The following is a 40,734-nucleotide window of genomic DNA, read 5'->3' as shown; positions in this document are numbered from 1 at the left end:
CCGACCGTGGTGGCGCGGCTGACCGAGCTTGGCCGCAATCGTTATGGCGCGGCCTTTCGCAGCCATAGTGGACGTTGGGAACCTCTGCCAGGCGCCGGGTCGCTCGACGAGATGGCACAACTGGTCGTCACGCTCCTGGAGCCGTATTTGCAACCCGATAATTAACGAGGCTAATTATTAAAGCTATTTAGGGGATGTTGTACTAGTACCACGGGGACGAGCGGCGGGCAGCCACACCGCCGTCTTAGTTGGGAGCGACCACGACCGCGTCCTTGCCAGCAGCGTCATACTCGGTTCCGACCTTAAATTTCCCGATGATTTCCGCTATTCAGGATAAAACTCTTGCGACAGGACATCGTCGACGGACCACGGTAACGCCTCCGGAAAAACGTCGAGGTCGAGCCCGGTTTCGTTGCTTGCGACGCTGCGTGCCTTCGACCAAACGATATCGAGCCACGGCGAATCGCTGAACTTGCCGCGAAGGCTCGGGGCTTCGTCCAGAACATAGGCAACTTCCTTGCGCTGCGTTCGGATTGTGAACTGCCAGCTCTTGCTGCGACGTGACGGCTGAAATTTCCACTTCAGCAAATGAGCCAACAGGACCGACATGCGGCTTGCCAATTCACGCTGTTCGCTCTTGCCCACGTCTTCGATCTCCTCTGCGATGTGCTGAACGTCGATGGCGGTCAGCTTGCCCGCGCGCAGAAGTGCCGCTTGCTCGTTGGCCCACGCAACTACATCCTGTTCGTATCTCGTTCCCATGACCGTTCCATATCGAGACAATGATTGGACTATAGGTGCACAAGTGCACCACGTCAACGTCCTTTTGAAGCCTTCCCAATGGTCTTTCTGGCGTGCGCCAGAACGTTATCCGGGCATGCTCGACGTCTTGCGCTATCAGGCGCAGCGAGGTATGCCTTCCAGGTGGATAACGCAATTGGGAATGCCTGGCCCTTGTTCAAGGCTGCAAGTGCATCGGCCTGCGTGAGCCCGGCTTGTTCAATGAGGGCACGCAGCACAACGCCGTTGTCAGAAACCTCGTTCATGGCCCTTAAACAAAGGTGTACAAGTGCACCGAGAATAGCATGGGAAACTGAGGTTATTGCGACATTGACCGCCACGCCGCGTCAGCCCGGCCGCACCCGCTTCCCCGCAGGCGACACAACGGAGCTGCGCGCAAGACCGTTCACCGGGACGGCCGCGCCGCTCACCACATCGATTTCAAACGTCGCCGCGCCGAAGTTCGGCGTGCAGCCGGCGGTGCCCGCCTTGCAGCGCGGCTCGCCCGCGAATGGCGAATAGGTCGCGGTGCGGCGCACGGCGCCGTCGTGCTGCGCATTGGCCGAGAAGCCGGCGAACACGTCGCTCTGTTGCAGGCCGCCCGCGGTGAAGTCGCGCCGCGCCGGCGACACGAGCGCAAGAAAGCGATTGGCGCCGAGCGGCCTGGCCGCCATCATCGGCCAATTCGAACGCGGGAGCGCCAGCGTCTGTCCGGCCCGGATCGCGTTGTTGCTGTCGAGCTTGTTGGGAAAGATCATCAGATACTGCCCGTCGGGATCGACATTGAAGACGTACAGGTAGCCCGCCCGATTGCTCGTGATCCTGAATTGCAACTGATCCTTGTCGACCCGCGCCGTGTCCGCGCGCAGCGTCACGGCAACGTGTATCGACGGGTCGGAAAGCGCGACGATGCGTTCCAGTTCCAGCGCCGGCGTGAACGCGGGAAGCACGTCGGCGGGGGGCGGGGCTGGCGCCAGCGCAGCGCTCTGCGTGACGGCGCTCGGCGGAATCGCGGCGGACGGCGCTTCGGACGCGGACTGCGCGAGCGCCGTGCTTGCGGCGGTGTCCGGTTGAGGCAGGACTGCGGGCGACGGCCTGGTGGCACTGACGGCCGGAGCGCCCGAGTGCATCGCGCGCCATCCGAACGTGCCGGCCAGCGCGGCGACGACCACGGCGCCCACTGCGAACATCGCCGCCCGCGGGACGCGAGCGGCGGGCGGCGCGGCGGCGGCTGGCGACGCCTTCGGCTCCGAAACCGGAGGCACCGGCAATGGCGGCATTGCGGCCGTGCGCGTGCGGGCCTCGGTCGCGGGTGCGGGTGCGGGTGCGGCCGTGGTCGCAGCGATGGTGACGCCTGCCGCTCCAGTATTTTCCGGGCTGGCAGGCGACCCGCGCGACGGATGCTCGGCGATATCGAGCCCCAGCTCATTCGCGAAAGCCTCGACGCTTTGCGGCCGGTCCGTCGGCCGCACGGCGAGGCCGTGGTCGATCGCGCGCAGGAACGCATCGGAATACCGGCCCGCCGCCGCTTCGGCGAGCGGAACATAACTGTCGCTCATCAGCCGGCCGACCGAAGCAGGCGGCGTCGTGCCCTGAATCGCGCAATAGACGACGGCCGCAAGCGCGTAGATGTCCGTCCACGGACCCTGCTTCATCGATGCGACCGCCGCGTATTGCTCGACCGGCGCGAAGCCCGGCTTGAGGATGACGGTGAGCGCCTGGCTCATGTCGCTGATGACGCGCCGCGCCGCGCCGAAGTCGAGCAGCACCGGACGGCCGCTGCCCTTGAGCAGCATGATGTTGTCGGGCGCGATGTCGCGGTGATAGCACTGCACGCCGTGCAGCACGCCCAGCGCCTCGATCACCGGCGCGAGCAGTCCGCGCAGCCACGCCTCCGAAGGCGGTGCACCCATCTGGCGCAAGGTGTCCTTCAGGGTTACGCCGTCGTAATAAGGCATCACCATGTAGGCCGTGCCGTTCGCCTCCCAGAAGCGATACACGTTCACGAGCGAATGATGGTCGAACTGCGCGAGCAGCCGCGCCTCGTTCACGAAGCTCCTCAGCCCGGCCGCGAGCGTTTCCTCGTGCCGCGTCGACTTGACCGTGACCTGCGTTTCGCGCACGCGCGTCGCGAGCGACCCCGGAAAGTATTCCTTGAGCGCGACGTTGCGCCCGAGCTGGGTGTCGTAGGCGAGATAGACGATGCCGAACCCGCCTTCGCCGATCAGCCCGACGATCTGGAACTCGGCGAGCTGCGTACCGGGCGGCAAGGCGTTGTCGCTCGCGACCGCGTCCGCGGCGGCAGCCGCCGCCTGCGTCCGGCTGACGAGCACCGTCTTGTCGTCATCCGCGCCGGACATGGGCCATGACTCCATCGGGGAATGACAGCGTGGGCAGCGCGGCGTCGCGTGCGAATCTCATCACAGCCCTCCAACCCAGATCGCGAGCGCGGTGAAGTTGTCGTTGCCGGGGGGCGCGGTGTCGCGCACCTGGGTGGCCATCCGGTTCAGCCAGTCGGCGGACGACGTCGCGTGCGCGAGCGAATCGATCATCGACGCATCGTCGACATAACCCCACAGGCCGTCGGTGCAGAGAAGCAGCACGTCGTGCGCGAGCACTTCGCGCGTGCCGCCGGTGCTGGCGATCTCGGCGCCCTCGCGCGTGCCGAGCGCCGACAGCAGAATGTTCCGGCGCGGATGATGGCGCGCATCCTCCGCGCTGACGAGGTGCGCGTCCATCATTTCCTGCACGACGCTGTGGTCTTTCGTGCGCGCATCGAGAACGCCGCCACGGAAGTAATAGAGCCGCGTGTCGCCGCAATGCGCCCACGCCGCCGTGCGGCGGTCGCGGTCGATGGCGAACAGGAGGCCCGTCGAGCGCATGTCGGCGACCTCGCCGCCGCGCCCTTGCTCCTCCATGATGTTTTCGTGCGCGTGAAGCAGCGCGCGCTTGAGCCGCTCGCCGTCGGGCGGCAACTCGTCGACCGTCAGGAAGCGCAGATCGGCAAGCGACGTATCGACGACGATGCGCGCCGCGACGTCGCCGCCGCCGTGGCCGCCCGCGCCATCGGCGATCGCGCAATAGTAGAGGCGCTCGCTCGCCCATTCGCCGAACGCGTCTTCGTTGCGCGGGCGTCCGCCGTTATCGGTCAGGCTGGCACTTTCGAGTTGCAAGGCTTGCTCCTTCTCGCCGGCCTTACGCGTTCGGGATCGATGCGCGTTTCTTCAAGCATACGTCGCCGCGCGCCGCCCGGCTCGCGATTCAGCTTGGGGGCGGTGCATGCACGGTTTCACGCCAACTCCGCCGACTGCGCCGCGAGCAGCCCCAGAACCATCAGGATTGCCACGCGATTCTCCACCTCGATCGCGATGCCGAGCGTGCGCTCGATCCACCGCCCTAGTGTGGTGCGCGCGAAATCGGCGGGTGTCGCGCCGCGCTTGAGCGTAAGGCCGAGCTTGCTCGCGCGATGATGATACGACGCGATGCAGTAATGCGACGCCACCTGCGACAGCCCGCCCTTGTCGTGCGAAAGCCAGCCGAGACTGCCGCCGAGCACGAGCCGGTCGGGCTCGCTCAGGTTCGCGATGAACTCGTCCGCCGCGCGGCGCACTGAGCTTTCATTCAGGCCGTGTTGCATCAGCACCGCTGCGATCGGATCGTCGGCCGAGGCGGCATGGAAGTCAAGTTCGCTGGCCACCCCGGCGCTGTCGAGCGGCACGTTGCGCTGATGGCTCGCGCTGCGCAGGCAGTCGATCAGATAGCGGCGGAAGTAGGCGCAGATCGCGTGATGGTTCGACGGCGCGCTGTGCGCGTGGCTGCTCGCGGCCTCGGCGTGCAGCGTTTCGAAGCGGAACACCTTGAAATAGATGAACTGCGAGATCAGTTCCTCGCGGTCTTCGCCAAGCGCGCGCAACTCGGTCGGGTGATAGCCCGTGAGCGCGCGTTGCACGATCCGGTACATCGACGCCATCTCGTCACGCGAGAGCCGCGCGCGCCGCACCCACAGATCGGGAAGGATCTGTTCCGCGCCGAATTGCATTTCGCATTCGCCTTTCATGGGCGCCACCTTTTGGCCGCATCCGGCCGGACGGTCGTCTTGTTGAAGATGCTTCGTGCCGGCGCAACGGCTGGCGCGTCGTCATGCGAATCGCAACAATCCATGCGTTGATTGCGCTATTGGTGGTGCATGCAGTGCCGTTTCACGATGCGTTCACGAAGGCATGGCCTTGCCCGCGCGTCGCAGGAGGCGGCAGTCATTCGTTAAGCAGTGTCTTCAAGTCCGATCACGTTTGCAATTTTATGGGCCGCACTGCTGTCCGACAATACAAATATAGAGTTTGCATCGGCCATTCGCGAGCGACGGCAACCTCGCTCACCGGGACAACTTTCAACGCGCGCCGCCTTGCGTTACGCTTCGCCCGGGCGAAGCGTAACGGCAGTATTTTCCGAGGCGCGGGCGAGTCCTCGCGGTCGCTGGAATTCACCAAACATGCCCGCGCGACGCGTTGGACATTGCCGGAACTGGTAGTAACCCGAAGCGTCATTCTTTATCAATCGACGCCCGTTTCTTTTATGGGATTGCGTGCTATTCTGGTTTTCACGCATTCAAACTACGGGGTCTTCGTTTAGCGCCGGATGTAGGCGCACATCTGAATAGCGACCACGCATCGGGGGACCTTCGCCGGCAGTCATCGTTTTGCGTCTCCGTGAGCACGGAGCGCTTGACCATTCCAAGACAAGCTCACGCCAGTCATAAGATGACCCAACTTGACGTTGCCGCGCTGGTCACCGAGATCACATCCGAAAGCCCATGCGGCGAGGATGTCGAATACGATCGCGAGTTTCAGGAACTCGAGCAGGCGGTAAACGGCAAGCCGGAAGTGCAATATGGCGCGACGGTCGTCCCGCCCACGCCGCCCGACTGGAAAGTCGCGGGAAAGCTCGCGCTCGGCTTGTTGTCGAGAAGCCGCGACCTGCGCGTCGCGGTCTACCTGGCGCGCGCGCTTCTGATACGCGAGCGGATCGAAGGCATGGCCGACGGGCTGGCCCTGATCGAGGGATTGATCGCCGAGCGCTGGGCGTGCCTCTATCCGCGACTCGATCCCGACGATGACAACGACCCGACCGAACGCGTGAGCGCGCTTGCCGCGCTCGCTTCGTCCGACGGCATGCTGATCGCGTTGCGTGACACGCCGCTCGTCGATTCGCGCACGCATGGCGCGTTCAGCCTGCGCGACATGCAATATGCAACCGGCGCGGCGACGCTGCCCGACGGCGTGACGGCACCGTCGCTCGCTTCCATCCAGGCGGCGATCGCGGAGACGCCCGGCGAAACCAGCGCGACGCTCGCTGCGCTCGCCGCGGCGCGGCGCAGTGCCGCCGGTATCGAGACGATCCTCACGGGGCACGTCGGCGTTGCGAATGCGATCGACTTGTCGAAGTTGAGCGCACTCATCGACGAAGCCGCCGCGACGCTGCGCGAGCTTCAGCCCGCCGGCGCGGGCGAGCCGCCCGCGGCCGCGGACTCGGGCAATCCGGACGCCGCCGCCGGCACGCCAGGCGCGCCCGGCGCGCCGGCGGCTGCGCCCGCCGCGCTGCAAGGCGAGGTGTCGAGCCGCGCGGATGTCATCAAAGTCATCGACAAGGTGTGCGCATACTACGAGCGGCACGAACCGTCGAGCCCGGTGCCGATGCTGCTCAATCGCGCGCGGCGCCTGGTCGACAAGAGCTTCATGGAAATTTTGCAGGACCTCGCACCGGAAGGTCTGGGCCAGGCCCGGCAGATCGGTGGTGAAACGGACGAGTAGCGGGTCCGCTCGCGCGTCTGTTTCATCGCGTTCTCGCGCAGTGTTATGAGGGGAATCGTCGTGGCCAAGGAAAGCAGCCAGAAGTTCATCGCGCGCAATCGAGCGCCGCGTGTGCAGATCGAATATGACGTCGAAGTCTATGGTTCAGAGAAGAAGGTCAACCTGCCGTTCGTGATGGGCGTGCTGGCCGATCTGTCGGGCCAGCCGGCCGACCCGCTCGCGCCCGTCGCCGACCGCAAGTTCCTGGAAATCGATGTCGACAACTTCGACGAACGTCTCAAGTCGATGAAGCCGCGTGCCGCCGTGCAGGTGCCCAACACGCTGACGGGCGAAGGCAATCTCGCGGTGGACATCACGTTCGAGAGCATGGACGATTTCTCGCCCGCCGCCGTGGCGCGCAAGGTCGGCGCGCTCGCGAAGCTGCTGGAGGCGCGCGGACAACTGCAGAACCTCCTCACTTACATGGACGGCAAGTCCGGCGCCGAGGAACTGATCGCGAAGCTGCTGAACGATCCGGCGATGTTGCAGTCGCTGGCATCGGCACCGAAGCCGCAGGAATGAGCGCCCGCTAACTGGAGAGACTGACATGGCAGAACCCACCCCCCAAGAGCAGGCGCAGGCCGGCGCGGCCGCGCTGGAAACGAGTGATTTTGCGAACCTGCTGCAAAAGGAATTCAAGCCGAAGACCGAGAAGGCCAAGGAAGCGGTCGAAACAGCCGTGCGCACGCTAGCCGAACAGGCGCTGCGTGACAGTAATGTAATCTCGGGCGACGTGCTCGCGACCATCGAGGCGCTCATCGCGCAGATCGACCACAAGCTGACGGAGCAGATCAACCTGATCATCCACTCCGAGGAGTTCCAGAAGGTCGAGAGCGCGTGGCGCGGCCTGCACCATCTGGTGAACAACACGGAGACGGACGAGACGCTGAAGATCCGCGTCATGAACATTTCGAAAAACGAGCTGCACAAGTCGCTGAAGAAATACAAGGGCACGGCCTGGGACCAGAGCCCGCTCTTCAAGAAGCTTTACGAGGAAGAGTACGGCCAGTTCGGCGGCGAGCCGTATGGCGCACTGGTCGCGGACTATTACTTCGACAACAGCGGCCCGGACGTCGACCTGCTCACGCAAATGAGCAAGATCGCGGCGGCCGCGCACGCGCCGTTCATCGCCGCCGCCGATCCGTCGGTGATGCTGATGGAGTCGTGGCAGGAACTGGCGAATCCGCGCGATCTCACGAAAATCTTCCAGACGCCGGAACATGCCGCGTGGCGCTCGCTGCGGGAATCCGAGGATTCGCGTTATATCGGCCTTGCGATGCCGCGCTTTCTCGCGCGCGCGCCTTATGGCGCCAAGACGAATCCGGTCGAGGAATTCGACTTCGAGGAAGACACCGCCGGCGCCGACAGCAGCAAGTACACGTGGGCCAACGCCGCCTACGCGATGGCGACCAACATCAACCGCTCGTTCAAGTCCTACGGCTGGTGCTCGCGGATTCGCGGCATCGAGTCGGGCGGCGCGGTGCCGGACCTGCCGGTCCACGCATTCCCGACCGACGACGGCGGCGTCGACATGAAATGCCCGACCGAGATCGCGATCAGCGACCGGCGCGAAGCCGAACTCGCGAAGAACGGCTTCATGCCGCTCGTGCACAAGAAGAACTCCGACTTCGCCGCGTTCATCGGCGCGCAATCGTTGCACAAGCCGGCCGAGTACGAAGACCCGGACGCCACCGCCAACGCCAACCTTGCGGCGCGCCTGCCGTACCTGTTCGCGTGCAGCCGCTTTGCGCACTACCTGAAGTGCATCGTGCGCGACAAGCTCGGCAGTTTCAAGGAGAAGGACGACATGCAGCGCTGGCTGCAGAACTGGATCCTGCAATACGTCGACGGCGATCCGGCGCACTCGTCGGAGGAGTCGAAGGCCAGGCGGCCGCTTGCCGCCGCCGAAGTGGTGGTGGAGGAAGTCGAGGGCAATCCCGGTTACTACACCTCGAAATTTTTCCTGCGTCCGCATTACCAGCTTGAGGGCCTCACCGTGTCGTTGCGGCTCGTGTCGAAGCTTCCGTCCGCCAAGGCGGCATGACGGATTTTCTGTCGGTTAATTCGCGGTATTTCATCGAGTGGAGAAGAACATGGCCATTGATATGTTCATGAAGCTGGGCGACATCAAGGGAGAGTCGCAGGACAAGGCCCACAAGGAAGAGATCGAAGTGCTCGCCTGGAGTTGGGGCATGTCCCAGTCGGGCACGATGCACATGGGCACGGGCGGCGGCGCGGGCAAGGTATCGGTGCAGGACATGTCGTTCACGAAATACAGCGACAAGGCGAGTCCACCGATCATGGCGGCCTGCACGAAGGGCAGCCACATCGACAAGGCCGTGCTCACGGTACGCAAGGCCGGCGGCGACACGCCGCTCGAATACTACAAGATCACGCTCGAAGGCCTGCTCGTCAGTTCGTATTCGACGGGCGGCTCGGGAGGCGAGGAGCGTTTCACCGAAAACGTCACGCTGAACTTCGAGAAGTTCCATGTCGAGTACCAGCCGCAGAACGCGAAGGGTGCGAAGGAGGGCGGCGTGGTCGAAGTGAAGTGGAACATTCCGGCCAACGCGGAAACCTGATCCGGCTTGTCCGCACGGTCCGCACTGCCGCTGCCGTCGGGCGGCGGCAGTGCGGCGGTGTGGTCGGGCAGGCTGACTGGCGAAGCCGGGATGGTGCCGGGAGTGCATGGGGCGGAGGCATCGGCGATGACCGCAGAACAGAGTGTGCGCGAAGGCAATCTCGACGAAGGCCTGCGCCAATTGCAGAGCCAGGTTCGCAGCGACCCGTCGAAGGCCGCGCATCGGGTGTTTCTTTTTCAGTTGCTCGCGGTGCTCGGTCAATGGGACCGGGCGCTGACGCAACTCAATGTCGTGGGCGATCTCGACGCGGCCTCGCTGCCGATGGTCCAGGCCTATCGCGACGCCTTGCAATGCGAGGTCTTTCGCAACGACGTTTTCACGGGCAAGCGCGCGCCGGTCGTGTTCGGCGAACCGGCGCCGTGGCTTGGGCTCTTGATCGAAGCGCTGCGGCTCGACGCCGAAGCGAATTTCGCGGCGGCGGCCGCCTCTCGCGAAGCGGCGTTCGACGCGGCGCCCGCCACGCGCGGCACCATCGACGGCACGCCGTTCGAGTGGATCGCCGATGCCGATTCGCGTCTCGGCCCGACGCTCGAAGCGGTCGTCAATGGCCGCTATTACTGGATTCCGTTCGCGCGCATCGCGAAGATCGCGATCGAGGCGCCGGTCGACCTGCGCGATCGCGTGTGGACGCCGGCCACGTTCACCTGGGCCAACGAAGGCCAGGCCGCCGGGTTCATCCCGTCGCGCTATGCCGGCACGGCGCCCTCGACCGACAGCGCCTTGCTGCTCGCGCGCCGCACCGAGTGGATCGAATATGGTGCCGGCGGCGAGCAGGCATCGGCGCGCGCCATCGGCCAGCGGATGTTCGCCACCGACGCGAACGAATACGCGTTGCTCGACGTGCGCAGCATCGAGCTGGAAGTCGCGGCCGATCATGGTTGACCTCACCAGCAAGGACAGGCTGCAGCCGTCGCTGCTGGACCGGCTGACCGATCTCGAACCGGACGTGAAGACGGAGCCGCGCGAGCGGCGCGTGCTTTCGATGCGCGCGCTGCGCCAGAGCGTCGAGCGCGACCTTGCGTGGCTCTTCAACGCGAACGGCCTGGCCTCGGCGCAGGACCTGAGCGGCTATCCGTACGTCGCGACTTCGGTGCTGAACTACGGCTTTCCGGACATCGCGGGCAAGACCGCGTCGAGTCTCGACGCCGCCCAGATCGAGCGCGCGATGGCCGAGGTGATCCGCGCCTTCGAGCCGCGCATCATCGGCGAGACGGTGCGGGTGAGCGCCGTCACGTCCGGCGAGACCACCGCGCGCCACAACACGGTGTCGTTCACCATCGAAGGCGATTTGTGGGCGCAGCCGTATCCCGAGCGCCTCTTCTTTCGCACCGATCTCGACCTCGAGGCAGGCGAGGTGCGGGTGGTCGACGAGGGCGCGCGGCGCTGAACGATGAACCCGGAACTTCTCAAATACTACAGCCAGGAACTTCAGCATCTGCGCGAGGTGGGCGGCGAGTTCGCGCAGGAGTTTCCGAAGATCGCCGCGCGCCTCGGGCTGGAAGGCTTCGAATGCGCGGACCCGTATGTCGAGCGGCTGCTCGAAGGCTTCAGCTTTCTCGCCGCGCGCGTGCAGGTCCGGCTCGACGCCGAATTCCCGCGCTTCACGCAGCATCTCGCCGAACTCGTCTATCCGCACTATCTCGCGCCGACGCCGTCGATGGCGGTCGTCCAGATCCAGCCCGACCTGAGCAATCCGAACCTCGCCGCGGACGTGCGCGTGCCGCGCGGCAGTGCGCTGCGCAGCGCGCTCGACAAGGCCGGCACGACGCGCTGCGAGTACCGCACCGCGCATGAGCTCAAGCTGTCGCCGCTGGAAATCGTCGAGGCGCGCATGTTCACGCACGGCGGCGCGCTCGCCGGCGCCGACATCGCGCTGCCCGCGGGCGTGAAGGCGGGCCTGCGCCTGCGGCTGCGCGCCACGGGCGGTCTCAGGATGGACCAGATCGACCTCGACCGGCTGGTGCTGTATCTGCGCGGCACCGACGCGATGCCCACGCGGCTCTACGAGCGCCTGCTCGGGTCGGTCGCGGGCATCTCCGTGCTGCCGGCCGCGCGTCCGGCCACATGGCACGTCCCGCTGCCCGCCACCGCGCTCCAGCCGGTGGGTTTCAGCGAGGACGAAGCGCTGCTGCCGATCAGCAAGCAGTCGTTTTCGGGCTACCGGTTGTTGCAGGAATATTTCGCGTTTCCGCAGCGCTTCCTGTTCATCGGGATCGACGGATTGCAGCGCGGCTTCAAGCGCTGCGCCGCGACCGAAATCGAGATCATCGTGTGGCTCAAGCGGGTCGACACGGTGCTGGAACAGACCGTCGATGCGTCCAACTTCGCGCTCCACTGCACGCCCGCGATCAACCTGTTCGCGCGCCGCACCGACCGCATTCCGCTGTCGGACGAGCAGTTCGAATATCACGTGATCGCCGACCGCACCCGGCCGATGGACTTCGAGATCTACGGGATCGAAGAAGTGACGGGCTACCGCGCGGGCGCCGCCGGCGAGCAGCGTTTCGAGCCGTTCTACCGGGCGCGCGATCTTGGCACGACGTATCAGGCGGGTGCGTACTTCCAGATCCGCCGCGAAAAGCGCCTGCGCTCGGCGCGCCAGCGCGAGCATGGGCCGCGCACCGGCTACCTCGGCAGCGAGACGTTCATCGCGCTCGTCGATACGGCGAACGCGCCCTATCACGGCGACTTGCGGCAACTGGGCCTGAGCGTCCTGTGCACCAACCGCGACCTGCCGCTGATGATGCCGGTCGGCGCCGGTCCCGCCGATTTCACGCTCGACGTCGAGGCGCCGGTGGAAACCGTGCGCTGCGTGGCCGGTCCGACGCGGCCGCTGCCTTCGTTCGCCGAAGGCGCGGTCTCGTGGCGGTTGCTGAGCCACCTGTCGCTGAACTACACGTCGCTGCTCGATAGCAATCCGCAAGAGGGCGCGCGGGCGCTGCGCGAACTGCTCGGCCTGTATTGCCCGGCCGACGACGCCGCCGCGCAGCGGCAGATCGAAGGATTGCGCTCGGTCGATTCGCGCTCCGTCACGCGGCGGATTCCGGCGAGCGGGCCGATCGTGTTCGGGCGTGGCATCGAAGTGACGCTCACGCTCGACGACGCCGCGTTCGAAGGCGCCGGCGCCTTCGTGCTGGGCGCGGTGCTCGCGCAGTTCTTCAGCCAGTATGTATCGATCAACTCGTTCACCGAGACCGTCGTGAAGACGCTTGCACGCGGCGAACTGGTGCGCTGGCCCGCGAGGACAGGACGATGCCGGACGCTCTGAGCACCTTGCGGCAACTCGAGGAAGCCGCGCGCCGCTTCGACTTCTTCCAGGCGGTGCGCCTGCTCGAATGCGCGTATCCGGAGCGCCCGCGGGTGGGCGAGTCGCTGCGCGCGCGCGACGATTTCGTGCGCTTCGTGCAGGAGCCGGAACTGATCTTTTATCCGACCACGCTCGGCGGGTTCGAGCTGGGCAAGAACGGCAAGCCGCCGCGCCTTACGGTGAATTTCATCGGTCTGCTTGGGCCGAACGGGCCGCTGCCGACGCATCTGACCGAATACGTGCGCGACCGCGCGCGCAACGCGGGCGACCCGACCTTCGCGCGCTTTCTCGACGTGTTCCATCACCGGATGGTGGCGCTCTTCTATCGCGCGTGGGCGCAGGCGCAGCCGGCCGTGAGTCTCGACCGCCCCGGGCGCGACCGCTTTTCCGCGTATGTCGGAAGCGTGTTCGGACTCGGCGAGCCGTCGCTGCGGGAACGCGACGCCGTGCCGGATTTCGCGAAGCTGCATTTTGCGGGGCTGCTGGGCGGCCCGACCCGGCCCGCCGCGGGCCTGAGGCTCGTGCTGTCGCGCTTCTTCGGTCTGCCGGTCGAGATCGAGGAATGCGTCGGACACTGGATCGCGCTGCCGGCCAACTCGGTGTCGCGGCTCGGCGCGCCCGACGGCTCGTGCGTGCTCGGCATGACGACCCTGGTGGGCGCGCGCGTGTGGGACTGCCAGCACAAGTTCCGCATCGTGATCGGCCCGCTTTCGATGGCCGACTACGAACGCTTCCTGCCGGGCGGCGCGAGCCTCGTCCGGCTCGTCGACTGGGTTCGCAACTACGTGCGCGACGGCCTCGACTGGGACGTCAACCTGTGTCTGAAGCAAAAGGAAGTGCCGCGACTGCGGCTCGGGCGCCACGCGCGCCTCGGCCTCACGAGCTGGCTCTACAGCGGTCAGGCGGCGCAGGATGCGCGCGACCTGTTGCTCGTCCCCGCCGACCCGTCGGGTCGCGCGCGGACCTAACCAGGAGGTACGAGGACATGGCCGAGATCAGCCGGGTAGCATTGTTCGGCAAACTCAACGCGTTGGGTTATCGCGCGATAGAAAGTGCGTCCGTGTTCTGCAAGCTGCGCGGCAACCCTTACATCGAACTGACGCACTGGTTCCACCAGATCCTGCAGCTTCAGGATTCCGACCTGCACCGGATCATCAAGCACTTCGGCATCGATCCGGCGAGTCTCGCGCGCGATCTCACGGAGGCGCTCGACGCGCTGCCGCGCGGCTCGACCTCGGTCACGGATATTTCCTCGCAGGTCGAGGAGACCGTCGAGCGCGGCTGGGTCTACGGGTCGCTGCTGTTCAACGAATCGCAGGTGCGCACCGGGCATCTGATCGTCGGGATGCTGAAGACGCCGTCGCTGCGCAACGGCTTGCGCGGCATCTCGCGGCAGTTCGACCGCGTCAAGCTCGACGATCTCGTCGATGGCTTCGCCAGCCTGCTCGGCGCGTCGCCGGAAGCGAGCATGACCGCGCGCGACGGCTTTCGCGCTGGCGCCGCATCCGGCGACGACGCGGGCGGCGCCGGCGGCGCGCTCGCGCCCGCCGCGATGGGCCGCAGCGAAGCACTCAAGCGCTACACGGTCGATCTCACGGAGCAGGCGAAGAACGGCAAGCTCGATCCGATCGTCGGCCGCGACGAGGAGATTCGGCAGGTGGTCGATATCCTGATGCGGCGCCGCCAGAACAATCCGCTGCTGACGGGCGAGGCGGGCGTCGGCAAGACGGCGGTCGTGGAAGGGCTTGCGCAGCGGATCGTCGCGGGCGACGTGCCGCCGTCGCTGCGCGGCGTGTCGCTGCGCACGCTCGATGTCGGCTTATTGCAAGCCGGCGCCAGCATGAAGGGCGAGTTCGAGAACCGGCTGCGTCAGGTGATCGAGGAAGTGCAGGGCTCCGAGAAGCCGGTGATCCTCTTCATCGACGAGGCGCATACGCTGGTCGGCGCGGGCGGCGCGGCGGGCACGGGCGACGCCGCGAACCTGCTCAAGCCGGCGCTCGCGCGCGGCACGCTGCGCACGGTCGGCGCGACGACCTGGGCCGAGTACAAGAAGCACATCGAGAAGGACCCGGCGCTTACGCGGCGCTTTCAGGTCGTGCAGGTCGCCGAGCCGGACGAGGAGAAGGCGATCCTGATGATGCGCGGCATCACGTCCACGCTGGAGCAGCATCATCGCGTGCAGGTGCTCGACGAGGCGCTGGAGGCCGCGGTGCGGCTGTCGCATCGCTATATTCCGGCGCGCCAGTTGCCGGACAAGTCGGTGAGCCTGCTCGACACCGCGTGCGCGCGCGTCGCGGTCAGCCAGCACGCGACGCCCGCCACCGTCGATGATGCGAGAAAGCGCATCGCGGGCCTCGAAACGGAACTGGAGATCATTGGGCGCGAGACGGCGGTCGGCATCGATACGGCCGAGCGCGAGGCGCTGGCGTCGTCGAAGCTTGCGAGCGAACGCGACCGGCTCGCGGTGCTCGATAGCCGCTGGCAGGCGGAGAAGGCGCTGGTCGAGCGCATCCTGGAACTGCGCGCGCAATTGCGCAGCGCGACGGGCAAGGTCGAAGGCGCGGCAGCGTCAGCGCCCGAACCGGGCGCGGAACCACGGGCCGCCGAACCCGACGATCCCGCCTTGCGCGCCGAACGTCTCGCCGAACTGCGCAAGCTTCAGGCGCAACTGGCCGAGCACCAGGGCGAGGACCCGCTGATCCTGCCGAGCGTCGACCGGCAGGCGGTGGCGTCGGTGGTGCAGGACTGGACGGGCATCCCCGTCGGACGGATGGTGAAGAACGAGATCGAAAGCGTGCTGCAACTCGCCGCGACGCTCAACAAGCGGATCATCGGCCAGGACCACGCGATGGAGATGATCGCGCGGCGCATCCAGACCTCGCGCGCCGGGCTCGACAATCCGAGCAAGCCGATCGGCGTGTTCATGCTCGCGGGCACCTCGGGCGTCGGCAAGACGGAGACCGCGCTCGCGCTCGCCGAGGCGCTCTATGGCGGCGAGCAGAACGTCATCACCATCAACATGAGCGAGTACCAGGAGGCGCATACGGTGTCGTCGCTCAAGGGCGCGCCGCCGGGATATGTCGGCTACGGCGAGGGCGGCGTGCTGACCGAGGCCGTGCGCCGGCGCCCGTACAGCGTCGTGCTGCTCGACGAAGTGGAGAAGGCGCACCCCGATGTCCACGAAATCTTCTTCCAGGTCTTCGACAAGGGCTGGATGGAAGACGGCGAAGGCCGCGTGATCGACTTCCGCAATACGCTGATCCTGCTCACGACCAATGCCGGCAGCGATCTCATCATGAACCTCTGTAAAGACCCGGAACTGATGCCGGAGCCGGAGGGCATCGCCCGCGCGCTGCGCGAGCCGCTCTTGAAGGTGTTTCCGCCGGCGCTGCTCGGCCGCGTCGTGGTGATTCCGTATTACCCGTTGAGCGACGCGATGCTCGGCGCGATCATTCGTCTGCAGCTTGGCCGGATCGAACGACGCGTGCGCGCGCAGCACAAGATTCCCTTTACCTACGACGACGATGTCGTCAAGCTGATCGCAAGCCGTTGTACCGAGCTGGAAAGCGGTGGCCGGATGATCGACGCCATCCTGACCAATACGCTCCTGCCACGCATCAGCGCGGAGTTCCTCGGGCGCATGGTGGAAGGGCGCACGGTCGCGAAGGTCGGCATCGGCGCGCAGGAAGGCGAGTTCACGTACGCATTCGATTGAGCCACGCTCCCCGGAGATATCGTCATGCCGCAACAGGTCACGATGGGCGCGATGCTGCAATGCTCGTTCGGGCTCGCGCCGTCGAGTCTCGTCGTGCTGCCGGTCAATCGCGTGATGGCCGAAGGGCCGCCCGCCGCGAACATCATGGATCACCAGCCGATGGTGAACATCATGCCGTTCGGCATGTGCTCGTCGCCGGCCAATCCGACGGTTGCCGCCGCCACCGCCGCCGCGCTCGGCGTGCTCACGCCGATGCCGTGCATTCCCGCCACCCTCACGCCGTGGGTGACCGGCGCGCCGACCGTGCTGCTCGCGAACATGCCGTCGCTCGACAATGTGTCGAAGTGCATGTGCAACTGGGGCGGCGTGGTGACGATCGTCAACCCGGCGACCGTCAAGACCATGATCCCGTGAGCGCGCCATGACGACCCTCGACGCCAAGCGCCACGCCGCCGTCAGTTGCCCGCCCGCGGGCACCGACCTGCTGTTCCTGCGCCTGACCGGCAGCGACGAACTCGGCCGTCTGAGCGAGTACCGGGTCGACCTGCTCAGCAAGAGCAACGACATCCAGGCGGGCGACGTGCTCGGGCACGACATGTCGGTCGCGATCGACCTGCCGGCCGGTGGCGAACGGCAGATGAACGGCATCGTCACGGCGTTCAGGATCGTCGCGCCCGGCGACCGCACGCGCAACCGCATGGCCCGCTACGAGGCGGTAATGCGCCCGCGCCTGTGGATGCTCACGCGCGCGTCGCACGACCGCTTCTTCTATCAGCAGACGGTGCCGCAGATCATCGCCAAGGTGCTGCAGGACTATCAGGTCGATTTCAGCAACAAGTGCTCGGCGACCTATCCGTCGCTGGAGCACTGCGCGCAGTATCGCGAGACGGATTTCGCGTTCGTGAGCCGGCTGATGGAACGCGAGGGCATCTACTACTACTTCGAGCACGCGGGCGGCAAGCACACGCTCGTGCTGACGGATTCCTCCGACGTGCATGTCGCGATCAGCGGTTACGCCACGATTCCGTACGACGCATGGTACGAGTCGGGCGCCGAGAAGGAATGCGTGTACAACTGGTCCTGCGGCGGCGAATTGCAGACGGGCAACTACGAGGTCAACGACTACGACTTCGAGAAGCCGTCGTCGAGCAACCAGCAGGGGCTGGTCTCGCGGGCGACGCGCCCGACCGTCTACGATGCGCCCGTCTTCACGATGCAGGAGCACCTGAGCGGCCACATCCAGGCATCCGACGGCGACCGTTACGCCAAGGTCGGCGTCGAGATCCGCCAGGCGCGCAACGACAGCATCGACGGCCGCGCCAGCGCGCGCGGCATCTGGCCGGGCGGTCTCTTCAAGCTGAAGGGCCACGCGCGCGACGCGCTCAACCGCGATTACCTGGTGGTCGCCGCGAGCTATGAAGTGAACTCCGACGCGTACATGTCCACCTACGGCGACAAGAAGGACCTGCCGTTCTTCGATTGCGCGTTCACGGCGCTGCGCAAGGAAAACCGCTTCCGTTCGGAACGCACGACGCCGCGCGCGTTGGCGGCCGGTCCGCAGACGGCGGTGGTGGTCGGCCCGGACGGCCAGGAAATCTTCACCGACAAATACGGGCGCATCATGGTGCAGTTCCACTGGGAACAGTTCGATCCGCCCGCCGACGCCGGCACGCGCGTGAAGCGCTGCTGGGTGCGCGTCTCGCAAGGCTGGGCCGGCAAGCGCTGGGGCGCGTTCTTGCTGCCGCGCATCGGGCAGGAGGTGCTGGTCGAGTTCATCGAAGGCGACCCGGACCGGCCGCTCGTGACGGGCAGCGTCTACAACGCGAACACGATGCCGCCTTACGAACTGCCGGCGAATTCCGCGCTTTCGACGCTCAAGAGCAATTCGACCCAGGGCGGCGGCGGTTACAACGAAGTGCGCTTCGACGACACCAAGGGCTCCGAGCAGTGGTTCCAGCACGCCGAGAAGGACCACGAGTCGTGGATCAAGAATGACGCGTTGACGAACATCGGCAATGATCGCCACCTGAAGGTGACGGGCAACGAGTTCATCGCGGTGACGGGGGCGCGGCACGACGCGGTGACCGGCGACCAGAACGCGCAGGTGGATGGCAATGCGTCGCTGAAGGTGGGGCAGAAGTTGCAGGAGAAGGTCGGCATGAACTATGCGCTCGATGCGGGCATGAACGTGCACATCAAGGCGGGGATGAATGTCGTGATCGAGGCGGGGATGAGTATTACGCTCAAGGCTGGGGGCGCGTTTCTGGTGGTCGGGCCGGCGAGTGTCGCCGTGTCGGGGACGCCGATCTTGCTGAATTCCGGCGGATCCGCCGGATCGGGGGATGGGTCTTCGCCGACTGCGCCGACTGCGCCGAAGGATGCTGATGATGGGACTAAGAAGTTGAAATCGTAGGGGGAGGGTGCTGGCGCTTGGGATGGGTTTGGGTTTACGCCGTTTGATGTTTTTGCGCTTCTGTGGAACTTGTATTCTTTGGGGTTTATTTGCTCTGCCCCTGTCCGGGGCGGGACTCACTTTCTTTGCTGCTGCAAAGAAAGTAAGCAAAGAAAGCAGCTTTCAACCGTCAATCCTTGCCATGCGTCGCTAGTCCGTTCTATCAGAGTGGTCCAACCGGGGGAGTGTCGTTAGCGGGGTTTTTGCGTTGTTGGCATGTAGAAGAGGCGCGCGCGTCGCACCGCTATACGAAGTGGATCAGCAGTCATACATCCGTCCTGGCACTTCGTGCCCGACGTCAGGTCTGCCAGCGGTGGTGAATTGAAGCATGCGGCAAGAAGAACGTAGGATGATGATGTCGCAATGGGGTTTCGGTTTTGCCTGACGGGTGAGCGCGGCGCGAGGCCGAATAGAGGTACGGGCGTCATACCCATACAGGGAGTGGACCAGCAGTCATTCATCCGTCCTGGCACTTCGTGCCCGACGACGGGGTGCAAGTGGCGGTGAATTGAAGCATGCGGCAAGCAACAACGTAGGATGGTGATGTCGCAATGGGGTTTCGGTTTTGCTTGACGGGTGAGCGCGTAGCGCGAGGCCGGATGTATGACTGCTGGTCCACTCCGTATAGCGGTGCGATGCCCGTGCCTGGTCTAGGTGCCAACAACGCTAAAACCCCGCTGACGACACTCCCCCGGTTGGACCACTCCGAGGGAGCGGTCTGGCGGCACATGGCAAGGATTGGCGTTGGGAAGCTGCTTTCTTTGCTTACTTTCTTTGCAGCAGCAAAGAAAGTGAGTCCCGCCCCGGACAGGGGCAGAGCAAATAAACCGCAAAGAAAACAAGTTCCATGGAAGCGCAACAAAATCAAACGGTGTAAACATCACGACAAACCCCGCCATGAGCCAGCCGATGACCAATCCGATCCTGTCGCTGTGCGTCGTCACGTTCAACGACCAGCCGGTCGCGGAACCGATCAGCATCGCGTTCGGCCCGGCGGGCGGCACGATCGGCCGCGCGACCGATTGCACGCTCATGCTGCCCGATCCGCAGCGGGCCATCTCGCGCGTGCAGGCGCGCATCGAGTATCGCGGCGGCGAGTACTTCTTCTGCGATGTCGGCAGCAACGCGAGCGTGCTGAACCAGCGCGCGCTCGGCGGTACCCGCGAGGCGCGCCTCACGCACGGCGACCGGCTGTCCATCGGGGCATATCTGCTGGAAGTGCGCTTCGACGAAAGCGACGCCGCGCGGGAGCGGATGCCAGGCGTGTTCGATACGCTCGCGTCGGCGAAGGTCCTGCATTCGCCGGCAGCCGGCGAGAAGCCCAACGATCCGTTCGCGCTGGCGCCCCTCGATCCGCTCGGCCAGCCTGGGTTTGGCGCTCAGGAGCGGCTCGGGGCGCGGCCGGGTTATATCGGCTCGGAGAGCGATCACGCGCCGCCAGAGCAACACGCGTTCTCGATGCCCGGGCAAGGGGCGTTCAGGCAGGAGGCGGGTGGTGCGCCCGGTGTGGCTGGAGCGCCCGGTGCATCCGGTGCGCCGCGCGCGGCGCAACACGTGATCCCGCACGACTTCGATCCGTTCAGCGATCTGCCATCCAACGCACGCGAAGGCGTGCTTCCACCGCTCGACGCGTTCGATCCGCTTGGTCCGCTCGATTCGCTCGGCCACGGACATGCGCCCGGCGCGGCTGCGCCCGCGCTTGCGCCGGGCGGCCCAAGCGGCCTGCCCGCGAGCCTGAGCGAGCCGCTCTCGCCGGGCGGCTCGCCGACGCCGTTCGACGACCTGCTGTCCCCGCCGACACCCGCGCCTGCGACTGCGCCTGGACGGCCACAGTCGCAGCCACAGCCGCAGTCGCAGCAATCGCAATCGCAGTCACGCGTGCCGACGCCGTTCGACGACCTGATGCCCCCGCCGACGCCCGCGCCTGCGCCGGCGACATCGCAGGCGCGGCCGCAGCCGCAATCGCAATCCCAGGCGCAACCGCAACCGCAATCGCAACCGAATCCAGCGCGAGCATACGACCCCGACGTGCCCACCGAGCGCCATCCATTTCTGCCGGAAATGACCCTCATGCCGCGCGCACGTTCAGCGTCCGGGACGGGCGCGTCGGTGCCACAGGGAAAAGCGCCGTCGGCGCAAGTGCCGCCGCTTTCGGAACGGCTGACGGAGGCGCCACCCGCGCCGCACCCATCGCCGTCGAAGCAGCCCGCCGCCGCGCAACCGGCTCCGGCTCGCGAATCGCCGGCCGCCGCTTCGCCCGCGCCATCGCCGCAGATGCGAACGCAGATGCAAGCGCCGACGCCAACGCAAACGCACACGCGCGCGGCCGCCGCCGCACCTCCGCCGTCGCAAGCGCCCACGGGCACAGCCGCGGCCACGCACTCACAAGCCGACCCGACCCTCGCCGCCCTGCTCGAAGGTCTCGGCATCGACCCGCGCCACGCGCCGACCATGCCCGCGCCCGACTTCGCGCGACTCGTCGGCTTCATGCTGCGCGAGTCGCTGCAGGGCACGATGTCGGTGCTGCGCTCGCGCACGATGACCAAGCGCGAGGCGCGGCTCGACGCCACGCTGATCGCCGCCCGCGACAACAATCCGCTGAAGTTCTTTCCCGACGTCGACAGCGCGCTCCTCCAGATGTTCTCGGGCAGGGGCAATGGCTACCTGCCGCCCGGCGTCGCGGTGCAGCGCGCGTTCGGCGACCTCGCGATGCACGAACTCGCAGTCATGGCCGGCATGCGCGCCGCGCTCACGCACGTGCTGAAGATCTTCGATCCGCACGCGATCGAAGCGCAACTCGACGAGCAGGGCATGCTCAAGATGCTGTCGAACCGCAAGGCGAAGCTGTGGGAGCGCTTCGTCGAATTGCAGGCGAAACTCGAAGGCGCGGCGGCCGACGACTTCCAGAAGCTGTTCGGTGACGCCTTCAACGAAGCCTACGAACGGCAGATCGAAGCGCTGCGCCAGAACCTGCACGATGGCCCGCGCGATGGCGACCGCGCCCGGAACTCTCAACGATAAGATAAAACATGTCCAGGAACAGCAAGGTGGTCTGGTCGGAGGGGATGTTTCTGCAGCCGCAGCATCTGCAGCAGCACGACCGCTATTTGCAGACGCAGCTCGAACTGCGCGCGGCAGGCCTCAGGCCGTACGCGTGGGGTTTCACGTCGCTCGAAATCGATCCGCAACTGTTGCAACTGGGCAAGGTCGCGCTGCTTTCGGCGTCCGGCGTGCTGCCCGACGGCACGCCGTTCGACATGCCCGCCGACGACAATCTCCCCGAGCCGCTCGATATCCCCGAAGGCACGCGCAACGTGCTGGTCGCGCTGGCGTTGCCGCTGCGGCGCCCGGACGTCGCGGAAACCGGCAACGAGGAGACGAACGAAAATCTCGCGCGCCATCGCACCGCCGACCTCGACGTGCGCGACAGCAACGATCCCGACGCGGGAAGCGCGGTGATGCACGTCGGCAAGCTGCGCGTGCGGCTCGCGCTGGAGCCGGACGTGGCGAACGCGTACACGACGCTCGGCGTGGCGCGCGTGGCCGAGCGCCTGCCGGACAACCGCATCGTGCTGGAGAACGAATACAGCCCGCCGTGTCTCGACTACCGGGTCGCGCGCCGGCTCGCCGCCTTCGCCGACGATCTCGTCGGCCTGCTGCATCAACGCGCCGAGGCGCTCGCCGCCCGGCTGTCGCAACCGGGCACGACGGGCGCCGCCGAAATCGCCGACCTGCTGCTCCTGCAACTCGTCAATCGCGCCGAGCCGCTCGCCGCGCACATGGCGGCGATCACCGGCCAGCACCCCGAGGTGCTGTACCGCTTCATCGTGCAACTCGCGGGCGAACTCGCCACCTTCACGAAGTCGGCGAAACGGCCGCCGCCGTATCCGGTGTATCGCCACGACCGCCTGCGGGAAACCTTCGCGCCGGTGATCGACGACCTGCGCGCATCGCTGCGCGCGGTCGACGACCCGCACGTCGTGCCGATCCCGCTCGAAGAACGCCGCTTCGGCGTGCGCGTCGCCGTGGTGCCGGACAAGACGCTCTTTACGAGCGCGTCGTTCGTGCTGGCAGTGCGCGCGCAGGTGCCGGCGGAAGCGATCCTGACGGGCTTCCCGCCGCAGGTGAAGATCGGCCCGGTGGAGCGCATCCGCGATCTCGTCAATTTGCAATTGCCCGGCGTCGGCTTGCGAGCGCTGCCGGTGGCCCCGCGCCAGTTGCCGTTTCACGCGGGCTTCACCTATTTCGAACTGGATAGCGGCAACGAGCTCTGGAAGCAGTTTCCGACCTCCGCCGGTCTGGCGATGTTCGTCGCAGGCGAATTTCCCGGGCTCGCGATGGAGTTCTGGGCGATCCGCCGCTAACGCCGCATGAGGGCTTCATCGTGAGCCAGGACACTCCTTCGGGGCCGTTCACCGACCCCGGCGCAACGATCATGATCCCGACGCCGGGCGGCGCGCGCACGGCGTTCGCCGGCGTGCCGGCCGCCAACGTCGCGCCGCTGCCCGCCTCGGCGGGCGGCTTGAATCCGCTGTTGCGTGCGGCCAATCCGCTGATCGAACTGGCGGTGCCGCTGCAATCGCTGCCGACGCATCCGAACATCGAGGAACTGCGCGCGCAGCTGATCCAGATGATCCGCGCGTTCGAGACGCAGGGCCGTGCAGCCGGCTACGACGACGAGAAGCTCGGCGCGGCGCGCTATTGCCTGTGCACGTTCCTCGACGAAGCCATCTCCGGCACGCCGTGGGGCGCGGGCGTATGGGGCGTGCGCAGCCTGCTCGTGACGTTTCACAACGAGGCGTCGGGCGGCGAGCGCTTCTTCCTGATCCTGCAACGGCTCGCGCAGAACCCCACCGCCAACGTCGACGTGCTCGAACTGATCTACGTGATGCTGAGCCTCGGTTTCGAGGGACGGTATCGCCTGATCGACGGCGGCCGTTCGCAACTCGATACCATCCGCGAGCGGCTGGAGCAGATGATCCGCGGACAGCGCGGCGCCTCCGAGCGCGCGCTGTCGCCGCGCTGGCTGCCCGAGAAGCAGGAACGCAAGCCGCTGTTGCAACTGGTGCCGCTGTGGGTCGCGGCGGCGATTGCGGCCGTCGTGCTGGTGATCGCCAATCTCGCGCTCAGCTTCCATCTGAACGGGCTGTCGGATCGCGTGTTCGAGGCGCTGCACGCGATCCGCTTGCCGAGCCCGCCGCCGGCGGCGGCTCCCGTGCCGCGTCCGCCGCCCGCGCTTGCGCCGAAGCTGTCGCAGTTCCTCGCGCCGGAGATCGCGAAGGGCCTGGTGCGCGTCTCCGAGACGCCGGACCGCACCATCGTCACGATCAACGGCGACGGTCTGTTCGCGTCCGCGAGCGCGCAACTCGACCCGGGGTTCGAGCCGCTGATCCAGCGCATCGGCGACGCGCTCAAGACCGTGCCGGGCAAGGTCGTGGTGGCGGGGCACACCGACAACCAGCGGCTCGTGTCGGCGCGTTTCCCGTCGAACTGGCATTTGTCGCAGGCCCGCGCCGAGACCGTGCGGGACATGCTGGCCGCCCGTACCGGCACGCCCGCGCGCTTCACCGCCGAAGGACGCGGCGACACCGAACCCGCCGCGCCCAACGACACCGCCGCGAATCGCGCGAAGAACCGCCGCGTCGACATCACGATTCTCGCGCCGGGAGCCGCACCATGAGCGCGCGCGAACCCGTCGCGCCCCGTCGGACACCGCACGTTGCCTTGCGAGGAAGCCGCTCATGAAGCTCTTCAACTGGCTCTTGCGCCCGATCGTGCTGTCGCTCTTCGGGGTGATCGCGCTGGCGGTGATCGTGTGGATCGAGGGGCCGCTGCTGGCGTTCGCGGGCTCCGAGCCGCTGGCGTCGGCGTCGAGCCGCTGGACCCTGATCGCCGTGCTGTTCGCCCTCTGGGCGCTCTACTGGTTCGTGCGCTGGCTCGTGGCGCGGCTCGCCAACGTCCGCTTCGCCCGCGAGGTGCGCGAAGCGCCCGAACCGCCGCCGGGCAAGAAGGAATCGGAAGCCGATGTCGCCGTGCTCAAGCAGCGCTTCGAGGAGGCGATGAAGATCTTGCGCACCTCGCGCGTGAAGGGCCGGTTCGGCAGCCAGTACGTGTACCAGTTGCCGTGGTACATGTTCGTCGGCGCGCCGGGCACGGGCAAGACGACGGCGCTCGTCCATTCCGGCCTGCGCTTTCCGCTCGCCGAGCGGCTCGGCAAGCAGGCGATCGGCGGCGTCGGCGGCACGCGCAATTGCGACTGGTGGTTCACCGACGACGCCGTGCTCCTCGACACCGCCGGCCGCTTCACCACCCAGGACAGCTTCGCCGAAGCCGACAAGGCGGCGTGGTCCGGCTTCCTGCAACTGCTGCGCAAATACCGGCCGCGCCGGCCGCTGAACGGCGTGATCGTCGTGCTGTCGGTGCAGGATCTGCTGCAGCTTGACGATGCCCGGCAGGCCGCGCAGGCGTCGGCGGTGCGCGATCGCCTGAACGAGCTGTACACGCAGCTTGGCATGCGCTTTCCGGTCTATGTCGTCGTGACCAAGTGCGATTTGCTGGCGGGCTTCGCCGAATTCTTCGACGACCTCGGCCGCGAGGAACGCGAACAGGTGTGGGGCGTGACGTTCCCGTTCACCGAAAACGCGACCCCGGATCAGGCGCTGACCGATTTTCCCGCCGAGTTCTCCGCGCTCGAAAAGCAATTGCAGGTGAATGTGCTGCGGCGTCTCCAGCAGGAGACCGACACGCGGCGGCGCGCGCTCGTCTACGGTTTTCCGCAGCAGTTCGCGGGGCTCCAGGCCGCGTTGCAGCGATTTCTCGGCGAAGCGTTCAGCACCTCGCGCTTCGAGCATTCGGCGCTCTTGCGCGGCGTCTACTTCACGAGCGGCACGCAGGAAGGCCGTCCGATCGACCGCGTGATGAGCGCGATGGCGGCGGCGCTCGGCTTGCAGCGGCAGGTCGTGTTGCCCGATCCGTCGAGCGGGCGCGCGTATTTCATTACGCGGCTACTGCGCGACGTGATCTTTCAGGAAGTGGGGCTTGCCGGCACCAACGCCCGGCTGGAGCGGCGGCGCGCGTGGCTGCAACGCGGCGCGCTGATCCTGATCGCCGTGTTGACGGTGCTCGCGCTGGTCGGCTTCGGGATCAGCTACCAGCGCAATCGCGCGTATATCGCGGACGTGCAGCAGCGCGTGGACGGCTTGAAGAAGACCGCCCAGGGCGCCGCGCCGACCGACAATCCGCTTTCCGTGCTGCCGATCCTGAACAGCGCGCGCGACCTGCCGGGCGGTTACGCGGACCGGGGCAAGAGCGCGCCGTGGCTTTCGCGGTTCGGGCTCTATCAGGGCGACAAGCTCGGGCTGGAAGCGCAGGCGCTTTATCGCCGGTTGCTGCAGCAGACCTTGCTGCCGCTGATCGTGCGCAGGATGACGGAGGAATTGCGGCGCGGCGACGCGAACAATCCCGAGTACCAGTACGAAACGCTGCGCGCCTACCTGATGCTCGGCGACCCCACGCACTACGACGCGGACTCGGTGCGCCTCTGGGCGGACATCGACTGGCGGCGCGGCCCGCTGCGCGACGCGACCGACACCCAGCGCGACGATGTCGACGGTCATCTTGCCGCGCTGCTTCAGCCGGCGCGCTTCGATCCGTCGCTGCCGCTCGACCGCGACCTGATCGCGCAGGCGCGTGCGACGCTCGCGAAAATGCCGCAGGCGCAGCGCGTCTACAACCGCGTGAAGCGCGATCTCGACCAGGCGAAGCTGCCGGAATTCAGCGTCGCGAGCGCGGGCGGACGCAATGCACCGTTCGTGCTCGCACGCAGAAGCGGCGCGCCGCTCACGCGCGGCGTGCCGGGCGCCTATACGCGCGCGGGCTATCGCAAGTTCGTGCAGTTGCGCGACCAGGCGATCCTCGATGTCGCGAAGGACGACTGGGTGCTCGCGCGGCAGGAGTCGGTGCTGACGGCGAGCGGCATCGAAGACTTGCGGCAGGCCATGACCCGCCTCTACTACGACGACTACATCAGCCAGTGGGACGCTTTTCTCGGCGACATCACGCTCGTGCCGTTCGATGGCGTCGACAAGGGCGCGCGCGCCGCCAACATGCTGGGGGCGCCGGATTCGCCGTTGCGCGCGCTGATGCTCGCGGCCTCGCAGGAGACCACGCTCGGCACGGGGAAGGCCGGCGGCTCGGCGGCGGAACAGGGCGTCGCGGCGCTCGGCGGCAAGCTCGACGCCGTGAAGAAGCGCCTGGAAAACGCGCTCGGCAACGAGCCGGACGAAGCCGCCGCGCCCGCGCCTGCCGACGTGAACCCGGTCGATGCGCACTTCCAGCCGCTGCACGATCTCGCGGGCAAGCCGGGCGGCACGGCGCCGGTTCCGCTCGACGCCCAGCTTGCCGCGATCCGCGACGCCGCCGCCTACCTCGACGCCGCCGACGCCGCGCGTCGCCAAGGCCTGCCGCCGCCGCCCGGCGACGCGCTCACCAAGCTGAAGCTCGCCACGCAGGGCGCGCCCGCGCCGCTCGCGGCGGTCGCGGATGGCGTCGCGGGCGGCGCGTCGGCGCTGATGGTCGGCGGCGAGCGGGCGCGGCTCAATGCGCTGTGGCAGGCGAACGTCGGGCGGCTGTGCCGGCAGGCGCTCGACGGCCGCTATCCGCTCGTGCGCGGGTCCACGCGCGACGCCGCCCCCGACGACTTCGGGCGCATCCTCGGGCCGGGCGGCCTCGTCGACGATTTCTTCCAGAAGAACCTCGTGACCTACGTCGACATGTCGGGGCCGCAATGGCGCTGGCGCGCAGGCACCGCGCCGCTCGGCATTCCCGACGACGTGCTCGTGCAGTTCCAGCGCGCCGCGCAGATTCGCGACGCGTTGTTCCGCGCGGGAGGCCGGGACGTGTCGGTGCGGTTCTCTGTCAAGCCCATTTCGCTCGATCCGGCGCTCACGCAGTTCACGCTCGATATCGACGGCCAGCAGTTGGTCACGACGCCGGGCGCGCCGCGCACGATGGAATTTCTCTGGCCGAGCGGCAAGGGCACCGCGCAGGCGCACGTCGAGTTCACGCCGCCGGGGTCGCCGGGCGCGAGCGCGAGCGGGCCGTGGGCGCTGCTGCGGCTGATGGACGCCGCTCAACTCCAGCCGACCGCGCAGCCCGACCGCTTTCGCATCACGTTCGATTCCGATGGCCGCAAGGCGGTGCTGGAGCTGAATGCGAGCAGCGTCGTGAATCCGTTCCGGCGCGGGCTGCTCGATCAATTCCGCTGTCCGGACCGGTTGTGACGCCGGGGACGTGAGCCATGCACGACGGCGCGGGTTTCTTCGGCAAGGTGCGCACGCAGGGCGACTTCGTGTCGCGACGGCTCGGAGTCGAATTTGTCGGACCGTGGGATGTGTGCCTGCAGCGCGGCATGCTGCACGCGCAGGACGTGTTCGGCGCGCAATGGCTGCCGGTTTATCTGACGGCGCCGGTCTGGAACTTCGCTCTCGGGCCGCACGTGTGCGGGGCATCGGCCTGGGCGGGCGTGATGATGCCGGGCGTCGATCGCGTCGGACGGTATTTTCCGTTCACGATCGCGGCGGCGCTCGACAGTGTCGATGACGGCGGCGAATGGTTGCGGCACGCGCAAGACTGGTACGACCGCGCGGCGGAACTGGCGCTGTCCACCCTCGCGGACGATTTTCAACTGGACGCGTTCGATGCCCGCCTGTCGGCGTTTTCGCTCGCAACCGAGCCTGTCGAGTGGCGGTTCGGTGTAGCGGATGACGGCTCCGGCGAGCTTAGCGCCTTCGGCTTCGACGAGTGGCTCGGACAAGCGTTCGCGGACGGCGTCAGCGTATGGTGGAGCGAAGGGTCGGCGCATGTGCCGGCGTCGGCGTGCGCGTGCGCCGGACTGATCGACGCGCCGGGCTTCGCGAGGCTGTTCGACGTCAATGCACCCGATGCGCCGGGGTTGCCGGCGCCCGTGCGGCTCGTCGCGCGATGACGCGAGCGGCTGCACACGCACGACACGACTTCCTATTCAAAATGAGCCGTCTTCGTTCGTCTCCCTAATGAGAGAAATGAAGAGAGAAGTGAACGGGAAACGGCCCGGTTTCCATATCGTTTGCCGGAGGAGCCCGATGTTGCGTCTTTTCGTTTTCCGCCCCCACGCCCGGCGCGTTGCCACCGGCGTGGCCTTGAGTCTGGCTGCGCTCGCATCGCTTGCCCACGCGCAGCCGGTGATGAAGGAACAGGACATCGACGAGCAGTCGGTCACCCGCGCGCTCACGCCCGACGCCACCGACGACGTCGTCACGCGCGGCTTCGTGCTGTCGAACAAGAAGCCGGCCGGCGCGCCGGCCGCGCCCGCGCGCACGGCGTCCGCGTCGATGCTGATTACCTTCGCCAGCAACTCCTCGACCCTGACCCCGACCGCAATGTCCGCCCTCGACAAGGTCGCCCACGCGTTGCAGTCCGAGCAGCTTGCCGCCTACAAGTTCCGGGTCGAGGGCCATGCCGACCCGAGCGGCTCGACCGACGCGAACATGCGGCTTTCGAAGGACCGTGCCGCGGCGGTGGTGGACTACCTGACGAGCCACGACGGCATTGCGCCCGAGCGGCTGTCTTCGGTCGGCAAGGGCTCGTCCGAGCCGCTGAACCTGCGGGTTCCGACCGCGCCTGAAAACCGCCGCGTCACCATCGTGACGGTGAATGAATAGCGCCCGGCCTGCCGGCGCACGTCGATGCGCCGCTTCCGCCGCGTCGCGCTGAGGACGCTTTCGCTGAGCGCGGCCGTCGGGCTCGCGTGCCTGCAAGCCGGCGGCGCGAGGAGCGCGAGCGGCGCGGCAGTGGTTGCCAGCGGTGCGACGGCGGGTGCCAGCGGCACGTTACCCTCGACACAGCATCCCGAGCGCGCGCCGCTTGTTGAAACGCGCGTGCCGTTCGAGCGGATCGAAGCGTCGTTGCCGGCCGATGGTTCGCGTCTTTTCATCGGCGTGACCGACCGGCCCGGGCTGCATGTCATGCAGACGCACAGCCTCGCCGAGCAGGGCAGGATGTTTGCGCGGATCGTCGCGTTGTTCGAGCGGCGCGACATGCCGCACGATCGCGTGACGAGCATGGCGGCGCTCGCCACGCGCGCCCGGCGTTCCGGCGACGATCCTGCCACCTTGACGGCGGGAAACAACTTCAGCGCGATCGAACTGGCGCATTTCTTCGAACTCGGCCGGCGCCAGCATATGGCGCTCACGCCGGCCGAACAGGAATTGCTCGATACGCTGGTCGCGTGGGGGCTGCTGCGCGACGACGGCGGCGTCTGGCACGCCGCGAACGCGGGCGATTTTCTTGTCACGCTGCCGGGGCTGGGCGGTACAGGCAGCGATGCGATCGACGCGCCGCTGCGGGCGGCGATCCTCGACCATGAACTCGGGCATTGGCAGTTCTTTTCCGACGCGGCCTATGCGCGGGCATGTCGCACTTTCTGGTGGAATGATCTTGCGTTGCAGGAACGCGTTGCGTTGACGCAGCAACTGACGCGGCTTGGGTATGACGCGCGGGACGAAATCATCGTCGATGAATTGCAGGCGTATTTGCTGCATACGCCGGAAAAATATCAGCCGTTTGTGGATGTGCAGGGGACGAATCGTTTGTCTGTTGCGCAAGTGCGTGAAAAGTTGAGGGCCAGGACGGCGGGGGCGCAGTGACGGATGGATTTATACCCGACCCCCGCCGCGCGCCCGCGACCACCCTCCGACGCACCGGAATCCCGCATAAACATACTGATAATGCGCCTGGAACCAGTTACGGAAGCTCGGCCGGAGCATGCACGCCGCCGTCCTCGGTGAGCCGCCTTTAAGCACGAAGTGCTTCCCATCGAAGAAGTTCGCCGAATAACCCAGATAAAACGGAAACGGCTCGAATCCCGGCAACGGCCCGAACACCGTCGAGGTCCATTCCCAACCGTTGCCAAACTGCCCCTCAACCCCAAACGCGCTGCGATTTTGCGGATGCGCATGCACCGCCGACGGTTCCCACCGACGAAAGTCGAAGTTGCCCTCCGCGACATGCGGCGCGCCAGACGCCGCGCGTTGCCATTGCGCCTCGGTCGGCAAGGACTTACCCGCCCAACGCGCATACGCGCTCGCCTCCGCATGGCTCACATACACCGACCAGTCGAGCGGCAGCGGAATTTCCTCGAACATCGCGCGCAGATTCCACGTGTCGTGCCCCTCGTCGCGGACCCAGAACGCAGGATGCGCGATGCCTTCGCTCTCTTTCCATGCCCAGTCGGCATCGCTCCAGTACGCGCGATTCCAGTAACCGCCCGCATCGATGAACGCGAGGTAGTCGCCGTTCGTCACCATGTAACGGTCGATGTCGAATTCGGGCACGCTGAGCGTCTCTCCGGCGAACTCGTTGTCCCAGCCGAACACGCCGGCACCGCGCTTCAGACCCAGCGTCACGCTGCCGGCCGGCACGCGCACCATGTCGTGCTCGACCGACACGCGCGGCGCCGCGTCTGCGCTGATCGCGGGTCCGGTCTTCTGGTGGAGCGGCAACTGATGCAGCATGTACGCAAGCGTCTCGGCGTGCATCAGCCGATGTTCGATCGCCACTTCGAGCAGCGTCGCCGGATCGGCGTCCGCGGTCGAAACGGCGTGCTTCGTGATTTCCGAAGGATCGAAGCGGGCGTCGATGGCATCGCGGATCTGCTTCGTGTATGCGCGAATTTCCTCCAGCGAGGGCCACTCGTGCGGCTGGTCGGTCGGCAGGCCGCCGTCCACCGGATCGATGCCGAACGCGAACAGCGTGTCGTATCCGGGATTCGGGCTCGGCAGGTCGAACAGACGCTGATCGAAGAGATTGCGGTCGAACGCTTCGAGATGCCCGATGTAGAACACGATCCGGTGCCGTTCGGCGATCGGACGCTCATACAGGAATTCGGGCTTGACGATATCGAAGAGGGCGTCGGTGGTGCGGCGCGCTTCGGCGAGGCGGGCCAGCAGCGGATGACGCAGGGCAGGGTCGCGATTCATGTCGCCATGTCTCCGTAGCGGGACGATCGAAAGAATGTCGAGCAGCAGGCCGCATGCCACCCGTCAATCTGCGTAATGATCCCACGCCCTGAAAAATTCGTCAGAACGCGTCGTCAGATGGCGCGCAGCGCGTCGAAGTCGTTGATGCGGATGAACTTGCCGCGCGTGTCGATGAGGCCGCGCGCCTGGAAGCGCGACAGCGTGCGGCTCACGGTTTCGAGCGTGATGCCGAGATAGCTGCCGATGTCGTCGCGGGTCATGCGCAGCGTGAATTCCGCCGACGCGTAACCGCGCCGTGTGAAGCGCGCGGACAGGTCGAGCAGCAGGCGCGCGACGCGTTCGTCGGCGCGCAGCGTGCCGAGGGTGGTCAACTGGCGGGTTTCGCGGACGATCTCCCGGCTCATCATCTGATGCAGCCGGCGCTGGATCGAGCCGGTTTCGCGGCACATGCGCTCGAAGCGCGCGTACGGCACGATGCAAACCGAACTGTCCTCCAGCGCGATCGCGGTGGACATGTGGCGGCCTTCGCCGATGCCGTCGAGCCCCAGCGCGTCGCCGCCGAGATGCAGGCCCGTGACCTGCTCGCGGCCGTCTTCGCGCGATACGACCGTCTTGATCGAGCCGGAGCGGATCGCGTACAGCGACTCGAACGTGTCGCCGGTGCGAAACAGCGCCTCGCCGCGCCGCACCGGGCGCGTCGCGGAGATGACGTCCTCGAGTTTCTCGGTTTCGAAGGCGGACAGGCCCTCGGGCATGCAGAGATGGCGCATCGCGCACGTCGAGCACTGTGCAGCGCGGCGTCTGGCTTGACTGACTTGGGACATGGCGTGCTCTTTAGTTGATAAATGACAAACCATTGTCCCATCGATGCGACCCTCTTTCGGGCGACAAAATGACGCGTAAAGCGCAGGCCCGGCGCGCCTTATTCGGCGGGCTTCTCGACGCCCGCCGCCGAGGGAATCAGCAGCACCGGCAAGGTGGCCTGCCGCAGACAGCGCTCAGCGACACTGCCCAGGATCAGCCGCTGGAAGCCCTTGCGCCCGTGCGTGCCCATCACGAGCAGGTCGGCGTTGAACGTGCCGGCGGCGGCGAGCACGAGCGAGGAAACGTCGTCGAACGACGACGCCTCGCCGACCGCCACCTGGCCTTCGACGCCGCGCGCCTTCATCGCGTCGAGCGCTTCGCGGCCGAGCGTCGAGCCTTCTTCGACGAGTTGCGAGCGCAGCGTCGACGGATCGTAGCCGGGGACGTCGAAATAGAGCGGCGTGTTCTCCACGACGTAATACGGCTGCAAAACCGCGCCGTGCGTGTGAGCGAGGTCGAGCGCAGCCTCGAAAGCGCGGCGCGATGTCTGACTGCCGTCGATCGCGACGATGATTCTTTTGAACATGCCAGCCTCCGTTTTCGGCGTGAAAGAAGACAAGAATGGACCAAACCGTGTCGCCCTGCATTGACCTGCGCGTTGCTCAAATGATTTTGGCCTGAAGCAGTGGGTCCGGAAAGTTGCCTTACAATTCAGGCTGAAGCCGAATCCGGTAGCCGCTTAAAAAACGCGTCTCGCGGACGGTGCCTTCAGCCATCCCGCTTTCCATTCCACGATCCGACCGTGACCCAGCCCAATCCCGCCCTGCCTTTCCGAAACGCTCTTTTCGCGATGCTCGGCATCGGCCTCGTCAACATGCTGGTCGCGCTCGACCAGACGGTCGTCAGCACGGCGCTGCCGTCGATCGTCGCCGAACTGCACGGCTTCGAGTACTACGCGTGGATCGCGAGCGCGTATTTGCTGGCGTCGGTCGTGAGGGTGCCCGTGTTCGGGCGCCTCGGCGATTATTTCGGCCGCAAGCGCTTCGTGATCGCGGCCGTCGTCACGTTCACGGTGGCCTCCGTGCTGTGCGGGCTCGCGACCAACATGCTGTTCCTCGTGTTCGCGCGCGGCTTGCAGGGCATCGGCGGCGGCATGATGGTGGGCACCGCGTTCGCGGCGATTCCCGATCTGTTCCCGGACCCGCGCGCCCGCGTGCGCTGGCAGGTCGTGATGGCGGCGGCGTACGGCATCGGCACGGCGGCGGGGCCGTCGCTCGGCGGCTGGATGAGCCAGCATTGGGGCTGGCGCTCGACGTTCCTCGTGAACCTGCCGGTCGGCGCGGCCGCGTTCTATTTCATCTGGGCGCATCTGCCGAATTTCCATCGGCCGCGGCAAGGCGAAGTGCGCATCGACTGGCTGGGCGCGGCGCTCGTCGCGCTGACGCTCGGCGGCCTGCAGGCGTTCATCGAGGCGGTGCCGAAGGACGGGCTCACGGCCGGCAATCTCGTGCTCGCGGTGTGCGTGCTGGCGGCCGCGGCGGCGCTTCTGGTCTGCGAGAAACGCGCGACGCACCCGATCATCCCGCTCGACATCTTCAAGGACCCGCAACTCGTGACGCTGTTCACGCTGTCGTTCCTGGCGGGCTTCGTGATGTTTTCGCTGATCTTTTTCGCGCCGCTCCTGCTGCAAGGCGGCTTCGGGCTGTCGCCGCAGGCGGCCGGGCTGCTCGCGACGCCGATCGCCGCTTCCATCGCGCTCGGGAGCCTGATCAACACGCGCATCGTGATCCATCTGCCGAAGCCGACGCTGATCCTGTCGATCGGCTTCACGCTGCTGCTGTGCGCGTCGATCGCGCTGGCATTCGCGCGGACCTCGACGCCGCACGTCTGGATCGAAATTCCGATGGCCGGCATCGGCATCGGGCTCGGCTTCATCTTGAACAACCTGAACGTGTTCGGGCAGGAGATCGCGGGGCGCGAGCGCTTCGGCATCACGACGGCGCTTTTGCAATCGACGCGCATGGTCGGCGGGATGCTCGGCACGAGCATCGTCGCGACGATCGTGGCGCATCATTACCGCAGCGTCGTCGCGCGGACGATCAGCGTGATCGGCGAGCCGGCGGCGTCGACCTGGCTGCCGCGCTTTGCCGACCCGCGCATCCTGATCGACGAAGGGCTGCGCCAGCGGCTGATCGGCGACCTGCGGCCGAGCGGGCTCGATGCGCAGGCGCTGATAGATGCCGCCCGCGATGCGCTCGTGCAGTCGATCCACATCGGCGTGATGCTGACGGCGGTCGCCGCGCTCGCGGCCGCGCTGATGGTGCGGCGCATTTCGCACATTACGTTCCGGCGCGCGGGGACGGGGCCGGCTCCGGCGAAGTAAAGGCACTACACTGTCAGACGACTTTCAGGTTGTCTGGCAAATATCACCGGCCAATCGTTGCCGTCGAAACACCGCGCATCGACCTTGCTTGCTTTCGCGGCGTCGCGTGGCCTGATGCACTGAAAAGGAACGCTTCGCCGCCGCGCGGGTCACTCGGAAGTAGCGCGTGCCCGGTTTCGAGCCGGCACGCCGCGTAGCTATTACAAGAACACGGGTCATTTCCACCGATCCGGCCATCCAATGACCAAAAACCCGCGGGCGCGAATGCGCCACGCGCGGCACCCAAGGAGTTCATGACATGAAAATCACCGGAGAAATGCTGATCGGCGCTACGGCCGTGCGGGGTTCCGACGCTACGCTCCGGGCGTTCGACCCGGCCCGCGGCGCCGACCTTGAACCGGTCTTTGGCGGCGGCGGCGCGGCGGAAGTCGGGCGCGCGTGCGAACTGGCGGAAGCGGCGTTCGACCCGTTCCGCCTCGCGTCGCTCGAAACCCGCGCGCAGTTCCTCGAAGCGATCGCCGACAACCTCCTCGCGCTCGGCGATGCGCTGATCGAGCGCGCGCAGGCCGAATCCGCGCTGCCGAAGGCGCGCATCGAAGGCGAGCGCGGCCGCACGATCGGTCAGTTGAAGCTGTTCGCGTCGCTCGTGCGCGAAGGGCGCTGGCTCGGCGCCACGCTCGATTCGGCGCAGCCGGACCGCAAGCCGTCGCCACGCCCGGATTTGCGTCTGCAGAAGATTCCGGTCGGCCCGGTCGCGGTGTTCGGCGCGAGCAATTTCCCGCTGGCGTTTTCCGTGGCGGGCGGCGATACGGCGTCCGCGTTCGCGGCGGGGTGCCCGGTTGTCGTGAAGTCGCATCCGGCGCATCTCGGCACGTCGGAACTCGTCGGCCGGGCGATCCAGAAAGCGGTCGCCGACAGCGGCCTGCCCGAAGGCGTGTTCTCGCTGGTTGTCGGCGCGGGCAATGCGATCGGCGAGGCGCTCGTCGCGCATCCGGCGATCAGGGCGGTCGGCTTCACCGGCTCGCGGCGCGGCGGTCTGGCGCTCGTCGATATTGCCGCGAAGCGTCACGAGCCGATTCCGGTGTTCGCCGAAATGAGCAGCGTCAATCCGCTGTTCGCGCTGCCCGGCGCGCTGGCCGCGCGCGGCGATACTCTGGCGGGAGGTTTCGTCGAATCGGTGACGCAGGGCGTCGGCCAGTTCTGCACCAATCCGGGCCTCGTGATCGCGCTGGAAGGGCCGCACTTGCAGGAATTCATCGATGCCGCGTCGCACGCGCTCGAAAAGAAGGGCGCAGCGACCATGCTGACCAAGGGCATCGCGGCGGCTTACGCGGATGGCGTGAAAGAGCGCGACGCCACCGGCGTGACGCGGGTGGCGACCGGCGCCACGACCGATGCCGCGTGCAGCGCGCTGCCGGCGCTCTATCAGGCGAGCGCCGAGCAGTTCCTCGCGACGCCGCAACTCGGCGACGAAATCTTCGGACCGACGTCGATGATCGTGGTGTGCCGCGACGAAGACGAAATGCTCGACGTCGCGCGTCATCTCGAAGGCCAGTTGACGGCGACGCTGCATCTCGAAGGCGATGATTTTCCGCTCGCGAAGCGCCTGCTGCCGATTCTTGAGCGCAAGGCGGGGCGCATTCTAGCGAATGGGTTTCCGACGGGCGTCGAGGTGTCGTATGCGATGGTCCACGGCGGCCCGTATCCGGCGACTTCCGACAACCGCGCGACGTCGGTTGGCGCGCTGGCGATCGAGCGTTTTTTGCGCCCGGTCTGCTATCAGGACCTGCCGGCCGCGTTGCTGCCACAGGCGCTTTCCGACGACAATCCGCTGAATCTGTGGCGTCTGCGGGATGGGGAGCTTGGGGCGAACTAGCGCCAGCGATCCATCGAACGCAAGGAGAAAACTGTGACCGTTCAGGAACGCCGCTATCCCGATCCCGCCGTGCGCGTGCTCGATCCGCGCTTCAACGCGCTGCGGATCGCGTCGGCATCGGTGGAATGCCTGTACCAGGGCGCGCGCTGGTCGGAAGGGCCGGTCTGGTTCGGCGATGGCCGCTATCTCCTGTGGAGCGATATCCCGAACAATCGCATCCTCCGCTGGGACGAAGCGACGGGCGAAGTCGGCACCTTCCGCCAGCCGTCGAACAACGCGAACGGCCACACGCGCGACCGCGAAGGGCGGCTCGTCTCCTGCGAACACCTGACGCGCCGCGTGACGCGCACCGAATACGACGGCTCGATCACCGTCCTCGCCGATGCCTTCGACGGCAAGCCGCTCAATTCGCCGAACGACGTCGTCGTGAAATCCGACGGCTCGATCTGGTTCAGCGACCCGACCTTCGGCATCGACGGCTTCTACGAAGGCGAGCAGCACGAACCGCAACTGAAGCCGGGCGTGTATCGCGTCGATGGGCAGAGCGGCGAAGTGAGCCTGATGATCGACGACTTAATCGGCCCGAACGGGCTGGCGTTTTCGCCGGACGAATCGGTGCTGTACGTCGTGGAATCGCGGGCGTCACCGCGCAAGATTCACGCGTTCGATGTGGCTGACGGGGGCCGTGAGCTTTTGAACCAGCGTGAACTGATCGATGCGGGCGCGGGCACGCCGGATGGCTTTCGCGTCGATGTGCAAGGCAACCTGTGGTGCGGCTGGGGCATGGGCAGCGACGAACTCGACGGCGTGCGCATCTTCACGTCGCAAGGCGAGGCGATCGGGCACATCGCGCTGCCGGAGCGGTGTGCCAACGTGTGCTTCGGCGGACGGCATCGCAACCGCCTGTTTATGACCGCGAGCCACGGGCTTTATTCGCTTTATGTGAACACGCAGGGATGCTGAAATAGACTTCCGCGGTTGGTGTGCTGACAGGCGCAAGTCGAGCGGGGCCTTGGCTTCTGCTGAATCGCGCGATGCAGCTCAATCGACGCTTCTGATCGCCGACGCTTATTGACCGAGGTTTCCCCGAGAGACCGCCTCTGCCATTCTTAAGAAAGTTTGCCGCTCGAAATCGACAACCGCTGTTCATAAACGAGGCGTTGACACGGTTCGGGCGTCGGGGTTACGGCTCTAATCGACCCCAAACGCGACAGTCGGCGAGGCGGAAAGCGGACAGTCAAAGCCCTATTTACCTGCCAGCGAGCCGCCATAATTGTTATTAGGTAGTAAGCCAGTCGATAGCGGAATCAAGCGGTGCGTTCGTTTGTCCACCATCGCGGCATAGGTAATCGACGCAATGCCGGAAACGAACATCACCTAAGCCGCGCTCAATCTGAGAAGCGACATCGGTTGGTACTCCTTGCTCCTGCGCAAGGTTCGCGACGCAAGCCCAAATCGCTTGCTCCCCAAGGTGGCCGTGGCACATCCAGTGGCCGGGCTCCGACGCAGTGTAGCGGGATGCATATGTGTGAACGCCCGAGTTAATTAGCAGATACGGATTTTGTGCTGTATGCGCTCCACGAGCCTTCAACGCCGCGTTCAGTCTTCCAGTCGATATGTAATGCCCTTGATGCCACTCAATCATATCGCGCGATATGACTCTATCCGCTCGTCCTATTGATCCGATATGCCGCATCGCTAGAGAGTAAACGACTGCAAAACCTATGATCAAATGGAACCTAGCTGCTAACTCATTGAAGAAGCGCTGGCCTAGATGATCGCTAAAGAACTGACGGAGAAATGCATCGATCGGAGATAGCCGAAAGAAATAATTTTCAACAGAATGTCCCACCGTTACAAAATTGGGACTTCCTTGAGTGGGTGCGAACCAAGGGTTCTGAAGCTCCATGTCCAGCGTAAGGCCATCCCATTCCCTATCAGTTAGAGTGCCGAACTTACCCGACGCGACGGCAAGCATACGCGGTGATTTTGCAAGCCGCGCCAACACTGCTTTGATTACATCTTTCATACCGAGACCTTTTGTAAGGTCGTCGGTGAGAAGGGCTGCGACGTCGATGACGCCAGGAAGGTCAGTGCCGGCTGAGGAGCAGCGGTCGTTCTTGAGGCGGGTTAAGACCGATTTGTCGGTAATTCCCTCAACGAGCATTGTTTTCTCTGACCTGCGCATCACCGCGTTCAAATAACCACCGATCGAATATCCCTGCATGTCACTCACCGTCGTCGTTATCGTCTATTTCGTCGAAAAGATCTTCTTGTGGACGCTTTGTAAGTCGTGGTTCGAAGTCTTGCGTTTCCTCAAAATGATCTGCGCCGACCTCTGGCGAGTGGGTACATGCAATTATCTGACGATCCGGAGCCAGCGACATTAATTCATTTAAGATTTTGCGTTGCCAATCTATGTGCAGTGATAGTTCTGGTTCATCGATCAGAAAAATTCCATCTTTGAACCGTGACCGACTTGCGGAGTACAGCATGGTTAAAATCTGCCGCTCGCCCGAAGACAGCGCCGTCAGTCCGTAGGCTCGTCCACCCTCTGTGCCTACGGTAACTGCCGACCGCACTCGCTCCTTGACAATTGGTTCACCGATGCGCAAGGTCTTCTGTTTGTCCAGAAACTTATTTATCGATGCTTCGAAATCCCTACTGCTTTGCAAAGCGTTACGACGCCCTTCTTTGCGCTCGACCAACGTTTCCAAATATAGGCCGAGCACAGATTTCTCGATGCCCTGAGACTCGTGAGCGGGTTTCTGCTTGAGAAACTCCATAGCCTCAAGCAGTTTAGCAGAGATAAGCTCAGAGCGCCGATTTCCAAGCTGATAGTCTTTGCTGTCAAGGGAATCAGCAATAGATGCAAGAGCGTCTTCTATCTCGAAGGGTTTCTGTGGATTATCAAGGCCAACGATAGTCCGAAATACTTTTACAAATACGTCCGCGAACATGTTTTGTTCGCGCTGCGCCATGTCTAATTGAGCAGATCTCCATTCGGAGGTTAGACCGTCGTCAACTTCCATGATCGAAGGGTAACGAACGGTCGGGACAAATGGTCCAAACCATTGACGGCATTGAACAGTCTTTCTTGCGGTTATTGCGGATTCTTCCCGCAACGCCCTTATTTCCATGACGTCCCTAACCTTACGTGGACCTAGCTTTTCACGGAGTACCTGTAACTCTTTCGTTTCGAGTTCGTCGATGTTTGCGTCACGGGTTCGATCGCGATAATAGGCGCCTGACTCCTCGCGAACCCGCTCTAGCACGGAACGAAAAGCCGGTAAATATGTTGACCGCTCACCGAGGGCTGATCTAATCGACGCCATCTCAAGCTCTGAAAGGTCTTCCGAACTGTTCAAAAGAGATGTCTTCTCGCCGTTAATCAAAATTTCGACACTCTCCGGACTAAGCAAACGAAAAATTTCTAGCGTCGCACCTCCAAACGTCGTAATAGCTATCCGGCGAAAGTTAAGGTGCTTAAATCGCTTAAAATCAAGCTCGAGAGCATTCGCCAAAATGTGGAGAACGGTGGTCTTGCCTTTTCCATTTTTTCCATAGATTATGTTTAAACCCGGCTTCAACTCGAGCTCTACGTCGAATTGCTCATGAAGCCCCTCAACAACAAGGCTTTTTATCCCCGTCTGACCCATTTGATTACACACAACTCATTCGTCTAGTTCGCGGGCGTACTTGAGGCCAGCGGCGAAATCCATTACCCGCTGCAATCCTTGCCAGATCGTTTTGACGCCGGGTTCGCCATCGCCTTTGCGAGCCAGGAAACCGCCGAGCATGGCGACCAGCCGCACGACCTCATTCAGGCGCGGTGGCGTCTTGGGCGGCTTCTGCTTGTTGAGAATGAACGCCGCGCGCCACTCATCGGATTCGAACAGCAGTTCTGCGTCGA

General features: G+C 65.6%; 32 protein-coding genes. 22 read left to right on the top strand and 10 right to left on the bottom strand.

The annotated features are described in order from the left end of the window. Nucleotides 1-324: 324 nt before the first annotated feature. The 4 genes from AWB68_RS25635 to AWB68_RS25615 form a co-directional block, all read right to left on the bottom strand. Complete coding sequence (locus AWB68_RS25635; protein WP_087647145.1) at nucleotides 325-762, bottom strand: DUF29 domain-containing protein; 438 nt, start codon at nucleotides 760-762, stop codon at nucleotides 325-327. A gap of 365 nt (nucleotides 763-1,127) precedes the next feature. Beyond that, the gene (locus AWB68_RS25625; RefSeq protein WP_235028497.1) at nucleotides 1,128-3,140 is read right to left on the bottom strand and encodes a serine/threonine-protein kinase; all 2,013 of its coding nucleotides are present in this window, start codon (nucleotides 3,138-3,140) and stop codon (nucleotides 1,128-1,130) included. A 60-nt stretch (nucleotides 3,141-3,200) separates the two neighbouring features. Then, the gene (locus AWB68_RS25620) at nucleotides 3,201-3,953 is read right to left on the bottom strand and encodes a PP2C family protein-serine/threonine phosphatase (RefSeq protein ID WP_087647142.1); all 753 of its coding nucleotides are present in this window, start codon (nucleotides 3,951-3,953) and stop codon (nucleotides 3,201-3,203) included. Between the two features lie 116 nt (nucleotides 3,954-4,069). Next, a complete protein-coding gene (locus AWB68_RS25615; RefSeq protein ID WP_087647141.1) occupies nucleotides 4,070-4,837 on the bottom strand; it encodes a hypothetical protein in 768 nt (255 codons plus the stop codon). A gap of 83 nt (nucleotides 4,838-4,920) precedes the next feature. Here AWB68_RS25615 and AWB68_RS46845 point away from each other — a divergent pair, with 83 nt between their 5' ends. From AWB68_RS46845 to AWB68_RS25525, 19 genes are all read left to right on the top strand, one after another. Then, on the top strand, nucleotides 4,921-5,409 hold the full coding sequence (locus tag AWB68_RS46845) for a hypothetical protein (protein WP_125483037.1): 489 nt from the start codon (nucleotides 4,921-4,923) through the stop codon (nucleotides 5,407-5,409). A 128-nt stretch (nucleotides 5,410-5,537) separates the two neighbouring features. Continuing rightward, the gene (gene tssA, locus AWB68_RS25610) at nucleotides 5,538-6,587 is read left to right on the top strand and encodes a type VI secretion system protein TssA (protein ID WP_087647140.1); all 1,050 of its coding nucleotides are present in this window, start codon (nucleotides 5,538-5,540) and stop codon (nucleotides 6,585-6,587) included. Nucleotides 6,588-6,647: 60 nt separating this feature from the next. Beyond that, entirely contained in the window at nucleotides 6,648-7,148 is a 501-nt protein-coding gene (tssB, locus tag AWB68_RS25605; protein ID WP_087647147.1) for a type VI secretion system contractile sheath small subunit, read from the top strand. Nucleotides 7,149-7,173: 25 nt separating this feature from the next. After that, nucleotides 7,174-8,670, top strand: a complete 1,497-nt coding sequence (tssC, locus tag AWB68_RS25600; RefSeq protein ID WP_087647139.1) for a type VI secretion system contractile sheath large subunit — start codon at nucleotides 7,174-7,176, stop codon at nucleotides 8,668-8,670. Between the two features lie 49 nt (nucleotides 8,671-8,719). Further along, on the top strand, nucleotides 8,720-9,208 hold the full coding sequence (locus AWB68_RS25595; protein ID WP_087647138.1) for an Hcp family type VI secretion system effector: 489 nt from the start codon (nucleotides 8,720-8,722) through the stop codon (nucleotides 9,206-9,208). Nucleotides 9,209-9,214: 6 nt separating this feature from the next. Next, nucleotides 9,215-10,150 (top strand): type VI secretion system accessory protein TagJ, encoded by a 936-nt coding sequence (locus AWB68_RS25590; protein WP_235028496.1) that lies wholly within the window; start codon nucleotides 9,215-9,217, stop codon nucleotides 10,148-10,150. Then, nucleotides 10,143-10,655, top strand: coding sequence for a type VI secretion system baseplate subunit TssE (gene tssE, locus AWB68_RS25585; RefSeq protein ID WP_087647137.1), 513 nt, complete (start codon nucleotides 10,143-10,145; stop codon nucleotides 10,653-10,655). Before AWB68_RS25590 ends, tssE begins: the two co-directional genes overlap by 8 nt. A 3-nt stretch (nucleotides 10,656-10,658) precedes the next feature. Continuing rightward, the gene (tssF, locus tag AWB68_RS25580; protein ID WP_087647136.1) at nucleotides 10,659-12,536 is read left to right on the top strand and encodes a type VI secretion system baseplate subunit TssF; all 1,878 of its coding nucleotides are present in this window, start codon (nucleotides 10,659-10,661) and stop codon (nucleotides 12,534-12,536) included. Further along, nucleotides 12,521-13,543 (top strand): type VI secretion system baseplate subunit TssG, encoded by a 1,023-nt coding sequence (tssG, locus tag AWB68_RS25575; RefSeq protein WP_087647135.1) that lies wholly within the window; start codon nucleotides 12,521-12,523, stop codon nucleotides 13,541-13,543. The genes tssF and tssG overlap by 16 nt, the downstream gene beginning before the upstream one ends. A 17-nt stretch (nucleotides 13,544-13,560) precedes the next feature. After that, on the top strand, nucleotides 13,561-16,290 hold the full coding sequence (tssH, locus tag AWB68_RS25570) for a type VI secretion system ATPase TssH (RefSeq protein ID WP_087647134.1): 2,730 nt from the start codon (nucleotides 13,561-13,563) through the stop codon (nucleotides 16,288-16,290). Between the two features lie 24 nt (nucleotides 16,291-16,314). Beyond that, nucleotides 16,315-16,704 carry a DUF4280 domain-containing protein gene (locus AWB68_RS25565; RefSeq protein WP_087647133.1) on the top strand — a complete coding sequence of 130 codons (390 nt, stop codon included), beginning with the start codon at nucleotides 16,315-16,317 and terminating at the stop codon, nucleotides 16,702-16,704. Between the two features lie 7 nt (nucleotides 16,705-16,711). Then, the gene (locus tag AWB68_RS25560; RefSeq protein ID WP_087647132.1) at nucleotides 16,712-18,703 is read left to right on the top strand and encodes a type VI secretion system Vgr family protein; all 1,992 of its coding nucleotides are present in this window, start codon (nucleotides 16,712-16,714) and stop codon (nucleotides 18,701-18,703) included. Nucleotides 18,704-19,639: 936 nt separating this feature from the next. Next, nucleotides 19,640-21,763, top strand: a complete 2,124-nt coding sequence (tagH, locus tag AWB68_RS25555) for a type VI secretion system-associated FHA domain protein TagH (RefSeq protein WP_087647131.1) — start codon at nucleotides 19,640-19,642, stop codon at nucleotides 21,761-21,763. An 8-nt stretch (nucleotides 21,764-21,771) separates the two neighbouring features. Then, complete coding sequence (gene tssK / locus AWB68_RS25550) at nucleotides 21,772-23,106, top strand: type VI secretion system baseplate subunit TssK (RefSeq protein ID WP_087647130.1); 1,335 nt, start codon at nucleotides 21,772-21,774, stop codon at nucleotides 23,104-23,106. Nucleotides 23,107-23,126: 20 nt separating this feature from the next. After that, entirely contained in the window at nucleotides 23,127-24,422 is a 1,296-nt protein-coding gene (tssL, locus tag AWB68_RS25545) for a type VI secretion system protein TssL, long form (protein WP_087647129.1), read from the top strand. Between the two features lie 61 nt (nucleotides 24,423-24,483). Further along, a complete protein-coding gene (gene tssM, locus AWB68_RS25540; RefSeq protein WP_087647128.1) occupies nucleotides 24,484-28,023 on the top strand; it encodes a type VI secretion system membrane subunit TssM in 3,540 nt (1,179 codons plus the stop codon). A gap of 17 nt (nucleotides 28,024-28,040) precedes the next feature. Continuing rightward, nucleotides 28,041-28,727 carry a type VI secretion system-associated protein TagF gene (tagF, locus tag AWB68_RS25535; RefSeq protein ID WP_087647127.1) on the top strand — a complete coding sequence of 229 codons (687 nt, stop codon included), beginning with the start codon at nucleotides 28,041-28,043 and terminating at the stop codon, nucleotides 28,725-28,727. A gap of 136 nt (nucleotides 28,728-28,863) precedes the next feature. Next, complete coding sequence (locus AWB68_RS25530; protein ID WP_087647126.1) at nucleotides 28,864-29,442, top strand: OmpA family protein; 579 nt, start codon at nucleotides 28,864-28,866, stop codon at nucleotides 29,440-29,442. Between the two features lie 24 nt (nucleotides 29,443-29,466). Continuing rightward, nucleotides 29,467-30,426: a hypothetical protein gene (locus AWB68_RS25525; protein WP_087647125.1), complete on the top strand. Its 960-nt coding sequence runs from the start codon at nucleotides 29,467-29,469 to the stop codon at nucleotides 30,424-30,426. Nucleotides 30,427-30,435: 9 nt separating this feature from the next. On the opposite strand, the gene AWB68_RS25520 is transcribed toward AWB68_RS25525, so the two are convergent. The 3 genes from AWB68_RS25520 to AWB68_RS25510 form a co-directional block, all read right to left on the bottom strand. Continuing rightward, nucleotides 30,436-31,758 carry an SUMF1/EgtB/PvdO family nonheme iron enzyme gene (locus AWB68_RS25520; protein ID WP_087647124.1) on the bottom strand — a complete coding sequence of 441 codons (1,323 nt, stop codon included), beginning with the start codon at nucleotides 31,756-31,758 and terminating at the stop codon, nucleotides 30,436-30,438. Nucleotides 31,759-31,871: 113 nt separating this feature from the next. Then, the gene (gene fnr / locus AWB68_RS25515) at nucleotides 31,872-32,615 is read right to left on the bottom strand and encodes a fumarate/nitrate reduction transcriptional regulator Fnr (RefSeq protein ID WP_087647123.1); all 744 of its coding nucleotides are present in this window, start codon (nucleotides 32,613-32,615) and stop codon (nucleotides 31,872-31,874) included. A gap of 65 nt (nucleotides 32,616-32,680) precedes the next feature. Continuing rightward, entirely contained in the window at nucleotides 32,681-33,148 is a 468-nt protein-coding gene (locus AWB68_RS25510; protein ID WP_087647122.1) for a universal stress protein, read from the bottom strand. Between the two features lie 264 nt (nucleotides 33,149-33,412). Here AWB68_RS25510 and AWB68_RS25505 point away from each other — a divergent pair, with 264 nt between their 5' ends. The 3 genes from AWB68_RS25505 (at nucleotide 33,413) to AWB68_RS25495 (ending at nucleotide 37,784) form a co-directional block, all read left to right on the top strand. Beyond that, nucleotides 33,413-34,945 (top strand): MFS transporter, encoded by a 1,533-nt coding sequence (locus AWB68_RS25505; protein WP_087647121.1) that lies wholly within the window; start codon nucleotides 33,413-33,415, stop codon nucleotides 34,943-34,945. A gap of 298 nt (nucleotides 34,946-35,243) precedes the next feature. Further along, nucleotides 35,244-36,821 (top strand): aldehyde dehydrogenase (NADP(+)), encoded by a 1,578-nt coding sequence (locus AWB68_RS25500; protein WP_087647120.1) that lies wholly within the window; start codon nucleotides 35,244-35,246, stop codon nucleotides 36,819-36,821. 33 nt (nucleotides 36,822-36,854) lie between these two features. After that, nucleotides 36,855-37,784: an SMP-30/gluconolactonase/LRE family protein gene (locus AWB68_RS25495; protein WP_087647119.1), complete on the top strand. Its 930-nt coding sequence runs from the start codon at nucleotides 36,855-36,857 to the stop codon at nucleotides 37,782-37,784. A gap of 316 nt (nucleotides 37,785-38,100) precedes the next feature. Here AWB68_RS25495 and AWB68_RS25490 read toward each other — a convergent pair whose 3' ends face one another. From AWB68_RS25490 to AWB68_RS25480, 3 genes are all read right to left on the bottom strand, one after another. After that, on the bottom strand, nucleotides 38,101-39,048 hold the full coding sequence (locus tag AWB68_RS25490; protein ID WP_087647118.1) for a hypothetical protein: 948 nt from the start codon (nucleotides 39,046-39,048) through the stop codon (nucleotides 38,101-38,103). A 1-nt stretch (nucleotide 39,049) separates the two neighbouring features. Beyond that, nucleotides 39,050-40,492, bottom strand: a complete 1,443-nt coding sequence (locus AWB68_RS25485; RefSeq protein WP_125483035.1) for an AAA family ATPase — start codon at nucleotides 40,490-40,492, stop codon at nucleotides 39,050-39,052. 3 nt (nucleotides 40,493-40,495) lie between these two features. After that, nucleotides 40,496-40,734: IS4 family transposase (locus tag AWB68_RS25480; RefSeq protein ID WP_268810941.1), on the bottom strand; the 239-nt coding region annotated here is incomplete at its 5' end.

Origin of the sequence: Caballeronia choica, from assembly GCF_001544535.1 — a bacterium.
GTDB lineage: Bacteria > Pseudomonadota > Gammaproteobacteria > Burkholderiales > Burkholderiaceae > Caballeronia > Caballeronia choica.
The sequence above is the reverse complement of the archived record's forward strand: the minus strand, read 5'-3'. Positions and strand labels throughout refer to the sequence as shown.

What these genes read in the sequence shown, in the direction of transcription:
- AWB68_RS25560 (WP_087647132.1), top strand. Translation starts at nt 16,712, where the DNA reads ATGACGACCCTCGACGCCAAGCGCCACGCCGCCGTCAGTTGCCCGCCC.
- AWB68_RS25510 (WP_087647122.1), bottom strand. Translation starts at nt 33,148, where the DNA reads ATGTTCAAAAGAATCATCGTCGCGATCGACGGCAGTCAGACATCGCGC.
- tssF (WP_087647136.1), top strand. Translation starts at nt 10,659, where the DNA reads ATGAACCCGGAACTTCTCAAATACTACAGCCAGGAACTTCAGCATCTG.
- tssK (WP_087647130.1), top strand. Translation starts at nt 21,772, where the DNA reads ATGTCCAGGAACAGCAAGGTGGTCTGGTCGGAGGGGATGTTTCTGCAG.
- AWB68_RS25505 (WP_087647121.1), top strand. Translation starts at nt 33,413, where the DNA reads ATGCTCGGCATCGGCCTCGTCAACATGCTGGTCGCGCTCGACCAGACG.
- AWB68_RS46845 (WP_125483037.1), top strand. Translation starts at nt 4,921, where the DNA reads ATGCGAATCGCAACAATCCATGCGTTGATTGCGCTATTGGTGGTGCAT.
- AWB68_RS25595 (WP_087647138.1), top strand. Translation starts at nt 8,720, where the DNA reads ATGGCCATTGATATGTTCATGAAGCTGGGCGACATCAAGGGAGAGTCG.
- AWB68_RS25525 (WP_087647125.1), top strand. Translation starts at nt 29,467, where the DNA reads ATGCGCCGCTTCCGCCGCGTCGCGCTGAGGACGCTTTCGCTGAGCGCG.
- tssG (WP_087647135.1), top strand. Translation starts at nt 12,521, where the DNA reads ATGCCGGACGCTCTGAGCACCTTGCGGCAACTCGAGGAAGCCGCGCGC.
- AWB68_RS25530 (WP_087647126.1), top strand. Translation starts at nt 28,864, where the DNA reads ATGTTGCGTCTTTTCGTTTTCCGCCCCCACGCCCGGCGCGTTGCCACC.
- AWB68_RS25625 (WP_235028497.1), bottom strand. Translation starts at nt 3,140, where the DNA reads ATGTCCGGCGCGGATGACGACAAGACGGTGCTCGTCAGCCGGACGCAG.
- tssE (WP_087647137.1), top strand. Translation starts at nt 10,143, where the DNA reads ATGGTTGACCTCACCAGCAAGGACAGGCTGCAGCCGTCGCTGCTGGAC.
- tagH (WP_087647131.1), top strand. Translation starts at nt 19,640, where the DNA reads ATGAGCCAGCCGATGACCAATCCGATCCTGTCGCTGTGCGTCGTCACG.
- tssM (WP_087647128.1), top strand. Translation starts at nt 24,484, where the DNA reads ATGAAGCTCTTCAACTGGCTCTTGCGCCCGATCGTGCTGTCGCTCTTC.
- tssH (WP_087647134.1), top strand. Translation starts at nt 13,561, where the DNA reads ATGGCCGAGATCAGCCGGGTAGCATTGTTCGGCAAACTCAACGCGTTG.
- AWB68_RS25615 (WP_087647141.1), bottom strand. Translation starts at nt 4,837, where the DNA reads ATGAAAGGCGAATGCGAAATGCAATTCGGCGCGGAACAGATCCTTCCC.
- AWB68_RS25490 (WP_087647118.1), bottom strand. Translation starts at nt 39,048, where the DNA reads ATGCAGGGATATTCGATCGGTGGTTATTTGAACGCGGTGATGCGCAGG.
- tagF (WP_087647127.1), top strand. Translation starts at nt 28,041, where the DNA reads ATGCACGACGGCGCGGGTTTCTTCGGCAAGGTGCGCACGCAGGGCGAC.
- AWB68_RS25565 (WP_087647133.1), top strand. Translation starts at nt 16,315, where the DNA reads ATGCCGCAACAGGTCACGATGGGCGCGATGCTGCAATGCTCGTTCGGG.
- AWB68_RS25635 (WP_087647145.1), bottom strand. Translation starts at nt 762, where the DNA reads ATGGGAACGAGATACGAACAGGATGTAGTTGCGTGGGCCAACGAGCAA.
- tssC (WP_087647139.1), top strand. Translation starts at nt 7,174, where the DNA reads ATGGCAGAACCCACCCCCCAAGAGCAGGCGCAGGCCGGCGCGGCCGCG.
- tssA (WP_087647140.1), top strand. Translation starts at nt 5,538, where the DNA reads ATGACCCAACTTGACGTTGCCGCGCTGGTCACCGAGATCACATCCGAA.
- fnr (WP_087647123.1), bottom strand. Translation starts at nt 32,615, where the DNA reads ATGGTTTGTCATTTATCAACTAAAGAGCACGCCATGTCCCAAGTCAGT.
- AWB68_RS25520 (WP_087647124.1), bottom strand. Translation starts at nt 31,758, where the DNA reads ATGAATCGCGACCCTGCCCTGCGTCATCCGCTGCTGGCCCGCCTCGCC.
- AWB68_RS25500 (WP_087647120.1), top strand. Translation starts at nt 35,244, where the DNA reads ATGAAAATCACCGGAGAAATGCTGATCGGCGCTACGGCCGTGCGGGGT.